The following is a 56,958-nucleotide window of genomic DNA, read 5'->3' as shown; positions in this document are numbered from 1 at the left end:
CCGAAACCACACGAGATGGCGCAACGGATGCAGCCCCGCTCTCGGCACCAGCCTGAGCCAGGCGGCTGCCGCCTCGCCTGTTCACCATCACTCGTTGATTAGCACACGGATCGCATGACTGATACCACCGACGCCTTACGCTCTGATACTTCCCAGGACCCTTGGGCCGACGTCCGTCCCTATATGGATCACGAGGCCGCCGAAGTCCTCGCCCGCCTGTCCCGGGACCCGGAACTGCTCAATGCCCTGACGCGCTTTCGCCTGCCGCGCCTGGCGCGCATCGCCCCACCGCTGGCGCGGGCTCTGGCAAGCTATGCCGTACGACGTGAAATCAAGGGTGTGGCCACCATTCACGACTTCCAGATGCGCATCGCGTCGTACATGGATCGCATGATCCGCACGACCACCGACGCCTTCAAGGTGGAAGGGCTGGACAAGCTCGACCCGCACAGCGCCTACTTGTTTATCGGCAACCACCGTGACATCTCTCTCGATCCCGCTTTCGTCAACTATGCGCTTTACCAGGCCAAGCGCGATACCGTGCGCATCGCGATCGGCGATAACTTGCTGAAAAAGCCCTACGTCACCGACCTGATGCGGCTGAACAAGAGCTTCATCGTACCGCGCAGCGCCCGGGGCAAGCGCGCCATGCTGGCTGCCTATCAGCAATTGTCCGCCTATATTCGCCACTCGATCACCGAGGACAATCATTCCATCTGGATGGCCCAGCGCGAAGGTCGCGCCAAGAACGGGATTGACCGCACCGACCCCGCCATCATCAAGATGCTGACCATGGCGCGGCGCACCGCCGAGCGCGACGTGGCCTTCGGCACCACCATCGAGGAGCTCAAGCTGGTGCCGGTGTCGATCAGCTACGAGTTCGACCCTTGCGACGTGCAGAAAGCCCAGGAACTGCATGACATGGAAACCAAGGGCAACTACGCCAAGAGCGAGTTCGAGGACATCCAATCCATCGTGACGGGCATTACCGGTGATAAGGGGCGTGTCCAACTGCGCTTCGGCACACCCATCGGCGCCGACATGGCGACCCCCGATGAAGTGGCCGCCGAGATCGACCGCCAGGTAATCGGCGGCTACCGCCTCTACCCGAGCCATTATCTCGCTCTGGAGAAACTCGGCGAAGCACCGGAGCTGGTGGCGAGAAAGGAGATTTCTCGAGCGGACCGCGAGCGGTTTGAACAGCGTCTGGCTGCCGTGCCTGCTCATCTGCAGTCCTGGTGGCTGGTTCAGTATGCCAACCCGGTCAAGCATAAAGCCGGGCGCCTGACTTCGTAGGCGAAGCTAACCAGGGCAGCATTACCGATCCCGGCGGCGGGCCGGCCAAGCATGCCGTCGAGGCCAAAAAATGCTATGGTCAGGAAATTCCCCGGCCTGTCCAATCAAGCGCCGATCATGGCGTAAAGGAGATTGTCATGTCCGCATCTGAGATTCAGAAAACACGCATTATCAACGAACTTCGGGGCTTCATTCGCAAACTCCTGCAGGACCCGAAAATACTGGAGCAGTCTCTGGAAGTCGCTCGCAAGCATATCGAAGAGGGTAGCGGCCACGATGTCATGGCACGCATCGCCAACGAAATTTCCGATACCACGAGCGTGCATATTCCCGAGGACCCAAGCGAGCATTCCGAAGCGGACAAGCTATACCTGGAGCTGCTGCGCGAAGTCGTGCTGGAAGAAAAAGCGCTGTACTGACCCGCTTCCAGCCGGATGAAGCCCGGGGCGAAGACCGCTACAATCTTCGCCCTTTATACGTCACCCATTTCTGTCACTGCCTGTCGTCAACGGATCCCTCTTCCATGTCCAAAACCGCTCCGCGCAAGATTCTGGTCACCAGCGCACTGCCCTATGCCAACGGCGCCATCCACCTCGGTCATTTGCTGGAATACATCCAGACCGACATCTGGGTGCGCTTTCAAAAAAGCCGGGGCCAGCAGTGTCACTATGTTTGCGCCGACGACGCCCACGGCACGGCTATCATGCTGCGCGCGGAGCAGGAAGGCATCACCCCGGAAGCCTTGATCGAGCGAGTATCCCGCGATCATCAGGAAGATTTCTCCCGGTTTGGCGTGGCGTTCGATAACTACCACTCCACCCACTCCGTGGAGAACCGTGAATTCAGCGAACTGATCTATCGGCGCCTGCGCGACAAGGGGCATATCGCCACCCGTGATATCGAGCAGATGTTCGATCCGGTGAAAGGGCTATTTCTCGCCGACCGCTTCATCAAGGGAACCTGCCCGAAGTGCCAAACGCCAGACCAGTACGGCGATAATTGCGAAGCCTGCGGCGCCACCTATACTCCGGCGGAGCTGATCGATCCGGTATCGGCCATTTCCGGGGCGACGCCCGAGGTACGCAGCTCCGCCCACTACTTCTTCAAGCTACCGGATTTTGCCGATTTCCTGCAGCGCTGGATCAATGACGGCCATGTCCAGCCGCAGATTCGCAACAAGCTGATGGAGTGGTTCGAATCCGGCTTCAACGAGTGGGACATTTCCCGCGACGCCCCTTACTTCGGCTTCGAGATTCCCGATGCACCGGGCAAGTACTTCTATGTCTGGCTGGATGCGCCTATCGGCTACCTGGCGAGCTTCAAGAACCTGTGTGATCGCGAGGGGCTGGACTTCGACAGCTACTGGCAGCCCGGCTCCGACGCCGAGGTCTATCACTTCATCGGCAAGGATATCGTCTACTTTCACGCCCTGTTCTGGCCGGCCATGCTGCACGGCGCAGGATTGCGCACCCCGACAGCGGTCAACTGCCACGGCTTCGTCACCGTGGATGGGGCGAAGATGTCCAAGTCACGAGGCACCTTCATCAAGGCAGCGACCTATGCCGAGTACTTGAACCCCGAGTACCTGCGTTACTACTTCGCCGCCAAGCTGACCTCAGGCGTCGACGACCTCGATCTGAATCTCAACGACTTCGCCGCCCGGGTCAATTCCGACCTGGTCGGCAAGGTAGTCAACATCGCCAGCCGCTGCGCCGGTTTCATCAACAAGCTCGGCGGCGGCAAGCTCTCCACCCACTGCAGTGAACCGCAGATGCTGGCACGCTTCATCGCGGCCGGCGACGCCATCGCCGAGGACTTCGAAGTCCGCGAATTTGGCCGCGCCATGCGTCGGGTCATGGAGCTGGCCGACGAAGCCAATACCTATATCGCCGAGCAAGAGCCCTGGGTGCTGGCCAAGCAGCCCGGACGCGAACAGGATGTGGTGGATATCTGCTCGGTGGGCATCAACCTGTTCCGCCAGTTGATGGTCTATCTAGCGCCGGTGGTACCGGCTATGGCCGAGCAGGCCCGCCAGTTCCTGGCGCTTGACAGTCTGGACTGGCATAGCCGCCACGACATCATGTTCGATCACGAAATCAACAAGTTCAAGGCGCTGATGACACGGGTGGAACGCGACAGGATCGATGCCATGATCGAAGCCTCGAAGGAGGACCTAGTGGAAGAACAGAAACTCAAGGACGCCCCCAAGGGCCCGCTCGCCGACGATCCCATCGCGGCGGAGATCGGCTTCGAGGACTTCATGAAGGTGGATCTGCGCATCGCGCGTATCGCCAAGGCAAACTATGTCGAAGGTGCTGACAAACTGCTTCAGCTGACGCTCGATCTGGGCGGCGAAACCCGCAACGTCTTCTCGGGCATTCGCAGCGCCTACGCCCCGGAAGCACTGGAAGGACGTCTCACCGTGATGGTGGCCAACCTGGCACCGCGCAAGATGCGTTTCGGCCTCTCCGAAGGCATGGTGCTGGCCTCGGCCAACGAGGCGGGTATCTATCTTCTCTCGCCGGATACCGGAGCCGAGCCCGGCCAGCGGGTCACCTGATACGCCAGTTGATCGGCGCTGAAGGGTAGACAGCAAGTCGTGTCTGCCCTTTTTCACGTTGGAGCATCTTTTTCACGCTGGAGCGTTTTCTGCCGATAGAAATACTGAAGGCAATACATATCCCAATATGACCGTTCCAAGTGATTAGCCAACACAGGTCATTAGCCGCCGCAGGTCATTGAATGCCATTAATGCTAATCTCGTCGCTTCGCTCGCGCTTTTTATTGGCCCTTGGCGGGGTGCTGTTGATGGCTCTGCTGGCATTGATGATGATCGGCAAGTGGATTGTCCTGCCCGCGCTTCTGGCAGAGGAGCGTAGCCTGGTTTCCCAGCAGCTCGACCGACTCGAGCGCAGCCTGGCCCTGAATCAAGAGCAACTGCTGGCACAAGTGCGTGACTGGGCAACATGGGATGACACGTACGAATTCGTCCAGGATGCGTATCCGCGTTATGCCGAGGTGAATTTCAGCCAGAACATGTTCGAGGAGATGGGCTATCACTTGATGGTCTTTTTCGATTCCGACAAGGAAGTCCACTGGATCGCCGGCCTGGACCCGCAGAGCGGGCGCTATGCCAGCTGCAGCGAAGCAGACGACTCGTGTCGCTGGGCGGCGCCTTACATCCGCCCGCTCCAGGCTTCGCTCGCGAATGACCCCAGCGAGGGACGAAGTGACGTCTACACCCAGCCTTCACTCGCCATTATCGCCAGCAATCCTATCCTGCGCACCGATGAGAGCGGCCCCGCCCAGGGCTGGTTGTTCAAGGTGCGGCACATGGACGATGAATTCACCAACATGATGGAAGCTCATACAGGACTTGCCGTCACGTTCGACACGGCGGCTGCCGATACCGAGATACCGTCTTCCTACACCATTGACGAGGGTATTATCCTAGCCCGGCGACTTCTTCCCTCCGCCCAGGATCACTCCATGCTCTCGTTGGGCACGCTGTTCGATCGCGACAACTATCGTGCCAGTTTCACCACCTTCGTTTACGCCCTGTTATGGACCGGCGGACTGATGCTGTTGGTCATCGCCACGGTGCTGCTGTTATTGGAACGCATGGTCCTGCAGCCATTGCGAGCCCTGACCCGCTTTACTAAACAGCTTGAGCCCTACCAGCTCAATCTCCATCTTGGCCCCCGGCTCAGCCACCGTTTGCGCAACCGCAACGATGAAATCGGCTCGTTGGCGCGGGAATTCGAAGCTCAACTGCTACGCCAAGAGCAATTGACCGATGAACTGCGCGAACTCTCCACCCATGATGCGCTGACCGGACTACCCAATCGCCGCTTCTTCGACGCCAAGCTCAACGAAGCAGTCGATGCGGCTCGCGACACGTCACGGCCCTTGTCGGTCATGATGCTGGATATCGATCACTTCAAACTGTTCAACGACCATTACGGCCATCCGCGAGGAGACCTTTGCTTGAAGGAAGTCGCCGACTGCATGAAGCACCACTGCGAGCCTCACGGGGTGACCATCGCTCGCACGGGAGGCGAGGAATTCAGCGCCATCCTGCTCCATCAGCCTGCGCAGGACGCCATACGGTTTGCCCAGGAGCTATGTAATAGCATTGCCGAAATGGCGTACCCTCACGATTTTTCTCCCGTTGCCTCCCATCTAACGGTGAGTATCGGTGTTGCCTCTTACATCCACAACGAAACTCGTGATGCTTCCGCCCTGATGAGTGCCGCTGACGAGGCGCTTTATCAAGCCAAGAATGCCGGACGCAACCGGGTGATGCTGTACGATAAGACCCAACCTATCAACGCGGCTTCCGTTTATACCCATGAATGAAGTGTTGTTGATCCTTCTCGGCACGGCGCTGGTCAATAACTTCGTGCTGGTCCAGTTTCTCGGCCTCTGCCCGTTCATGGGTGTGTCCAACAAGCTCGAATCCGCTCTCGGCATGTCGCTGGCCACCACGTTCGTGCTGACCCTCGCCTCGGCGGCAAGCCATGTGGTCTACCACGCATTACTGGTACCCTTGGGGCTCGAATATCTACGCACCATCGCCTTTATCGTGGTTATCGCCGCCGTGGTGCAATTCACCGAGGTCATGGTGCGCAGAACCAGCCCCTTGCTGCATCAGGTGCTGGGCATCTTCCTGCCTTTGATCACAACCAACTGCGCCGTGCTGGGGGTCGCCCTGCTCTCACTCAACCGCCAATCTACCTTTGTCGAAGCGACACTTTACGGACTGGGAGCGGCAATCGGCTTTTCCCTGGTGCTGGTACTGTTCGCCGCTATGCGCGAGCGACTGGCTGCGGCCGATGTTCCCAAGCCATTTCGCGGCGCGGCCATCGCCATGGTCACCGCCAGTTTGATGTCGCTGGCGTTTCTGGGTTTTTCCGGTCTTGTTCAGGGGTGAGCTTTAACGTGCAGGCTGACATGTTGTGGGAATGGATCACGGCAAATGAGCTACTCGCTGCCATTATGGTGCTGGTCGGCCTGGCGCTGGTCTTCGGCGCCGTGCTCGGGTTTGTCGGCGAACGCTTTCGCGTCGAAGGCGATCCGGTTGTGGAAAGCATCGATGCCCTGTTGCCGCAAACCCAGTGCGGCCAGTGCGGCTATCCCGGCTGTCGCCCTTATGCCCAGGCTGTCAGCGAAGGCGACGCCATCAACAAGTGTCCGCCGGGTGGCGAAAGCACGATCCAGGCGCTGGCCGACCTGCTCGGCCGCCCCTCACAGCCCCTGGATGGCGAGACCCAGGAAACGGCTCGGGTGGCGTATATCCGCGAAGCCGAGTGCATCGGCTGCACCAAGTGCATCCAGGCCTGCCCGGTGGATGCGATCGTCGGTGCCGCCAAGCAGATGCATACCGTGATCCAGGACGAATGCACCGGTTGCGATCTATGCATCGAGCCCTGTCCGGTCGACTGCATCGACATGCTCCCGCGCATGACTCCGCTCAGCCAGTGGCAACCGGTCGTGCCCCCCGCACCCGAACTTATCGCCAGCGACGGAGGTGCCCATGGCTCGCGCCTTTGATTTCCCCGGTGGCATCTACCCTCCACAGCGCAAGACGCTCTCCGGTACCGCTGCACTAAAAAGTGCCGACCTGCCCCAAAGGGTACGCCTTGCCCTGCGCCAGCACAGCGGTAGTCCGGCGACCCCCTGCGTTGCGGTAGGCGACCAGGTGCGCACCGGTGAGCGAGTCGCACAGCGCGACGGCATGATTTCAGCCGACCTCCACGCTTCCATCAGCGGTCGTATCGCTGCCATCACCGAGACCCACGTGGAGATCGAAGGCGACGGCCGTGATGAGTGGCTCACGCTGCCGCCGCTTGAGTGGCGGACCTCTCCCCACGACACCTTGCTCGAGCGCCTGGACGAAAGCGGCGTGGTGGGCCTGGGCGGCGCCGGTTTTCCCACTCAGGTCAAGGCCCGCGTTCGCCAACGCCATGCCCTGGATACCCTGATCGTCAACGCTGCCGAATGCGAGCCCTACATCACCGCCGACGATGCAACCCTGCGCAATTTTGCAACGGATGTGCTGGAAGGCGCCCAATTGATGGCGCATCTCGCGGGAGCTCGCCGTGTCATCGTCGGTATCGAGGACAACAAGCCCGAGGCCGTGACTGCGTTGCGCCGGGTAGCGGCAGCAAGCGGGCCAGTGGAAGTGGAACTGAAGGTGGTCGCCACGCGTTACCCCAGTGGCGCGGAGCGCCAGTTGATCAAGTTGCTGCTGAACCGTGAGGTGCCGAGCGGCGGCTTGCCGGCGGATGTGGGCGTGCTGTGCCACAACCCGGGCACCTTGCTGGCCGTGCTGCAGGCCGTGCGTGACGGCATTCCGCTGGTTTCTCGCGTGGTTACCTTGACCGGACAAGTGCTGGCCCGCCCGGGTAACGTCATCGCCCGGTTGGGAACCCCGGTGAGCGAGTTGCTGCAGGCGGCCGGGCTCGACTCGGCCAAACTGTACCGGCTGGTTCAAGGCGGCCCCATGATGGGGAGTCAGATCAGCCTGGAAGCCACCATCGAGAAGACCAGCAACTGCTTGATCGCCGCCACTTACGAGGAGCTTCCCCCGGCGCCTGAAGAACAGCCCTGCATCCGCTGCGGCGCATGCGAAAGCGTTTGTCCGGCGGCGTTGCTGCCCCAGCAGTTGCACTGGCATGCCCGCGCGGCGGAGGATGCGCGCCTCGAGCGTTATCATCTGTTCGACTGCATCGAGTGCGGAGCCTGCAGTTACGTCTGCCCCAGCCATATTCCCCTGGTCGAGGACTATCGCGAAGCCAAGCAGCGCATCCGCCTGCAGCGCATCGAAACCGCGAAAGCCGAACATGCCAGGCATCGCTTCGAGTTCCGCCAGGCTCGCCTGGCTCGGGAGGAAGCCGAGAAACAGGCCCGGCGCGAGGCTCGCCGCCAAGCGGCTCAGCGTGCTCCCGTTCGCGACTCCAGTATGGAAGCTGCCACGTCGGCCGGTGGCAATCAGGCCGATATCCGCAGCCTGCGCATCGCCCAGAGCGCAGCCAAGGCGGCGGTTCGCAAAGCGGAAAAAGTGCTGGCCCGCTCCGCCGAGCAGGACCCGCAGCAGGACCTGAGCGACTTGGAAACCCAGCTTGCCACCGCGCGGGAAAACCTGGAGGCCGCCGAAGCGCGCCTGGCCGCGGCGCGGGGTCATGCCGATACCGATCACAAGGGGGCTCAATGAGCCTGATGCACGCTGCAACTCATGCAGGCGACCGACCCGCCCGGCGAACTTCACCGCCGGATACGGCGCGGCTCATGCGCTGGGTACTGCTGGCGACGCTGCCGGGCATCGCCGTGCTCACGCTGAATTTCGGCATCGGTGTCATCACCAATGTCGTCATCGCCGGATTGCTGGCCATGGGACTGGAAGCGTTGATGCTGACGCTGCGCCGGCGTCCGGTGTGGCCTGCTCTGGGCGACCACAGCGCGCTTTTGAGTGGTGTGTTGCTGGGGGTGTCGCTGCCGCCGGCCAGCCCCTGGTGGTTGATCGCGGTGGGCATGGTGGCCGCCATCGTCGTGGCAAAGCATCTCTACGGCGGCCTGGGGCATAATCCTTTCAACCCCGCCATGGTCGGCTACGCCCTGCTGCTGGTGTCGCTTCCCACCCAGATGACGCTCTGGTCACCGCCGCTCGGGTGGCTGGGGGCAGGGTGGGATACCGTTCTGGCGCAGGTCTTGGGGTTCACCAGCTCCGCTCAATTGGACGCCTTGAGCGGCGCCACGCCACTGGATGCCTTCAAGCACAAGGGCGAGGCGGTCCTGGCCAGTGAGTTCTGGGCATCGGCTCCCTTGCCCGAAGGGACTCTCGCCGCCTGGCGCCAGGTCAGCCTGGCCTGGCTGTTGGGCGGGGCCGTTCTGCTCTACAAGCGGGTGATCAGCTGGCATATTCCCCTCGCCATGCTGGCAAGCATGGGAACAATCGCCCTGCTGCTGTATGCCGGCGACCCCAGCCACCACGCCCCGCCGAGCTTTCACTGGCTGACCGGAGCGACCATGCTGGGGGCCTTCTTCATCGCCACCGACCCCGTTTCCGCCGCCACCAGCCGGCGGGGAAAACTGATCTACGGCGCGGCTATCGGCGCGCTGGTGATACTGCTGCGTACCTTCGGCAGCTATCCCGATGCTGTGGCCTTCGCGGTATTGTTGATGAACCTCTGCGTGCCACTGCTCGACTATTACACCGATCCCCGGCCACTGGGCCATGCCGCGCCGACACGCGGTTACCGGCCCCCGGAGAATTGACCGTGACACTGCTTCAGGCAATGACGAAAGGCGCCCTGGCACTCGGCGCCTTTGCCTTGATCACCGCCGGCAGCGTAGCCGTGACCCGGAGCGTGACCGAGGAGCGAATCGAAGCCAATCGGCTGGTATATCAGCATCGACAACTGCGCGAGGTATTGCCGCCAGCACTGCTCGGCATTGAGCTGGAAACGCTGCTGCAAGGCGCCTTTACCCTGCCGGTCGCCGAAGTGCTAGGGCACGCTGAACCCACTCAGGGCTGGCACGTCGAACACGAAAGCAAGCAGGCGTTAATCCTGCCGGTGGTGAGCCATCAAGGTTACAGCGGAGAAATCCATCTGCTGGTGGGGTTCGACGGGCAACGGCGCATCACCGGAGTACGGGTGACGCGCCATCAGGAAACCCCGGGCCTGGGTGACAAGATCGAGCGCCGCAAGAGCGAGTGGATTACCGCTTTCGAGGGGATGACGCTGGATTCGCTTCCACCTTCCGCCTGGGCGGTAAGCAAGGACGGCGGGGATTTCGACAGTTTCAGTGGCGCCACGATCACGCCACGTGCGGTCGTCGAGGCCGTGCATCGCACCCTGCGCTACGCCGAACATCACGATTTGCCGGCTTCCCTCGAGCCGCCCGCCACCCAAGCGAGGACACCATGACTCCACCCGGCCAATTCAGCGAACTGATGCGCCACGGCCTATGGTCGAACAATCCCGCCCTGGTGCAGCTGCTCGGCCTGTGTCCGCTGCTGGCAGTGAGCAACAGTGTCGTCAACTCCCTGGGGCTGGCCCTGGCGACACTGCTGGTGATGGTCGGCACCGGTACGGCGGTGTCACTGATTCGTCACCAGGTGCCGGCTTCGGTACGCCTGCCCGCCTATGTGATGATCATCGCCGCCTTCGTGACCTGCGCGGAACTGTTGATGGCCGCCTATACCTATGCGCTTTATCAGATTCTCGGCATCTTCATTCCGTTGATCGTGACCAACTGCGCCATTCTCGGTCGAGCCGATGCCTTTGCCTCACGCAATCCGGTTCTCCCCGCCGCCACCGACGGTTTGATGATGGGGCTGGGGTTCGGTCTGGTGCTGGTCACTCTCGGCGCCCTGCGCGAGGCCCTGGGACAGGGCACGCTGTTCAGCAGTATGGAACTACTGCTCGGTGCCCAGGCCAGCGGTTGGGAAATAGTTCTGGTCGAGAACTACCAGTTCCTGTTCTTCGTGCTGCCGCCGGGGGCGTTTTTCGTCGCCGGGCTGTTGATCGCTTTGAAGAACGTGCTCGATTCACGCATCGAACAGCGTCGCCAAACCCAGCCGGTCAAGTCGGCCAACCGCCGAGTTCGCGTTACCGGCACGATCAAGTAGTTGTCCATCAGTCATTGACGGCAAGCCTTAATCAACGCCGTAGTCAGCAAGAGAGCCGTTTGCATGAATGCTCAGAAACGCCAGCAAATCTTCGCCCGCCTGCAGGCCGAGAACCCCAACCCGACGACGGAGCTTAACTGGTCGACTCCTTTCGAGCTGCTGGCGGCGGTCTTGCTGTCTGCCCAGGCCACCGATGTCGGCGTCAACAAGGCCACCGCCAGGCTGTTCCCCGTGGCCAACACACCCCAGGGCATCATCGAGCTGGGGCTGGAAGGGCTGAAGGAACACATCAGAACCATCGGCCTGTATAACACCAAGGCCCAGAATCTGATGAAGACCTGCCAGCTGCTTCTCGACAAGCACGACGGCGAGGTCCCCGATAATCGCGAAGATCTGGAGGCGCTACCTGGCGTGGGTCGCAAGACGGCGAATGTGATTCTCAATACCGCTTTCGGCCAGCCGACCATGGCCGTGGACACCCATATATTCCGCGTTTCCAACCGCACCGGCATCGCTCCGGGCAAGAACGTGGTGGAAGTGGAACACAAGCTGATGCGCCATGTGCCCAAGGCGTTCCTGCAGGACGCCCACCACTGGCTGATTCTTCACGGACGCTACACCTGTATCGCCCGCAAGCCCCGCTGCGGCAGCTGCATCATCGAAGACCTGTGCGAGTACAAGGACAAGACCGAGCTGTCATAAGCCATCGCGGCCTGCCTGGACCGCGCGACTCAGAACCCCTCGCGCTCGAGCATCGCCGCCAGTTCCTCGAGCACCTCCAGCCCCTGAACATCGGTCGGCAGCCAGGGCAATCGTGGGCGTGGCAGGCGGGCAAACAGCGTATCGATCCGGTCCAGGTAGGTGGCTTCCTGCTCGCGCCGGGCGCGCAGGAATTCGCCATCGGCCTCCTCGGGAATGACGCGGTTGACCAGGGTTCCGGCAATGGGAATATTGACTTCCTCGAGTGAGCGGACCGCGCGATCGGTCTCCAGGATGGGCAGGCGCTCCGGGGTCATGACGAAGAGAAAACTGCACTCCTCGCGGTTTTCGATACGTCGACGCGCCTGGTGAAACAAGCGGCGCCGGTCGATCAAGGTCTGAGCGACATCTCGGGTGCGCTCGTCCAGGTCATCCAGCGGGTCCTGCTGCGGATCGTCGAAGGGAGAGGCCACGTCACGCCCGCGCTTGGGCGTCAGATGGGCAAGCACCTTGCCCAGCTCCGCCGACTTGCGATTGTGCGCCAGCAAACCATCCGTCCAGGCCGCCATGGCTTCCGGCAACGTCAGCAGACGCAAGGTATGTCCGGTGGGTGCGGTATCGAATATCAGCAGATCATAAGGCGCTTCGTCGTCGATCATCAGCCGCGCCAGGCGCTCCAGCAGGGCCGCTTCCTGGGTGCCGGGAGACTGCCGAGTCAAGCGCATCTGGCGTTCGAGCTCCTCCATCATGTCCGGCGCGGCATAGCGGCGCATCTGCTTTGTAACCCGGGCCAGGTGGGCGTCGACCTCGATATCCGGATCGATTTCCATGGCGTCGAGATTGGGCAGCAAACGTCTCGGCGTATCGTCGAGATCGCGGTCGAAGACATCACCCAGGCTGTGTGCGGGGTCGGTGGAGACCACCAGCACCCGCTTGCCACGCCCGGCGGCCAGCACGCCAAGGGAGGCCGCTACCGTGGTCTTGCCCACGCCTCCCTTGCCGCCCACCCAGAGCAGGCGCTTGTTCAGCAGTTCCTTCATTGGCTTTCCCGTCTACGGCAAATGCTGCGGCTGATCCGAAGACAAAGGTCCTCGAGGAGGCGCTGTGAATCCCTCCTTGGACGCTACATTTGCCATCCATGGCAAATGACCTCCTCGATGGCTTGTCTCCGGCGCCTATTGAAAGATTGGCTAACAGCTAGGTGCTAACAGCACCTGAAATGATCCAGCGGCGAATGCTCCATCCCCATGCGCTGGTGCCAGTCGTGAAAGCGCTCCAGCAACAGCGGTTGCAACTCGAGGGTGTAGTACGCCGCTGGATTCTGCAGGCCCATCATTTCCGAGAATACCAACAGCATGAATAGATCATCCTCGTCGCGGCGCGCACGGGCGATGGCTCCCCGATAGCGGGCGCTGTACACCTCTTCGGTGAAGTAACGGGCCTGGTCGAGCCAGGCCCGCAGCTTTTCACGACGTGATGCCTGCCCGTTGTGCGGTTCATCTTGCATCGCGCAACTCCTCTACGTCGTGGGTTTCAGGGTTATCGTCGGTTTCATGGACGTTATAGCTTCAAGGACGTTATAGCTTCAGGGCTCTTGCCGGGCCATTTCCGCACGCGAACGCTTCAACGCCGAAGCGCACTCCATGGCAACCATGATGGCGGCGATCAGCACCACGATATCCAGCACCAGCAGGAACATGTTGCCCTGTTCCCAGAAACTGCGCAGCTGGATCAACAGCGCCAGGATGGTCATCACCAGCAGGAAGCACAGCGGTGCCAGGGTGAACCACATGGGGCGCTTCAGGCGTACCAGCATTACCGTGATTACCAGCAGCGTCAGACCGGCCAGCAACTGGTTGGTGGTGCCGAACAATGGCCAGATTATCAAGCCGCCGGAACCATCCGCACCACCGGCACCGAAGGCCAGCACCAGACAGCTTCCCACCGCCAGCAAGGTCGCCGCGGCGGGTTTCTTCATCCATTGCTGGTTATAGATTTCGCCCCACTCCTGGAAAATATAACGCTGCAGGCGAAGGCCGGTATCCATGGTGGTGCCGGCGAACAATGCCGCCATGACCGTCAGCAGGGTCGCCGCCGTGGCTTCGGGCAACCCCAGGCCGTTATGAATGATGAAGGCGCCGCCTTCGACGAAGGCATTCACCCCACCCTGGCCGAAGGCCGTGTACATGGCTTCCCAATCGGCGAAGGAGGCAAAGCCCGCCGTCGCTGCCAGGATGGCGGCAAGCGCCAGCATGCCCTCGCCCACGGCACCGAAATAGCCCACGAACCGGGCATCGGTTTCCTTGTTCAACTGCTTCGAGGTGGTTCCTGACGCCACCAGGCCGTGGAAGCCTGAAATCGCCCCGCAGGCGATGGTGACGAAGAGCAATGGCAGCAACGAAGGAGTGCCTTCCGGGACGTTGCCATTGACCATCGGCGCCACCATCGTGGGGTTGAGCAGCACGATGGCGCCATAGAGGACAATCAGACCGATGAACAGCTGCAAGCCATTGATGTAATCGCGGGGCTGCAGCAGCATCCACACCGGCAGCAGCGAGGCGATGGCGGCATAGCCAAACAGAATCAGTATCCAGATGGCATTACCCGACATGCCTCCGACTTCCGCCGGCATCTGGATCGGCACCGAAGGCCCGATGCCGATCAAGGCATAAAGCGCCACGACACCGAGAATCGACACCATGGGCAAGCTGAGCACGCGCCGGTAGATCAGCTGGCCGATGACCAATGCCACCAGAATCGCCCCCCATACCGGCACCACGGCGCTGGAGAAATTCATCATCAGTCCGGAGATCACCACGGCGAACACCGCGTTGACCATCAACAGGACCAGGAAAATCACGATCATGAAGATGCTGCGCGCACGCTTGCCCACTACATCGCCGGTCAAGGCCCCCACCGACTTGGCGCGATTGCGCACACTGGCCCATATCGCTCCGGCGTCATGGATGCCGGCAAAGAAGATGGTGCCCAGCACCACCCACAGGAAAGCCGGTAACCACCCCCAGATGACCGCAATTGCAGGCCCCACGATGGGAGCCGCGCCGGCCACGGAAGTGAAGTGATGCCCCCACAGGACGAAGCGATTGGTCGGGACGTAGTCGACACCATCCTCGAACTCATGGGCGGGGGTCTTGAAATCGGGATCGAGTCGATAGATCTTCTCGGCAATGAACTTGGAGTACACGAAGTACCCCGCCGCCATTGCCGCAAGACCTATCAGCAGAACAATAATGGCACTCATGGGCGCAACTCCTCGACTGGGACGGTAGGTTCTTATGAGCTAGGAAGACCACATCCGGTGGCCTGGCAAAATTCCACAGCACTACTTCAACGGGGCTATGTCCAGCCCTATTTACCAATCTTTTTTCTCAACCCTTTTATAGTTCTACCATAGTGGTACCAGCGCTTATTCAAGTCCATGATAGAGCGCCGTTATCGCTTCGAATTAAAACAAAAGTTGTAGGCTTTATCCTCATAAGACAGACGCCATTCGGCCAAGGTCGTCTTGGCCCGCCCCTCCGCCCCCCCTACACTCAATAATCTCGATGATGGGTAACAGTGCAATCGTGCCAACGACGTAAACTCAAGCAATTTAACGCTGGTTTCTGAATACCGTTATCAACAAAACAACGTACAAGAACGGGAGAACACCATGGCCAGAGTGCTCGTGGTCGATGATGAGCCCAATATCGTTCTATCACTGGAATTCTTGATGGAGCAAGCCGGTTTCGAAGTGACCACCGCAGCGGATGGGGAGCAAGCCCTGGTCAGCGTCAAGGAAACGCCACCCGATCTCCTCCTGCTGGATATCAGTCTGCCGGGCATCAGTGGCTTCGATGTCCTGGAGCAGTTACGTGGCGATCCCGAGACCGCTCGCCTGCCCATCATCATGCTGACCGCCCATGGTCGCGAAGTCGAGCGCGAGAAAGGCATGGCCCTGGGGGCCGACGATTACATCACCAAGCCATTCTCCACTCAGGCATTGGTGTCCAAGGTACAGGCGCTACTGGGGGAATCGAGCCCGGGAGAGGCGAGCCCATGACAACGCGCGGCCTGCCCAAGCGCCAGAAGTTGATCGGCTTGTGGCTGCTGTTGAGTGGAGTCAGCATCTTCGGCGGTGCCATCTTCGCCATGTGGCTGGACGCTCAATTGCAGCCCCAGGGTACGGTCCGCCTGGCCCTGTGGTTGGGGAGTTTCTCGGGTGGGGGAACCATCTTTCTCGTCGGCCTGTTACTCGAACGCATGCTGTTTACCCCATTGCGTCACCTCCAGGTGCAACTGGCGCGCCTGGTGGCGAATCCCGACGCTCGCGACGAGCATCCACCCGAAGGATGGCTCAAGAGCCTGGGGCCGGACCTGCGCCGGGTACGCGAAAGCTGGCGCGCCGATCGCAGCCGATTGGCCACGGCTCATACCGAAGGCGCCCGCAGCGCCGCGCGTATCCGCCAGGAACTGGAGACCCTGCTGCAGGTCCTGGAAACACCGCTTCTGCTCTGCGACCAGCATCGCCGCCTGATGCTGTTCAACCAGGCCGCTGAGGAGTTCTTCGACGATCACACCGGGCTGGGACTGGGCAAGCGGCTCGAAGCACTTCTGCCGGTCTCCAGCCTCCAGGATATGATGCGCCAGCTGCCGGGGGACGGTTCTCCCCGGGAGCTGCTCACGCCTTGCCAGGAGCGTTGGCTGCGCGTGGTCATGCGCCGGGTTCCGGGCAGCGACGGTGAAACCCTGCTGACCTTTACCGACGCCACCGCCGCCTGGTCGCGGGAAATGGGGGTACGCGCAGAGCTTGCCGACATGCTGCCCTCGCTACGCCGCCATGGCGCCAGCTTGACCAGTGCCGCCGACGCCCTGATCCACCTGCGCTACCACGACAAGGAGCAGTTCGAAGAAAGCACCGGCCTGCGACAACGCCTGGAGCGAGTCATCAACGAGGAGAGTCAGATTCTCGGCAGCACGATAGAGCAGGTCAGTGGTTTGCTCGATGCCATGCAACACCAGGGCGAGCGCCTCATGCCCATGTGGTCCAACGATTTCTGGCAAGCTCTGGATGAGCGGCTGGACCCCGAACATCGCTTGATCACCCCGATCGGCATGCCGGCCTGGTTTCGTGGCGATGCGCCCGCGCTGATTGCTTTGCTCGATTCCCTGGTGCGACACCTCAATGCCTACCTGCCCGATAATGGCTTCGAGGGCGAAGTCTGCCTGGGCAACAAGCGCGTCTACCTGGACCTGATCTGGCGCGGCAAACCCATTCCCCAGCGTGAACTGGCTCTGTGGAGCGAACAGCCGCTGCCATCGCTGCCGTTGACGCCCAGGGTGGCCGACGTGCTGCGCCAGCACGCCAGCGATGTCTGGAGTCTGGCCGACCCCGATGGGGAACACGCCAGGCTGCGCTTGCCGTTGCCGGCCACGGAGCGGGTCGGCGCGCCACGGGAGCCCACCCCACCACGCCCGGAGTTCCATGACTTCGGTATCGCCGAACTGCCGCCCCCCGATGAAGCGCTCGCCAGCCGGCCACTGCGCAGCCTGGACGTGGTGGCATTCGATACCGAGACCACCGGACTCGAGCTGCGTCGTGGCGATACCGTGATCAGCCTAGGAGCCTGCCGCATCGTCAACGCCCGCCTGCTGGCCAGCGACGTGTTCGACCAGAAGGTCGATCCTAAACGGCCGATCCCCCCCGCCAGCACGGCGATCCACGGTCTGACGGATGCCGATGTCGCCGGCGCGCCGCCGCTCGAGGTGGTATTGTCGCGCTTTCGCGGCTATGTCGATGGCGCGGTGCTGCTTGCCCATAACGCGGCGTTCGATATGCTGGCGATCAGTCAGAAAGGGGTGGATTTCGACATGCCGGTTCTCGATACGTTGCTGTTGTCGCGGGCTCTGGACGAAGCCCTCGACGGCCACGATCTCGATAGTCTCGCCCAACGCTATGACTTGAGTTTCCCTGCCGGCACCCGGCACACCGCGCTCGGCGATGCCCGGGTCACCGCCGAGTTGTGGCTGGCCCTGCTGCCCCGGCTGGAGGCGCGTGGTATCGACACCCTAGAACAGTTGCTGGCGCTACAGCACAATGCCATCGACAGGGAGGATGCCAACGTCTCATGAAATCCCTGCGTTCCTCCTCCCGTATCACGGAACGACTGATAGCGTTATTCGTCGTCGCGCTACTGCTGTTCTGTCCGCCGCTACTGCTGGTGGTGAATCGCTATAGCCTGGTGGATTCCCTGCCGTGGCTGCCGCTTTATCTGTTTCTGGCCTGGGGGCTGGTCATTGCCTTGGCCGCCTGGCTCATGGAAAGCGGCTAGGCCAACCCATGCGTAGCGACCCGGTAATCCTCGGTTTCGCCTTCAGCTACCTGGCCTTGCTGTTCGTCATAGCGGCCTGGGGAGACCGCCGGGCCGAACAGGGACGCTCCTTGATCGGCTCCCCCACGGTCTACGCCCTGTCGATTGCCGTCTACTGCACCGCCTGGACCTTCTACGGCAGCGTGGGCCATGCCACTCAACAGGGGCCCGGTTTTCTGCTGATCTATCTCGGCCCGACCCTGGCCATGCTGCTGGCGCCCGTGGTCATCCGCAAGATGGTCCGGATCGCCGCACGCCAGCGTATCACCTCGATCGCCGACTTCATCAGTGCCCGTTACGGCAAGAGTTCAGGCCTGGGCGCCCTGGTCGCGCTTATCGCCCTGGTCAGCGTCACGCCCTACATCGCCCTGCAGCTCAAGGCCATCACCGTCAGCCACGCAGTGCTGGTCAACTACCCGGCGGCCGCCGAGTCGAGCCTGGCCAACGAGCGCTTCTGGATTGACAAGTCCTTCTGGGTGGCATTGGTACTAGCGGTCTTCATCATTCTGTTCGGCACCCGCCACCTGGACGCCAGCGAACGTCACGAAGGCATGGTGGCGGCAATTGCCTTCGAGTCGCTGGTCAAGTTGGTGGCATTCGCCGCGGTGGGTGTGTTCGTGGTCTTCGTCATGTTCGCCGGCCCCGGCGACCTGTTCGGCCGAGTCGCGGCAAGTCCCGAACTGGTTCGCGCCATGTCGCTGGATGCCGTACCCGGCGGAGCGACCGGTTGGGTCGGTATGCTGTTACTGGCGTTTCTGGCCTTTCTGACCCTGCCGCGTCAGTTTCAGGTACTGGTGGTAGAAAACGTCGACGAAGAGCATCTGAAACGAGCCAGCTGGTTGTTCCCGCTGTACCTGCTGGCGATCAATCTGTTCGTGGTTCCCATCGCTCTTGCCGGTTTGTTGCTCGCCGGGCTGGGCGGCGACCCGGACAGCTTCGTCCTCACGCTGCCGCTCGCCGCCGGGCAGGAGGGCTTGCCCCTGCTGGTGTTCATTGGCGGACTATCTGCCGCCACCGGCATGATGATCGTCGAGACCATCGCCCTTTCCACCATGGTCAGCAACCAGCTGATCATGCCGCTGCTGCTGCGTTCGAAACGCCTGCACCTGGGCTCCCAGGGCGAACTGGCTGGCTGGCTCCTGGGCATACGGCGTATCGCGATCGTACTCATCCTGCTGCTCGGCTACCTCTATCACGCACTGATCGGCGACTCCTACAGCCTGGTCACCATCGGCCTGGTGTCTTTCGCCGGGGTGGCTCAGTTCGCCCCGGCGATGCTGATCGGCATGTACTGGCGCGGCGCCACGCGGCTGGGCGCGACACTGGGGTTGATGGCAGGATTTGGGGTCTGGTTCTATACCCTGCTCCTGCCGGGGTTCGTTCAATCCGGCTGGCTGGGCGCAGGCCTGCTGGAGAACGGTCTCTGGGGGCTTGCCTGGCTCCGCCCGTATGCCCTGTTCGGGCTGAGCGGCTGGGATATCTACACGCATTCACTGCTGTGGAGCCTGCTTGCCAATATCGGCCTGCTGGTAGGCGTATCGCTGTTCTCCCGTCAAGGACCTCTGGAGCAGACCCAGGCGGCACTGTTTACCGAAGCCATGCACCCAAACCTGCAGTTGACCTCCTTGTGGCGGGGGCAAACCACCCAGGGCGAGCTGCGCAACTTGCTGGTGCGCTACCTGGGAAGCCAGACCACCGCCCGCGTATTTGCCGTGGCGGGTGCGACGACGCCCGGCCAAGCCGCTTCATCGGCTCATTTACCTCCAGAGCCTAGCGAGCCGTCCCCCGATGCGCTGCCCGCCTCGACCGAACTGATCAACCGGGCGGAACAGGCCCTGGCCGGCTCGCTGGGCAGTGCCTCGGCTCGCGTGCTGATCAATTCCGTGGTGCGCGGCGAGGCGCTCGATCTCGAATCGATCCTGAGCATTCTCGACACTACCTCGCAAACCCTAGAATACAACCGTCGCCTGGAGCAGAAATCGACGGAACTGACACGTATCGGCGAGGAGCTGCGCAGCGCCAACGAGCGTCTGCGCGAGCTCGACCGGCTCAAGGATGAATTCGTCGCCATGGTCAGCCATGAGTTACGCACACCGCTCACCTCCATCCGCGCCTTTGCCGAAATCCTGCGCGACAGCGACCAGTTGCCGGAAGCCAAGCGGCGTCATTTTCTCGATGTCATCGTCCACGAGAGCCAGCGCCTGTCGCGCTTGATCGAAGAGATCCTCGACCTTGCCCGGCTGGAAAGCGGTCGCTTGACCCTGAATCCTCAGCCAGTCGACCTCGCCGAGTTGACCCGCCATAGCGTGGACGCCATCTCCCGGCTTCAGGAAACACGCGGGATCGCGCTCGACGTCAGAATCGATGCCGAACCCGCGCCGGTGATCGGCGACCCGGACAGGCTCGAGCAGGTACTCATCAATTTGCTGGACAATGCCGGCAAGTTCGCCGATTCCGATGCACCCAAGGTACTTCTGCGGTTATATCGCCACAAGAATCACTACCGTTTGAGTGTCGAGGACAATGGACCGGGCATCAGCGAAGAGGAGCACGAGCGGGTGTTCGAGAAATTCCATCAGATTCAACAGCAGAATGCCGAAAAAGCACGGGGCCGGCCCAAGGGCAGCGGGCTGGGCTTGCCCATCAGCCGAGGAATCGTGGCGCACCTCGGCGGACGGCTGTGGGTGGAAAACGCCGCGGATCTTGGCGGTGCCTGTCTAATCATGGAATTACCCGAAGCTCCTGACCGCGACGATCCACCCACTCGCTAAGCTGCTGATGCTCGCACTAATCCCCCACCATAGCGCGGCCGGGGCTCTACCGAGATAAGCCACCATGGCGCACCCGATCCTGGGCGATGCCCACCAGGCGTCGAATCTGCTGCAGGTCGAACTTGAGCAGCATCCGCTCGTCCTCGCGCAAGTGCGTGATATCGACCCAACCATCGGCTGCCTGTCGCCGTGACAAGTTGTAGCGCTGCTGATCGAGCACCAGGTGCTGCAAGCGGTCGAACCCCGCCCGCAAGGTAGTGGCCTGAGCTAGATCCAGGCCCCCCGTCAGGTTACCCAAGGCTGTCAGGCGTTCTCTGGTGCCGACTTCGGAGCAATGATTCATCAGCGCCAGCAAGCGAACCGCACTGACCAGGGGCAACAAGCCCTGTCTCTTGAGATCAATGGCCCCGTCATGGGGGGCATCGACATCGACCCTGCCGCGTAGCCGCCCAAGGCGATCCAGGGCAACCGGCAACTCATCGAGCAGCGACGCCATTTCATCCAGAAACAGATTGGCAGCGGGCAGCAGCGTCACCACGCTTTGCCATAATTGCCGAGCCAGCGAGGCATCGCCCCAGACGGGAGAGAAATCCAGCAGAATATTGGTTTGCTGTACCCGCTTGACCCGCCGATCGCCGCTCCATATACGCAGCTGCTCATGCCATTCGTTGGCCCTCTTGCGCCACATCGGCCAGCGCGCCATGACATGGCCGTGGCATAGCGGAATCCCCGCTTCATCCAGACGCCGGGTGAAACGTTCCCCCAGAGCCTGAAAATAGCCATCGATCTCCACGTGACGTTCATCGGGATAGTCGGCCACGATCATGGCATTGTCCTGATCGGGGCCCAGCAGGCTTTCGTGGCGCGCCGTGGAACCCAGCGTCAGGATGCAGCACACGACCGGCGGCGGCCCCCAGCCTTGTGCCTGCATTTCGGCAAGAGATTGTGCAATGGCCTGACGATAGAGCCAGTCGTTATGGTCGCTGAGGATCTGGGCGATGCGCCAGGCCGGCAGGTCATAGCGCACCAGAGCGTCGACAAGGTGGGGCTGCCAGGCATGGGTGGCGGTCGACGAAAGGGAATCGAGAGCAGTAAACGCGGATTCGAGGGGGGCCAACAAGGTGTCGGAAGCAAGCTCTCCCCTGGCGCTTATCATTTCACGCCACGGGGACGCTCGATGCACCAGGCGCACGGTTATTCGGCCGAGGCTTGGGACCGGCCCTGGCGAGGGTCGGGATCAAACATCTCTTCCCCCACCTCATCGATATAACGCTGCGCCTTGGCCACCATGGTGGCATCGCAGGCTTCACGTCCGGGGAGCATATCCGAGCGCTCGAAGCGATGTTCCAGCATTTCGCCATCCGCCTGAGGCTTGCGAATCCAGCCGCTGATGCGGTACTGGCCGCCCTGTTCATCGGGCTGGGATACCAGCAGATAACCTTTGTATTCCACCGGCTCCGCTTCGGCTGTTGCCGGCCCCGACTGCTCCTGTCTGCCACCGTTGATGAGACCGCACAGCCATTTTTTCAGCATGTTTTTAGCTCCCCTGGGTCAATGGCTGGTTGCCCACCTAAGCGGGCACCAGCCATCAATACTTACCTTACCTTAGCTTTGCTGGCGACCCTTGCCGGCGGCAATGCGCAGGCGCAGTGCGTTGAGCTTGATGAAGCCCTCGGCGTCCTTCTGGTCATAAGCGCCGGCATCGTCTTCAAAGGTGGCGATGGACTCGTCGAACAGCGACTGTTCGGATTTACGTCCAACGACCGTGGCGCTGCCCTTGTAGAGTTTCATGCGCACGACACCGGATACGTTTTTCTGGGTCTCGTCGATGGCCGCTTGCAGCATGCGCCGCTCCGGGCTCCACCAATAGCCGTTGTAGATCACCTCGGCGTATTTCGGCATCAGTTCGTCCTTGAGGTGAGCTTCCTCACGGTCGAGTGTGATCGATTCGATGGCACGATGGGCGCGCAGCATGATGGTGCCGCCGGGTGTTTCATAGCAGCCACGAGACTTCATGCCGACGTAACGGTTCTCGACGATATCGAGACGGCCGATGCCGTTGTCGCCACCCAGCTTGTTGAGCTTTTCCAGTACTTCGTGGGCTTTCATCGCCTGGCCGTCGATGGCCACGATGTCGCCCTGCTCATAGGTCAGCTCGACGTAGGTGGCGGTGTCCGGTGCGGCTTCCGGCGAGACGCTCCAGCGCCACATGTCTTCCTCGGCCTCGGCCCAGGGGTCCTCGAGAATGCCGCCCTCGTAGGAGATATGCAGCAGGTTGGCATCCATGGAGTACGGTGACTTTTTCCTGCTCTTGGAGAAGTCGACCGGGATGTCGTGCTGCTCGCAGTAGTTCATCAGCTTTTCGCGCGAGGTCAGATCCCACTCGCGCCACGGGGCGATCACCTTGACCCCGGGCTTGAGCGCATAGGCGCCCAGCTCGAAGCGTACCTGGTCGTTGCCCTTGCCGGTGGCGCCATGGGAAATGGCGTCGGCGCCGGTCTCGTTGGCGATCTCGATCAGGCGCTTGGCGATCAACGGCCGGGCGATGGAGGTACCCAGCAGGTACTCGCCCTCATAGATGGTGTTGGCACGGAACATCGGGTAGACGTAGTCGCGCGCGAACTCTTCACGCAGGTCTTCGATGTAGATTTCCTTGACGCCCAACGCCTGTGCCTTGGTGCGCGCCGGTTCCACTTCTTCTCCCTGACCGATGTCAGCGGTAAAGGTCACCACTTCGCAGTGGTAGGTTTCTTGCAACCACTTGACAATAACGGATGTGTCCAGGCCGCCGGAATAGGCCAGCACGACCTTCTTGACATCGGACATTCTATGCTCCTTTGTTCAACCAGTAGAGGACGTCGCCAGCAGCGACGTCCGTGCTCGGATAATCCCTGAGTATAGCGTCCCGCGTGTCCATCGAATACCGCCCGCGACGATCAAGGCGCAAAGCTGATAGAATTTGCCGGTCACGAGCGGGTTCGCGCCGCTCGCCATCTGCCTGACAAGGAGAGCTGCATGAGCGAGGCAATTGCCCGCGATCTAATGGCCCAGCGTTTTCGCAGTTACCTGCCCGTGGTCATCGATCTGGAAACCGGTGGTTTCAATGCCGAACGCGATGCACTGCTCGAGATCGCCGCGGTGACATTGACCATGGACCCCAGCGGCAATCTGCTGCCAGACGCGACTTATGCCTACCACATTCACCCGTTCGAAGGCGCCAATGTGGAGCAGTCGGCGCTGGATTTCACCGGCATCAACCTGGACGACTCGCTACGCCAGCAGGTCGCCATGAGCGAATCCCAGGCACTGGGGGAACTTTTTCGGCCCATCCGCAAGTCGATAAAGGCCCACGGCTGCACACGGGCGATTCTGGTCGGCCACAACGCTGCCTTCGATCACGGTTTTCTCAATGCCGCCGTGGAGCGATGTGCCATCAAGCGCAACCCGTTTCACCCGTTCTCGAGTTTCGATACCGCGTCGCTTGCCGGTCTTGTCTATGGTCAGACGGTATTGGCGCGTGCCTGCCGCGCCGCCGGAATCGAATTCGACAACAAGGCCGCCCACTCGGCGCGCTACGACACCGAACGTACCGCCGAGCTGTTCTGCACCATGGTCAACCGTTACAAGGATCTCGGTGGGTGGCGGCTGGCACAACGCGAACAAGGCATGGAAGAGACAGACTGAACAGAGACAGACTGAACATGCAGTCGAGCAGGCTTTAAGCTAAAATTGCTGGTCGCATGAGACCACCGCGGCACCCCCTATCATCTTCAGGAGCAATAGATCTTCCCATGGCCCACAATGCCTTTTACGCTCAGTCCGGCGGCGTTACCGCCGTGATCAACGCCAGTGCTTGCGGAGTAATCGAAGCGTGCCGGCAAGCCCCTGACCAGGTTGGCACGGTATTCGCCGGTCATAACGGCATCATCGGCGCCTTGACGGAAGATCTTATCGATGTAAATCAGGAGAGCGACGAGGCAATTGCCGCACTGCGCCATACGCCGGGAGGTGCCTTTGGCTCGTGCCGTTACAAGCTCAAGGACATCGAGAGCCACCGCGCCCAGTACGAGCGCTTGATAGAAGTGTTCAAGGCCCACAACATTCGTTATTTCTTCTATAACGGTGGTGGCGACAGCGCAGATACATGCCTCAAGGTCTCACAGCTCTCCGAGAAGATGGGCTACCCCCTCACCGCCATTCATGTGCCTAAGACCGTGGATAACGACCTGCCGATCACCGATAACAGCCCGGGGTTCGGTAGCGTCGCCAAATACATTGCCACCTCGACACGCGAAGCGTCTCTGGATATCGCCTCGATGTGCGCTACTTCCACCAAGGTGTTCGTGCTGGAAGTCATGGGCCGCCACGCCGGCTGGATCGCCGCTGCCGGTGGCCTGGCGGGAGAAGGCGACGGCGAGCCGCCGCATCTGATCATTTTCCCCGAAATCGCCTTCGACCGGACGGCGGTAATGGCTCGAGTCGAAGAGAGCGTCAAGCGCTACGGTTACTGCGTGATCGTTGTCTCGGAAGGTGCGCGCTACGAAGACGGTACCTTCCTCGCCGATGCGGGCAATACCGATGCGTTCGGCCATCGCCAACTCGGAGGCGTGGCGCCGACTCTGGCAGGCATGGTCAAGCAGGACCTGGGCTACAAGTATCACTGGGCGGTTGCCGATTACCTTCAGCGGGCAGCGCGTCACCTGGCATCGAAAACCGATGTCGAACAGGCCTATGCCGTGGGCCGCGAAGCGGTGAAGCTCGCCCTTGCGGGCAAGAATTCCATGATGCCGGCGATTCACCGCACCAGCGAAGCTCCTTACCAGTGGGATATCGTCGCAGCGCCATTGGCCGAGATCGCCAATCAGGAAAAGTTCATGCCGCGCGACTACATTACCGAAGATGGTTTCGGCATCACCGCGCAGTGCCGCCAGTACCTTTCTCCGCTGATTCAGGGTGAGGATTTCCCGCCTTTCGAGAATGGCCTGCCCAAGGTCGCCAAGCTCAAGCTGAGCAAGGCTGAACGCAAGCTCGCCCCCTTCACGCTGTAACGAACCGAACGCCAGAAAACGCCATGGGATGGGAAGATGGAACGCCAATCGCCTCTTCCCATGGCCGGCCCCGTGATGCTGTTTGCTGAAGCGTTCCTAGCGCAACAGCCAGGAAAGCACCAGCAGCAACAGCAAAAATCCCGCCACTCCCTGCCAGAAACGACGCGATTCGGAACTCCCCTCCCCCTCGACCTTCTGGCCAGTGCCCTTGCGCCCAAGCGGCAAACTCAAGGCGTGCAGCAATTCAGACAAGCGACGAAAACGTAACGCGCGCTGCGGGTCAAGTGCACGGCGCAGAGCTTCGTCAAGCTCGAGGCTGATCTCGGGGTTGAAGCTGCGCGAGCTGCGGTAGCTGAGCTGCTCAAGGTCGGTATGGCTGAGCAAACGATTGGGGGTGAGCACGTACGGCAATTCGCCCGTCAATAACCAGTACACGGTGGAGGCGAAAGCGTATTGGTCACTGCGCCTGCCGACGCCGTCGCCCAAAGCGTATTCCGGGGCGCTATGTTCATTGAAGCCGATCTGTCGCAGCAATTCCGCCGAATGCCGATGCCCCTCCAGCTCGCGCATATGACACGCACTGAAATCGGCCAATACCACCTTGCCGTGCGAGTCGATCAGGATGTTATCCGGATGGATCTGCTGATGAAGCAAGTCGCGATGGTGCAGGGCCTGTACCGCCTTGCCCAGCTGATTGGCGATATCAAGCCGCTGCTGCAGGCTGGCCTGGGGATGGCGCTGGGCCCACTGATTCAAGGTCTCGCCCTCGACGTGCTCCATCAAGTAATAAAGATAACGGCGCGAACGCGACGGCTCCATCACCTTGACCACGAATGGCGATTTGACCCGCTCGACCACCCACTGCTGCAACAGGAAATGCTCGAGGTAGGCATTGCGCAGCGAGAGCTCGGGGCTCGGTGCCTTGAGTACCATTTCGCGTTCGCTGTGCACGTCACGCACTCGATAAACCCGGGACTGGGCGGTACGCGACAGTACTTCCTGAATCTCGAGGCCGTCTATCCGCTCGCCGGGAGACAGCTCGGGAGGAATCGGCAGGTCGCCGTACAATTTGCCGGGATGATCCTCTTCTTCTTCGGGCAATTCATCCACACGCACCAGCTGGAAGCAGAACTGCTCGCCGCCGTAGCCCCGCTCTGACGCGCGCGCGGCAGCCTCGCTGGCCAGACGCTCGCAGGCGGCATCCAGGTCGCTGGCATCCTGGCGGATCAGGCGAACGTAATCGGAAGGCAGCAAGGTTCCTCGCACCGCTTGGGTGGTGAAGAGAAAGATGTCCCCCTGCTTGACCGGTATCAGCGAGTAATCGATATCCAGGGTCCCGTCCATTCCCAACGCCCGCGAAGGGTAGCGGTATCCCCCCAGGTCGGTGACATGGTCTCGCGACAGCTGTTCGAACTCAGCCCCCCGCAAGCGAAACACCAGGGTGTCGCCAAGATGAAAAAGGTGTGCTTCGCGCCGGCGATAGACCATGACCGAGAGCGATGAAACGAATCCGCCGGCCATGACGTGCTGGCTTTGGCTGTAACACCAACTGTTAAGCGAGCTCAGTACACGAGTGGCGGAAGTCTTCACATCCCAATGGTCGGGAGTGGAGAAATAGTCCGCCAGGAAGCCGCGCACGCTCAGGTCACCGGCCTGCTTGGCCAGGGTATTGCTTGAGATGGAGTCGCTGATGACCGCGCACGCCCCCTTGGCTTGCATCAATACGGCTTCGGGCATGCGTACCGACATCGAACTGCGATGCTTACGCCGCTCGGGTGCCACGAAAGCCTGGCCATAACTCAACAGTAACTGGGCGCGTGCCAAGTCATCCTCCTGGTTTCTAAGCGAGATATCCTACCGAACGTTTTCTATCGACCGTTTTTATCGGCCGGCCCATGATACACCCTGGCGATTCCGAGCGATGCACTCCAAACGTCGGTTGCGTTTGCGCTCTGGCTTTCGGAAGAGATATGACATACGGCAAGCAAGATCAAACCTATTCATACTGGCAGCCCAAACCTATGTCGCATTGGTAATCAGGGGTGCTTGTTCGTATAATTCGACGCCAAAACCGACTCGAACACTCGCTGAGCCACCGTACCACCAAGGAATCCACGATGAATTTCGATAACATCCCCGCTGGCAAGGATCTCCCCCACGACGTCTACGTGGCGATTGAGATACCGGCTAATCATGCTCCCATCAAATACGAAATCGACAAGGACATGGGCGCATTGCTGGTCGACCGTTTCATGGCCACGCCAATGTTCTATCCGGCCAATTACGGTTTCATTCCGCACACCCTGGCGGACGACGGCGACCCCATCGATGCTCTGGTGGTAACGCCCCACCCGGTCCAGCCTGGCAGCATCATTCGCGCTCGTCCGGTCGGTATCCTCAACATGACAGATGAAGCGGGCGAAGATGCCAAGCTGGTCTGCGTGCCCCACGCCAAGCTTTCCAGCCTGTATGACGATATTCACGAAGTCACCGACCTGCCCGAGCTGCTGCGCCAGCAGATCGCCCATTTCTTCGAGAACTACAAGGATCTCGAAAAAGGCAAGTGGGTCAAGGTCGAATCCTGGGAAGGCGCCGAAGCCGCTCGCAAGGCGATCGAAAAATCCGTGGCGGCCTACCACAAGGCCTGAACCACAAGCTGTACGCCAGACACTGGTGAATGAAGCCGCCCTCGGGCGGCTTCATTGCGTAAAAGGGATTAATCGAAGATGAATTCCTGCGTCCCGAGACCGCACCCCTGCGTAGACGTTTCTCTCTGCGGTATGCTATGGCACTGGAAACATGACGCCCGGCCGCTGACTCTTGCCCATAAACGTCATCTCACCGCCACCGGTTCAGTTCGTGAATTTAAGGACGCTTCGTGTCAATGTTCAAACGCATCGCCTGCCTGTTGCTGCTTATGTTACCCCTCGCGACACAGGCGCAGTGGTTCTCCTCGCAGCAGGACAAGGATGATTTCCTGCCGGTACTGGAAGCCTTCCAGCCCAGTGCCTGGCACGATGGAGAAACGCTTTTTATCGGCATGCAGAGCGCGGATGGCTATTACCTCTATCGTCATCAGTTCAGCGTGGAAAGCCTGACACCCAGACTCGATCTGGGCGAGCCCCAGTTGCCCGAAGGGACTTTTACCACCGACGAGTTTCTCGGCGACGTCTACATTTTCCGCGATACGGAAGTCCTCGAGGTACCGCTGGAATCAGCGCAAGCGGGGCCTTTCGATATCGCCCTGACCTTCCAGGGCTGTGCGGATGCCGGGCTCTGCTATCCTCCCGAACGCGTCGAACTCGAAGTCGCAGAAACCAGCGCCCCTGCCGTCTTTGCCGATATCAGTACCGGTACCGGCACAGAAACGCCAGCAGACCCTGGCAGCAGCCCCAGTAACATAAATCCCGACGGGTTTTCTCCCCCGCAAAGCGAAGACGGCCGCTTCAGCGCGCTGATCGTTGATGCGAGCCTGCCGCTGGCATTGGGACTGTTTTTCCTCGCCGGACTAAGTCTTACCTTTACTCCCTGCGTATTGCCGATGGTACCGATTCTGTCGTCGATCATTGTCGGCCAGAACCCCACCCGCCCCCGCGCCTTCGTCCTCTCGGCAAGCTATGTAGCGGGCATGGCGCTCACTTACGCCGTGGTTGGCGTACTGATGGGGCTATTCGGCGCGGGCCTCAATCTACAAGCGCGGCTGCAGTCCGCGCCGGTGTTGATTACCTTCACCGTTCTTTTCGTGGTATTCGCCCTGGCCATGTTCGGCACCTTCGATCTACGACTCTCGCCTCGCCTTGCCGGCAAAGTCGATGCGTGGCAAGCGAGAGCCCAGCAGAGCGGCCCTGCCGGCCTGGCCCTTGCCGGAGCGCTATCGGTACTGGTGGTATCACCCTGCGTCTCCGCCCCGCTGGCGGGTGCCCTGGTTTTCATCTCCTCGACGGGAGACGCTTTCCTGGGAGGCGCTGCCTTGCTGGCTCTCGGACTCGGCATGGGTGTCCCGCTGCTGCTGGTGGGGACATTCGGCACCACCCTGCTGCCACGCTCGGGTGCGTGGATGAACGGGGTCAAGATTGCCTTCGGCTTTCTGCTGCTGGGGGTGGCGATCTGGCTGGTGGAACGTCTGCTGGCACCTTCACTGGGGTTACTGCTGTGGGGCGTACTGGCCATCGCCGGGGCGGCAACCCTGGGCGTGCTCAATTTCAACCAGCCCCAAGGCTGGCCCCGGGCGCGCCAGGCCGCCGGTATCGTGCTGCTTACCTGGGGTGTTCTGCTGGTCATCGGCGCGGCACAAGGCGGCAACGACCCCCTGCGCCCACTAGCTGTGACGCGGGAAGCCACCGATGCCGTTCCAGCCGGCACGCCTGAAGCGACTCGCTCCATCACGACAGTGGATAGCCTGGCGGCTCTCGGTGCCGAGATCGATGAAGAACAGGATTCTAGCCGCCCCGTGCTCGTCCACTTTACCGCTGACTGGTGTATCTCGTGCAAGATAATGGAGCGCGAGGTATATCCCGACCCTCGGGTAGTCAAGGCGCTTGAGGGTTTTCGGCGTATCGATGTCGACGTAACCGCCACCTCCCCCGCTACCCGCGAGGTGCTCAACGAGTTTGGTCTTTTCGGCCCCCCTAGCCTACTGTTCTTCCACGCGGGGGAGGAAATACGTCAAGCGCGCATCCAGGGTGAAGTCGATGCACGTCAGCTCAGCGAGCATCTTAGGCATCTGGAAGATTGGCTTGAACGCAAGCCGGACTGAGCCAGGTCGCGAACGTCCTGAAACGGTCGTTTAAAGGCAGCTTTTTAACAACACTTTGCCCGTGACTGGACAATATTGATTTTTTTCGTCAAACTCCGCCCACTAGTCAACATAAAGTACCACTTCTGGAGCTGTATGCAGGGCAAAGTGCGCAAACTTGCTGCGTTCTCTGCCAATAAAGGCGAGGTTTACCACGCCGCGAATCTTGCCCTGCTTCTCTATTTTTGGCGCCAAGCCGGGCGCCACCGAGCTCACCAACCGGGACACTGAGATGGATATCCGCAAAGTCAAGAAACTGATCGAGTTACTCGAAGAATCCAATATCAGCGAAATCGAGATACAGGAAGGCGAAGAGTCCGTACGCATCAGCCGTCATCCCAACGGCACCAACTGGCAACCCCAGCCCTCCTCCTATCCGTCCCCCCAGTATGCGCCCGCACCGCAGCCTAGCGCCGCGATTACCGAAGCCGAGCCCGAAGCCACATTCCAGGGCGAGGCGGTCAACTCGCCCATGGTGGGGACGTTCTATCGCAGCCCCGCTCCCGGTGCCAAGTCATTCGTCGAGGTGGGCGACCAGGTCAAGAAGGGCGATACCGTGTGCATCGTGGAAGCCATGAAAATGATGAACCAGATCGAAGCCGATCGTGATGGCGTCGTGGAAGCGATCCTGGTCGAGGACGGCGAACCGGTGGAATTCGATCAGCCGATGATCGTGATTGCCTGATCTTTCATTTCTGACACTGGTGGATTCTCCCATGCTGGACAAGGTACTTATCGCCAATCGCGGCGAAATTGCCCTTCGCATCCTGCGGGCCTGCAAGGAACTGGGCATCAAGACCGTTGCGGTGCATTCCAAGGCCGACCGCGAACTCATGCACGTACGCCTGGCGGATGAAGCCGTCTGTATCGGCCCGGCCTCGTCGGCCCAGTCGTACCTCAATATTCCGGCACTGATCAGCGCCGCCGAGGTCACCGACTCCAGCGCGATCCACCCCGGCTACGGCTTTCTTTCGGAAAACGCCAATTTCGCCGAACAGGTCGAACGCTCGGGTTTCACGTTCATCGGCCCACGCGCCGAAACCATCCGCCTCATGGGCGACAAGGTCAGCGCTATCGAGGCGATGAAGATCGCTGGCGTTCCCACGGTTCCGGGTTCTGACGGCCCACTTGGCGATGATGAAAGTGCCAATCTGGAAACTGCGCGTCGTATCGGCTATCCGGTCATTATCAAGGCGGCCTCCGGCGGTGGTGGCCGTGGCATGCGCGTGGTACATACCGAAGGTCATCTGCTTTCCGCTATCACCGTCACCCGTACCGAAGCCCACGCGGCATTCGGCGACGGCACGGTGTACATGGAGAAATTCCTGCAGAAGCCCCGCCATGTGGAAGTCCAGGTGCTGGCCGACGGGCAGGGAAATGCCATCCATCTATATGACCGTGACTGCTCCCTGCAGCGGCGCCATCAGAAGGTGCTGGAAGAAGCGCCCGCTCCCGGTATCGACCCGGAAGCACGCGCCAAGGTGCTGGAAGCGTGCCGTCAAGCGTGTATCGAGATCAACTATCGCGGCGCCGGCACTTTTGAATTCCTCTATGAAGACGGTAACTTCTTCTTCATCGAGATGAACACCCGGGTCCAGGTGGAACATCCCGTCACCGAGATGGTGACCGGCGTGGACATCGTCAAGGAGCAGCTACGCATCGCCTCGGGCCTGCCGCTTTCTATTCGTCAGGAGGACGTCAAGCTCAACGGCCATGCGTTCGAGTGTCGGATCAACGCCGAGGATTCTCGCACGTTCATGCCCTCTCCCGGTAAGGTCACCCTGTATCACGCCCCCGGCGGGCTCGGCGTCCGCATGGACTCGCACCTGTATACCGGTTATACCGTACCGCCCCACTATGATTCGCTGATCGGCAAGCTGGTTACCTGGGCGGCGGACAGGGAGAGTGCCCTGACGCGGATGCGCAATGCCCTCGATGAGCTGCTGGTCGAAGGCATCAAGACCAATATCGACCTGCAGAAGGACCTGGTGCGCGACGGTTACTTCCGCCAGGGCGGGGTCAATATCCACTACCTGGAAAAGAAACTCGGCTAGCAGTAAGTCCGTTTTTCACGGCGACGGGGTGGCAAGTGCCACCCCGTTCGCGTTGTTCCCTATAATTCACTTCGATCCACTCTCCAGGAGCTCCCATGCCTTGGCTGCAACTGAAAGCCCATGTCGCACCGGAACAAGCCGAAACGCTTGAAGATTTACTGTTGGCGGAAGGGGCCACGGCGATCAGTCTGCAGGACGCCCACGACGACCCAGTATTCGAGCCGGAACGCGGCACCACACCGCTATGGAACGACACCATCCTCACCGGCCTCTACGACGACCTCGAGGGTGTCGATGAGATGCTCGCACGACTCGACGCCGCCTGGGCCGAACAATGGCCGGGAGAGCCCTGCCCCAGCATCGAGTACGAATTACTCGCCGACCGCGACTGGGAGCGGGAATGGATGGAGGATTTTCACCCTCTACAAATGGGTGAACGCCTGTGGATCGTGCCGAGCTGGCATACGCCCCCCCATGCAGATGCGGTCAACCTGGTACTCGACCCGGGCCTGGCGTTCGGTACCGGCACCCATGCCACCACTGCCCTCTGCCTGGAGTGGCTGGACTCGTTAGCCATCACGGGGCAGCTTGCCGAGAAAACCGTTCTCGATGTCGGTTGCGGGTCCGGCATCCTGGCGATTGCGGCGCTGAAACTGGGCGCCCAGTCCGCCGATGCCACCGATATCGACCCCCAGGCACTGCAAGCCAGCCGCGACAATGCCGAGCGCAACGAAATTCCCCCCGAAGCGCTGCACCTGTACTACCCGGAACAGCTGCCGCCCGGCCAGTATCCTGTCGTCATAGCCAACATTCTTGCAGGCCCACTTATCGAGCTTTCGTCGATGATTGCCGGGCAGGTGGCGCCCGGCGGCGTCCTGGCCCTGTCGGGAATTCTCGCCGCCCAGGCCGAGGAGGTCAGCGCGGCATATGAAGGCCAGGGCCTGCTGATGGATGAGCCGACCATCCGCGAAGGCTGGGTCAGGCTGACAGGCAAGCGCTCGTTACACGCCTGAACGGCGGAACGTGACAGGAAGAGTTTCGGCCTTCACCCGCTGGGCGAGTCGGCGTATCATAGCGTCCCTTGAAGCCCCCGAGTCCTTGATACGGCGACCATCACAGCCAATGCCATGAGCCTTGTACAGCCTATGCTACCGTCTATCGGCCCTCACCCCCTACCCAACCAGGTGATCCTGGCGCCCATGGCAGGCGTGACGGATCGCCCGTTTCGCCAGTTATGCCGGCGCCTGGGGGCAGGATTGGTGGTGGGGGAAATGGTCACCGCCGATCCCAGCCTATGGCACACGCGGAAATCCCGTCTGCGCATGGACCATCGGGGAGAGCCCTCTCCGCGAACGGTTCAGATAGCCGGGGGCGACGCCGCGATGCTGGCCCAAGCCGCTCGCCTCAATGCCGAGCATGGGGCGGAAATCATCGACATCAACATGGGCTGCCCGGCCAAGAAAGTGTGCAACAAGGCTGCGGGCTCTGCCCTGCTGCGTGACGAAGCGCTGGTTGCCGATATCCTTCAGGCCGTGGTGGCGGCTGTCGATATTCCCGTCACCCTGAAGATCCGCACCGGATGGTGTGCCCAGAGCAATAACGCCCTGCGTATCGCCCGGCTTGCCGAAGAGAGCGGCATTCAGGCGCTCGCCGTACATGGCCGGCATCGTCAGCAGCGTTATGATGGGGTTGCGGAGTACGATACCATCGCCGACATTGCCTCTCGGGTGTCGCTGCCGGTTTTTGCCAACGGCGATATCACCACACCGGAAAAAGCCGCCGACGTGCTGGCCTATACCGGAGCCGCTGCGGTCATGATTGGGCGCGGCGCCCAGGGCAATCCGTGGATATTCCGCCAGATCGAACATTACTTGCGCTACGGAGAGCACCTGGCACCGCCCACGCTGCAGGAGCGTCTTGACGTACTCCGCGAGCATCTCGTGGCCTTGCACGACTTCTACGGCTCACATATGGGGGTGCGTATCGCCCGCAAGCACCTGGGTTGGTACCTGTCGACCGATCAGCGCTTCCAGGCGCAGGAACTGAGCCTTCTCAAGCGCCAGTTCAATACCATCGAGACTCCCTCCGCCCAGCTAAGCTGGATTCAAGATGTCATGGCTGCCGATGCCGCCAGTCGTCTGCTACCCAAAGGAAGCCATGCCGCATGACACAACCACCCGTTCTGTCGAGTATTTCTTCCACCGATGCGGTTGAAATGAGTGCTCTGGAAGAAACATCAACCCGACCCCAGCCGCTGAGGGAAGCCGTGCAGGCATCCATGCGTCGCTATTTCGAGCATCTGGACGGTGGCGATGCCAGCGACCTCTACGCCATGGTCATGGCGGAAGTGGAAGCGCCCCTGCTTGCCAGCGTGCTGGAACATACCCACGGCAACCAGACGCGAGCGGCCGATATTCTGGGACTGAATCGCGGCACCCTGCGCAAGAAATTGAAGCAATACGGTCTTATCGATAACGAAGGGAGCTAACGCGATCCTGACATCGCGTTAGCTTCCTGCTTATTTCTTCATTGTCCACACGAGCGACCCCATGGCTGAAACCGCACCATCCCTCCCCGTCCGTCGCGCTCTGATCAGCGTATCCGACAAGACCGGCATCGTGGATTTCGCCCGCAGCCTGAGCGAACGCGGTATCGAACTGCTCTCTACCGGCGGCACATTCCGCCTGCTGCAACAGCATGACATCCCGGTAAAGGAGGTTTCCGAGCACACCGGTTTTCCCGAAATCATGGATGGCCGAGTAAAGACTCTGCACCCCAAGGTCCATGGCGGAATTCTCGGACGCCGCGGTCAGGATGACGCCGTCATGGCGGAAAACGACATTGCCCCAATTGATATGGTGGTGGTGAATCTCTACCCCTTCGCCGAGACGGTAGCCAAGCCGGGCTGCTCGCTGGAAGACGCCATCGAGAACATCGATATCGGCGGTCCGACGATGGTACGTGCCTGCGCCAAGAATTACGCCCACACCAGTATCGTCGTCAATACCGCCGACTATGCCCGGGTGCTGGGTGAACTGGCGGCACTGGATGGCTGCGTAAGCGACAGCACGCGTTTCGACCTTGCGGTAAAGGCTTTCGAGCATACCGCCGGATACGATGGCGCTATTGCCGAATATCTAGGTCGGCTGGTGGAGGGAGGCGAAGAGGATTTCCCGCGCACCTTCAACCTGCAACTGAACAAGAAGCAGACCATGCGCTATGGCGAAAACCCTCATCAGCGCGCGGCATTCTACGTCGAGCCGCACAGCGATGAAGCCAGCGTGGCAACGGCAAGTGTGCTGCAAGGCAAGCCGTTATCGTTCAACAACGTGGCCGATACCGACGCCGCCTTCGAATGCGTCAAGGCGTTTCAGGATACCGCCTGTGTCATCGTCAAGCATGCCAATCCTTGTGGCGTGGCGGTGGGCCACGATCCGCTGGATGCCTACGACAAGGCCTTTGCCACCGATCCCACCAGCGCCTTCGGCGGCATCATTGCCTTCAACGCACCACTCGACGCCGCCACCGCGCGGGCGATTATCGATCGTCAGTTCGTCGAGGTCATCATCGCCCCCGGGGTAAGTAGCGAAGCCGCCGCTATCGTAGCGGAAAAGCAGAACGTGCGCTTGCTCGATGTCAGCCAGTACTGGCCCGGCCAGGTGCGTCCCGGGCTGGATTTCAAACGCGTCAATGGCGGCTTGCTGGTACAGGAGCGGGACCAGGGTATGGTCGAGCGCAACGACCTGACGGTGGTGAGCCAGCGTGCGCCTTCGGAGCAGGAGCTGCGTGACCTGGCGTTCGCCTGGCGAGTGGCCAAGTTCGTCAAATCCAACGCCATCGTCTATGCCCAAGGGGGGCGAACCATCGGCGTCGGTGCGGGCCAGATGAGCCGTGTCTATTCAGCCAAGATTGCGGGAATCAAGGCCGCCGACGAGAACCTGTCCGTACCCGGTTCGGTCATGGCTTCGGATGCGTTCTTCCCCTTCCGCGACGGTATTGATGCGGCGGCGGCGGCGGGTATCACTGCTGTCATCCAGCCGGGCGGCTCGATGCGCGACCAGGAGGTAATCGATGCTGCTGACGAAGCTGGTATGGCCATGGTCTTTACCGGCATGCGTCACTTCCGTCACTAAATTATAAAACCAGAAGCCATTGCGGCTCGCAAAAAAATTCAAGCGCAGGTATTCCCTGCGCTTGAATGGTGTATGGCACTCGGTTGTACTGCCGTCCCGCCGTTGATAACGCCGCGGGACGGCGGGCTCATCAATAGCCTAGATCGATGCACAGGTACTTGGTTTCCAGATACTCCTCCAGCCCTTGATGCCCTCCCTCGCGGCCGATACCCGACGCCTTGACGCCCCCGAACGGCGCTGCAGCATTGGAGATCAAACCGGTATTGATACCGACCATGCCGTACTCCAGCGCTTCGGCGACACGCCACACTCGCGCCAGGTCACGCGAGTAGAAATAGGACGCCAAGCCGTACTGGGTGTCGTTGGCCATTTCCACTGCCGTTTCTTCATCATCGAACGGAAATACCGCAGCCAGCGGGCCAAAGGTCTCTTCTTGCGCCACTTTCATATCGGCGCTTGCCGAACTGATCAAGGTTGGGGTAAAGAAGTTGCCGCCCAGGGGGTGGGGGTGGCCGCCCAACAACAGCTCGGCCCCCTTGTCCACTGCATCCTGAACATGCTCACTGACTTTCTTCACTGCGGCATCATCGATCAGTGGACCGATATTGACGTTCGCCTGGGTACCATTGCCCACATGCAGTTCGCTGTTCATCGCGACGGCCAATTTCTCGCAGAAGGCGTTGACGACGCTGGACTGCACCAGAAAACGATTGGTGCAGATGCAAGTCTGCCCGGCATTGCGGAACTTGGCGGCCATGGCGCCTTCCACGGCGGCATCCAGATCGGCATCTTCGAACACTATAAAGGGAGCATTGCCACCCAGTTCCAGCGATATCTTCTGAATATGCTCGGAAGCCTGAGCCATGAGCTTGCGTCCCACCTCGGTGGAACCGGTGAAGGTAATCTTGCGCACCAGCGGAGATTCGGTCATGGCCTTGGCGATTTCAGCGGCACGCCCCGGCACCACATTGAAGACACCTCGCGGCACACCGGCACGTTCGGCGAGCAAGGCCAGAGCCGTGGCCGAAAAAGGTGTCTGGCTGGCAGGCTTGACCACCACGGTACAGCCCGCCGCCAACGCCGCGCCCACCTTACGGGTAATCATCGCCGCCGGGAAGTTCCAGGGCGTGATGGCGCCCACTACGCCGACAGCCTGCTTGGTGACCACGATGCGCTGCTGGGTCTGAGTGGCAGGAATCGTTTCCCCGTATACCCGCCGCGCTTCCTCGGCGTACCAGCGCAGGAAGCTGGCAGCGTAGGCGATCTCGCCAGCCGCTTCCTTCAGCGGCTTGCCTTGCTCATGGGTCATCAGCATGGCGAGATCCTGTTGATGCTCCAGCATCAGATCATGCCATTTCATCAATATATCGGCGCGCTCGTGAGCAGCAAGCCCTTTCCATGCTGGCAGCGCGATATCCGCGGCGGCTATGGCGCGCTCGGTTTCCGCACGGCCCAGGCGGGGTATATCACCTACCTGCTCCCCGGTGGCGGGATTCAAAACCTGAATTTGCTCTCCACTATCGGCAGCCACCCAACTGCCATCGATATAGGCAAACGGGCAATACAGCTGGGTTTCCTTGAGCGCTTCCATGACAGACTCCTGGCCTAACGGCGAAAATTCGTGTCTTCATGCTAAGCCGAAAACCCCGCTTTGACCAAGCCTGGCCATCCTTGCCGCCGGAGACAGCCAAGCCGGGATCAACTGATCAGGGTAAGAAATTCCTGTCGGGTAGCCTGGTCTTCCCTGAAACCACCCAGCATGACGGAAGTCGTCATGCTCGAGTTCTGCTTTTCCACACCGCGCATCATCATGCAGAGATGGCGGGACTCGATCACCACAGCCACGCCTCGGGCATTGGTCACTTGCAGGATGGCTTCGGCGATTTCCCGCGTCAGGTTTTCCTGAATCTGCATGCGGCGGGCATACATATCCACGATACGGGCAAACTTGGACAATCCCAGCACTTTGCCGTCGGGCAAGTAGGCGATATGACACTTGCCTATGAAGGGCAGCAAGTGATGTTCACACAAAGAATAGAGCTCGATATCCTTGACCAGCACCATCTCATCGGTTTGCGACTCGAATACCGCCCCGTTGATGATCTCCTCTAATGACTGACCATAGCCGGCATTGAGAAACTGCATGGCTTTCGCGGCGCGCTTCGGTGTATCGCGCAGCCCTTCCCGATCAGGATTTTCCCCCAGCGACTGAATGATCTGGCGGTAGTGTTGGGCAATTTCGTCGGTCATGTAGGGCCTCGTGACGAAGAAACGGTAATGTTCTTTGAACCATGGGTACGGACTAAGCACGGTAAAGCGGTATCTTAACCCACCCGGCGCGACTGTGGCAGGGTGCCGCGCCCCCACATCCTGGGCAAGTCTGCATGTGCTATCATAATTTTGAATTTGCTTTCTGCGACGCCCGGCGACCTAGAATCAACATTGAGAGTTTGTCATGATCAGAACCCCGACTTTGCTTATCGCTACCTTGTGCGCTCCTTTATTGGCCGTGCCGCTTCACGCCGCTGCAGACACGCTTTCCCTGCCTGCCGATGCCAAGTTTGGTGTCGAAGTGGTCGAACAGCATACGATCGACGCTTCCAACCGTGAACTCAATGAGATCCTGCTGCACCCGGCGATGGCTTCCGGCTCTACCCATGAATTACCGGAATACTGTGTATTGACCGCAGATGCCCGTCTGGAATCCGATCGCGTACGCATTAGCGTCGATACCATCACCTGTATCGAAGCCCACGATAGCGACAGCGCCATATTCAGTGATGCAATAAGTGCAGCCGCCTATGACGCCGAGGGCAGCTACGGCATTCCTTGCGAAGGCGGGGAGTGCACGCTTGCCCCCGGCGAGAGCTTCATGCTGCATCTTGCTGAAGAAGTATCGATCGAAGAGCAGGAAAACCCCTCCGCCCAGATCAATGCCGAACGCCGCCAGGCCAATGGCGAAGGTGTTGCCAACCCCATTCCGGGCGAACGTCCCGATCCTGAAGACACCCCGGTGATCAATGAGGAGGAGGAGAATAAGGATCGGTAGAATGTTACTGCCGTAGACGGTCAGGCCAACCAAGGCTGGTGCTTGTCAAGTACCAGCCGCTGTTGTTCCAGCTGGCGTATATGCTGATCCCAATAGCCGCTATCGGCAAGCCACGGAAAAGCGGCAGGAAAGGCAGGGTCCGACCAGCGAGAGACCAGCCAGGCGCTGTGCCGCAGCAGCCGCAGCCCCCTCAGCGGCTCTATCAAGCCTAGCTGCTCGTGAGGAAATTCGGCGTTTTCCTCGTAACCCTCTACCACTTCGCTCAGTTGCGCCCGCCAGTTTTCAGGACTCTCCACCGGCAACAGCATCCAGACGTCCTGAATCGCCGGCGCCATCATGCAGTCGTCGAAATCCACCAGCGTGAAGTCTTCGTCCCGCCCCAGGATATTGCCAAGGTGGCAGTCTCCATGCGCCCGGATCAACGAAGTAACAGGCCACTCGTGTTTCCGGAGCTGGACATGCAGCTGCGTGGACACCCGCTCATAGGCACGGCTTTGATGCTTGTTCAGCCAATCGCTTGCCAATACGCACTGCTGGGCCTCGATTACCATTGTATCCAGGTTCATCGCGGGCCGATGATGGAACTTTCCCTGACGTGACACCGCATGCAGCTTTCCCAGCAGGCTCCCCAGCGCAAAAAGGTGCGAAGGATCTTCAAGTTCAGGTGCCTGGCCTATCTTCTGTGCAAACAGCGCGAAACGAAATTCATTGAACCGGTGCAATGTAACGCCATCAGCATCTTGCCACGGCGCCCCTACGGGTACCCCGGCCCCGTCCAGCTCCAGAAGAAAATCGAGCTCTTCCTGGATCGCGTCGTCACTCCAGCGCTGAGGTCGATAAAATTTTATTACCCAGCCTTTTCCCTCTTCGTCACGAAATAACAGGACACGATTTTCATAACTGTTGAGGGCGAAGGGCTGCCTTTCGGGCCACACCCCTACCGATTCCACCGCCGCCATGACAGTTTCGGGTGAAAGTTTACCGAAGGGGTGATTCATGTAAGACATCGCGTGGCTATCCAGAGGGTGAGCCCCCATCGTAGCAGGATGCATGCCGGGTATCAGCCATGAACCGGCTTTGTACGGGCCATCGCCCATACATCGACGGTGATCGCACCCGCTTCTCTCGCCGCACAAGCCAAGGCGTGCGCTGTCGACCCAGTGGTGAGTACGTCATCGACAATGACGAGATGCGCCGGAACCTTATCCGGCACGGCAAAAGCCCCTCGCATGTTCTTGAAGCGCTCACGTCGGCCAAGGGGACGCTGGCTTTGGGTATTGCTCGTACGCTTGCCGTAAACCAGAGGAAGATCGAATTCAGCCCCCAGCTGCCTGGCCAACCAGTACGCTTGGTTGAAACCCCGCTCGCGCGCGCGGGCCGAATGAAGGGGAACGGGTAACAAGGCTTGAGGGAACCTGGCAGGTGAGCGTGTCAGAAAGAGCTCAAGCAACACGTTGCCAGCCCTGGGCGATGCATCGAACTTGAACTCACTGATCAGATTTGCCACGGCACCTTCATACAGTAGCGGGACATGAGCGGATTCGAACAGCGGTGGCGATATCATGCAATGGCCGCACCGCCTTCCTGCTTGATGGCCGCTAGTGGCCGCATCATTGCCCAGCGGCTCGGCGCATTGACGACAAAAATGCTCGTTCCAGGACAAGCTGTCCAGGCAAGCTTCACACCAGAAACATCCCGGCTCTCCAGCATCCAGGCAAAATTCACAATAGCCCGGCAGAGCGCGACGTCCCCACTGGTGCAGAGACTTCAATAGACTCCGCCACTGAGTGCGCCTCCATCGTTCCATCGCGTAGTTCCCTCAAGCTATATCTTTTGCGACTGCAGTCCGATTCAATCTACGGCAGACAGTCAAGCAGCGCCATGTCGATTCCTGCATTCGGCTTGAAGATTGACTTTCAGCAAGAAAAGTGTAGAATTCGGCTCGGTTCTGCGGATGTGGTGGAATTGGTAGACACGCTAGATTTAGGTTCTAGTGCCGTAAGGCGTGGAGGTTCAAGTCCTCTCATCCGCACCATTTGATTTTCTAGCTTTAACTTTCTGCTTCATCTCCTCTGGTTTTCCTATTGCTGCTGACTGAGTTATGCTCGAGCCAGCGTCCCTTTCTATCTGTCTCTCTTTACTATCTATCTCTCATTACTATCTATTTCTCTTATGCCCGTACTCTGCCATTGCTCGATGTGCATGAGAAACTCTCTCAGAAACACTCTTGCCCGGCAGTTTTCTGGCACCATGCACAATAAATGGAAGCAAGACTTTCCCCAGTCGCTACACTTACAATCCCTACCATTCATTTACCGAAAAGGAATTCATGATGATCATGATCGATCAGTTGAAAGATGGCCAAACCAAGGCCTTCGCCAAGCACTGCTTTGAAAATAGCTCTGTGGATCAGCTTCGTGATGCAGCTGAAGGTCCTGCCGACCAAGCTGAAATGGAACACTGGGAGCTTACCGAGGGGCAATGGGAAGAAGCCGTGGCGGCAGCTCTGGCGGATCGAGAAACCGCAGAATAGCGATCACTTGCTATATCTCCCTTCGTATTTCCAGCATTATCCGCTCTCACAGTGCATAGAACATGATAGAGCACGTTGTTGAGCGGATTATACTGGGTTGAACAGGGTGCAAGAGATCTTGTTACCGCCCTATCAAGCCTTGACGAGCTGTCCACTTCGATCCGCAGCAACAGCCGGCGGCACTCCTACCCTTCGATTCTGCTTTTGCACCTTGATATCATGATGTATTGGCGCCAATAGAGCAGGGCTTGATATGGACTGGATTACCGAACATGCCAGCGGTATAAACGCCATTTCTGGTATTCTGACATTGGGTGTGTGGTTTTTTTATGCGCAGTTGCTTTATAACGGTTATGCCCGACAGCGTCGCCCTCGCATTATTCTCAACCGCGGGGAAGGTATTGGGCTAAATGCCATGTGCCTTCTCAGCAACATGAGCAATGAAGCGATTTACGTACAATACCTGGTGGCGATCCTGCATATTGGCGAACAACGCTACTCTCTCGAGCTGACGGAATACCAGAAATCCGATGGCGATGAAAAATACTATGCCACCCATCAAGGTCCTCTCCCTTCCGGCGGTTATCTCCACGCGCAATCTTTCGCCGATATCCTGATTCAGATACAGCGCCGCTGGCAATTGGATAAACGTCTTCTGGAGGAACCCGACACAACCGTATCACTGGAAATGCGGGTTATCGCCATATATGGTTCGGAAGATGCCCCAATCGGCGCGACACGAACCTTCAAGATCAACATGCAGGAAGCACCGGCCAGGCAATTGGTACCTGCAACGCTCGATACCGCTCGCCTCAACAGCCGCAGACAACGAAAGCGGGTCAAGCGCTGGGTAGAAGAAATTGAAGAAAAGAAAGCTTATTAAACAGAATTTGACCCATTATCGCGTCAGGAACCCTGGATGAAGAAGACCCTTTGCTTATTGCTGGTGAGCCTGGCAGGAACGATAGCGCCGGCTCAAGCCACCGAGGATACCGATCTACCCGTCTGGGCTGAAGAGGAAATCACCCCGCTTCATGAGCGGGTGACAAATTGGGTGGACACCACATCGCGAAGTATTGACGGTTTCTTTGGCACCGAGAAGCACTTGAGTGTCGAGAATGAATCTTACCTGCGCATCGGCCCGGAAATCGACTGGATGGAAGGAGACGGCGTCAGTACCGATCTCAACCTACGCTACCGTCTCGACATGCCGACAGCGGAGGAGCGGCTTCGGCTTATTATCGAAAGCGACCCGGAAGAGTCTCAAGGTACCCTGGCGGAACAGGGCTCAGGGCGCCTGGCCAATGACCAAAGAGATAACCGTACTTCCATCGCCGGGTTAGACTGGCTTGAAAGCCGCGATAAACGGGAAAACTGGAGCAACCGCTTTGGCGCCGGAATACGCTTGCGGCTGCCACTGGACCCCTACGTGCGCTTTACCAGCGAGCGATTATGGAGCCTCGGCAAAAGCCCGTGGCAACTCGAGTCGCATAATCGCCTGTCCTGGTTCAATAACGAAGGTTATTCGGCCCGTACCCGCTGGGACCTGGGCCGCCCATTGAGTCAAGGGCGGCATTTGCGTTTCTTGACCCATATCCAATGGCGCGAAGAGGAAGATACCCTGGAATATCGGGAAATTGTCGAACTTAACCATCGTCTCAATAAACGCAGTGCCATTCGCTACTCCGCTATCGCCCTTGGCGAGAGTGTCTCCAATCCGCGCATGACCGACTATTATCTGCAGACTCGCTACCGCCGCGACCTGCACAAAAATATACTTTTCGCCGATATCGTACCGGAACTGCATTTCCCGCGAGAGTCCGATTACGACCCTCGCTGGGGAATGACTTTACGTCTGGAAATGTATTTCCATCGCGACCTCAACCGCGATTTCTTTTGAGAGGCTTGTTTTTAAGAGCTTTTCAAGAGCCTAGCAGTAAAGAGACTTACAGCCTCAGGCCACCATCGCACTCGATGGTGCGACCGGTAAAATAGTCGTTGGCAAAGATGAAAGCCACTGCCTGGGCGATATTATCGGGTTCGCCGAGTCGTTTGAGTGGCACATTCGATGCAATTCGCTCCAGCATGTCCGGACGCATCGCCGAGGTCATTTCTGTTGCGATAAAACCCGGCGCCACGGTCCCTGTACGAATCCCGTGGCGCGCCAGCTCCCTGGCCCAGGTGACGGTCAAGGCCGCTATGCCTGCCTTGGCCGCCGAGTAATTGCTCTGCCCCATGTTTCCAGCGCGGGATATACTGGAAATATTGACGATGACTCCTTCCTGTTTTGCTTCGATCATCTGCGTGGCCCCTTCCCTGCCGCAGAGAAAGACGCCGGTCAGGTTGACATCCATCACCTCCTGCCACTCCTTGAGGCTCATGCGCTGGGCAACTTCACCCTCCTTGGCTTTCACCAATAACGCATCGCGTGTAATCCCGGCATTGTTGACCAAGCCGCTGATAGGCCCCATACGGCTGGCGATATCATCGAAACCTTGTTTGACAGAAGCTTCATCTGCCACGTTGACGATGAAGGCTTGGGCTTCGATACCACTGTCATGGAGTTGGGAGACGGCCTGATCAAGCTGCTCGCCACTCATGTCCAGCAATGCCAAGCGCGCCCCTTGCCCTCCCAAACGCTCCGCCATGGCGAAACCCAATCCGCGAGCGCCCCCGGTAATCGCTATAACCTTGTTCGTCAATTCCATGTCGCTTTCCTGTATCGGTATTGTTTTACACATCATTGTGCATTGCAGCATAGACTAGCCGCAAGGGAAATTCGAGCTTCTCTTTGGTCCTTGTTTTTTTGCCGTCCGCCACCACATTACAACGAAGCCAGCGATGGAGTCCCCATGCCTATACTATTGTTCATCTCTCTATTTACCCTACTCGATTTCGTCGTGCTGTTTTCGGTTGGGAGCCAGATCGGCCTCTGGATCACCCTTTTACTGGTACTACTCACGGGTGTAGCGGGTCTTCACCTGATACGCCGAGAGGGAGTGGCCACCTTGGCCCGCGCCCGCCAGCGCATGGCCAACGGTGAGCTTCCTTCTGGCGAGCTCTTGACTGGCGCAGCTCTTATCTTCGGCGGGGCTTTGCTGTTGGCACCGGGATTCCTGTCCGATGCCCTGGGCTTTGCCTGTCTGATTCCCAATGCTCGCAAGATGATGGTCAAGGTACTCACTTGGCTGGGGTTACGTGCCTCTGCTCCTTCTCGGCAACCCCCGCCCGGACAAGAGCAAACCGCCGATGACGACTGGCAATCAAGCCGTAATCGCAGCCGAGCCTCCAGCAGCTCACGGCAGCAACAGGAATCAAGCGATGCACAAGACGGCACACCGCTGGAAGGGGACTTCATCAGCCGCGACGAGCCGTCTCGCCGCCGCTGATCATTTTGCCGCTGATCCGATGAAAAATAGGATTTTTTTTATCCCGGCCCCTTGAAAGGCCATTAGCAGCCCCCACTTTTCTGGCAGCACAAAGATCCGGTGACACAGCTAGCCGTGAATTACGCAAGTCCGTGTCACCATTTACAAAAAAGATGCCTGGCATCTTTGCTTCCCGACAGGATTGTCCTTCGGGAATGTCATTAGCTAACCGCCCTTCTATTGGGCCTTGACGATACTCAGGAGAACGTGAGCATGAATATCCGTCCTTTGCACGATCGCGTCGTTATCCGTCGCGTGGAAGAAGAGCAGAAAACCGCTGGCGGCATCGTGCTTCCGGGCAATGCGCAGGAAAAGCCCACTCGCGGTGAAGTACTCGCCGTCGGTAATGGCCGGATTCTGGAAAGCGGTGATGTGCGTCCGCTGGACGTCAAGCCCGGCGACAACGTGATTTTCAAGGATGGCTTCGGCGTCGAGAAGCAGAAGATCGACGGTGAAGAAGTTCTGATCATGAGCGAATCCGACATTCTTGCTGTGGTTGAAGGCTGATCATCGCCTCCACTTAATCACTTTTCACGAACTCGATTCAGGAAGTAACGAAAATGGCAGCTAAACAAGTCAAGTTCTCCGATGACGCTCGCAAGCGCATGGCGCGCGGTGTAGACGTTCTGGCCAACGCGGTTAAAGCCACCTTGGGTCCGAAGGGGCGCAACGTGGTGTTGGACAAGTCTTTCGGCTCCCCCACCGTCACCAAGGACGGTGTTTCCGTAGCCAAGGAAATCGAACTGAAGGACAAGTTCGAGAACATGGGCGCGCAGATGGTCAAGGAAGTCGCTTCACAGACTTCCGACGTTGCCGGTGACGGTACCACCACCGCTACCGTGCTGGCCCATGCCATCATCACCGAAGGCTTGAAGGGCGTGACCGCGGGCATGAACCCGATGGACCTCAAGCGCGGAATCGACCAGGCCGTCAACGCGGCGGTCAAGGAAATCCGTGAGCTGGCCGTACCGTGCACCGACTCCAAGGCCATCGCCCAGGTGGGCACCATTTCCGCCAACGGCGACAAGCGCATCGGTGAAATCATCGCCGAAGCCATGGAAAAAGTCGGCAAGGAAGGCGTCATCACCGTCGATGAAGGTCGCGGCTTTGAAGACGAGCTGGAAGTCGTTGAAGGCATGCAGTTCGACCGTGGCTACCTGTCGCCCTACTTCGTGACCAACCAGGACACCATGGCGGTGGAACTGGAAGACCCGTACCTGCTGCTGGTCGACAAGAAGATTTCCAATATCCGTGAGCTATTGCCGGTACTGGAAGCCGTCGCCAAGGCGGGCAAGCCGCTGGTGATCATCGCCGAAGACATCGAAGGCGAAGCTCTGGCTACCTTGGTGGTGAACACCATGCGCGGTATCGTCAAGGTTGCGGCAGCCAAGGCGCCCGGCTTCGGTGATCGTCGCAAGGCCATGCTGCAGGATATCGCCATCCTGACCAACGGCACCGTGATCTCCGAGGAAGTCGGCCTGACCCTCGAGCAGACCAACCTGGATCACCTGGGTACCGCCAAGCGCGTAACCATGTCCAAGGAAAACACCACCATCATCGATGGTGCCGGCAATGAAGGTGACATCGAAGCACGTGTCAGCCAGATTCGCACGCAAATCGAAGACACCTCGTCCGACTACGACAAGGAAAAACTGCAGGAGCGCGTGGCCAAGCTGGCCGGCGGTGTTGCCGTCATCCGCGTCGGTGCCGCGACCGAAGTGGAAATGAAAGAGAAGAAGGCCCGCGTTGAAGATGCCCTGCACTCCACCCGTGCCGCAGTGGAAGAAGGTGTCGTGCCTGGTGGTGGTACCGCGCTGATCCGCGTACTGACCAAGGTCAGCGGCCTGACCGGCGACAACGAAGACCAGAATCATGGCATCAACATGGCGCTGCGTGCCATGGAATCTCCGCTGCGCCAGATCGTCACCAACGCCGGTGTAGAAGCAGCCGTAGTCATCAACCGCATCAAGGATGGAGAAGGAAACTTCGGTTACAACGCCCAGACTGGTGAATACGGCGACCTGTTCGAAATGGGTGTACTCGACCCCGCCAAGGTGACCCGTTCTGCGCTGCAGTCCGCTGGTTCCGTCGCCGGTCTGATGATCACCACCGAGTGCATGATCGCTGACGACCCCGATGAGAAAGACGCCGGCCCGGACATGGGCGGCATGGGTGGAATGGGAGGCATGGGCGGCATGATGTGATGCCTGCCTGAGCCCTCTTCACTCAGCGGCTCGTGTAGAGCCAAGCGTGTTACAAGCCCCGCCATCGTGCGGGGCTTGTTTTTGTACGCCATACGTCGAGCAAATTTGGTAGTATCGCGGTTTTTGCCATGGCGCCTCTCATGCTTGACCGCATTCGTATCGTTCTCGTGCAGACCTTTCACCCCGGCAACATCGGCGCCTCGGCGCGCGCCATGAAAACCATGGGGCTACGGGATCTCGTTCTCGTCAACCCGCGCAGTTTCCCCGACGCCGAAGCCACCCGGCTGGCGGCGGGAGCCAGTGACCTGGTCGAACAGGCCAGAGTGACAAGTTCACTGGATGAGGCGGTAAAGGATTGCGTTCAGGTAGTCGGCGCCAGTGCGCGTTTGCGAGCCATGCCGCTACCCCATTATGAAGAACCCGATGAGATGGCACGCTCCCTGGTGACCAATGCCGCCACCGGACCGGTGGCCCTAGTGTTTGGCCGGGAGCGCTCGGGCCTGACCAATGACGAGATCCGCCATTGCAGCCACCAAGTCAGCATACCCGCCGATCCCGAGTACGGCATTCTCAACCTGTCCCAGGCCGTGCAGATTCTGGCCTACGAAACCCACCGCGCCTGGCGCCAACGCCAGGATAGCGGCTTTGTCTATCAGCAACGCCAGGAAGACACCCCGCCCACCCGCGAGCAGCTCGAGCATTTCCAGGCGCACCTTTCCCGGGTAATGCAGCAGAGCGGCTTTCTTACCCAACCGCATGCCCGTACCGAGCAGCAGCTCCAGGCCCTGTTTGCCCGGGCCGAGCCCAGCCGCAAGGAGCTCTCGTTGCTGCGCGGTCTGTTGAGTGCGGTAGAACCCAAGCAGTCCTGACCGCAGTCAAACGGTGTTTTAGAGCGTCATTGCCGCAAGCCAGCCGAAGCCGATCAAGGGCAGGTTATAGTGCAGAAAGGTCGGTACCACGCTATCCCAGATGTGGTCATGCTGGCGGTCGACATTCAATCCCGAGGTCGGCCCCAGGGTCGAGTCGGATGCGGGCGAGCCGGCATCGCCCAAGGCGGCCGCAGTGCCCACCAGCGCCACGGTCGCCATCGGCGAGAAGCCGAACTGCACGGCCAACGGCACGAAGATGGCTGCGATGATGGGAATGGTCGAGAACGACGACCCGATACCCAGGGTAATGAATAGCCCTACCAGCAGCATGACCAGGGCCGCCAAACCACGGTTGTCACCGAATAGCGCGAAGGCATTGCCTACGAGAGCATCGATCTCGCCTGTGGCTTTCATCACCTCCGCAAATCCCGCCGCGGAAATCATGATGAAGCCGATCAGCGCCATCATGCGCATGCCGCTGGTAAAGAGATCGTCGGCTTCTCGCCACTTGAAGATACCGCCCACGGAGAGCAGTGCGAGGCCGACCAGCCCACCCAGAATCATCGAGCCGGTATAGAGTTGGATACCCAGCGCCGACACGATCGCAGCCCCGGACATGATCAGCCCCATTCGATGCGGTGCCTGTGGCGTGGCGGTGGAAGTCGGTGACTCCACCGCCGTAACTTCCAAGGCCTGATAGGTGCGTGGTCGGCGATAGCTCAAGGTAAGCGCCACGATCAGCCCCAAAGCCATGCCTCCCACCGGAATCAGCATCGCCATCGGCACCATTCCACGGGTAATGGACAAGCCCAGCGACTCACCGGCGCTATTGAGATTTTCCAACAGGATATCGTTGAGAAAGATCGCGCCAAACCCCACCGGCAGCAGCATGTAAGGGGCCGTCAAGCCGAAAGTCAGCGCACAAGCGATTGCGCGACGGTCCAGGTTGAGCTGGTTCATCACCTTCAGCAGCGGCGGGATCAGAATGGGGATAAAAGCGATATGCACGGGGATGACGTTTTGCGATGCGATGGCCATCATTACCACGGCCACCAGCAGAATCATCTTGACGCGATTCTGGTGCGCGGCGGATGCCTCGTGCCCCAGTAGAGCGATCAACTTGCGCGCCAGCATGTCGGGTAGTCCCGAGCGCGAGACTGCTACGGCGAACGCCCCCAGCGTGGCATACGCCAGCGCGACCTGGGCACCCCCACCTACCCCGTCGTTGAATGCTTCCAGGGTTTGTTCGAGAGAGAGGCCGCCGGCCACTCCTCCCACCAGCGCACCTGCCACCAGGGCAAATACCACCGAGACACGGGCCAGGGAAAGCGCGACCATCACCAACACTGCAAGAATGACTGCATTCATCAAGTTGTCCAACGTAAAAGTGTTAAGGGAAGCAAGAACGGCGGCGAATTCTACCAGATACCATCCGATGAGAAAGCAATGTGTCGGAATGGGACGCCTCAGCCGCGGCTCCTATCTCCTTGCATGCAACGACATTCCAGCTGGTCGGGGAAGACAAGCAAAGCGGCGCATGCGATAGTGCCATCTCGTTAGCCGACAAACCAACGAGCCAACAACAATGACCACGCTCCGTCGCCATTCGCTCTTGCTGCTTGTGCTGGGCAGCCTCGTCATCTCCATGGCCATGGGCTTACGCCATGGTTTTGGCCTGTTTCTCGAGCCCATGAGTAGCGAATTCGGCTGGGGACGAGGGGTATTTGCCTTCGCCCTGGCGCTGCAGAACCTGATCTGGGGACTGACCCAGCCGTTTACCGGTGCCTTGGCAGACCGCTTCGGCGCGGCCCGCGTCATCGTCATCGGAGGTACTCTATACGCTCTCGGACTGCTGATGATGGGCTTTTCAAGCTCGGCGCTCGGCATGACCTTGAGCGCGGGGATATTGATCGGGCTGGGTCTTTCGGGCACCACTTTCTCGGTCATCCTGGGGGCCGTGGGTCGCGCGGTGCCTGCGGAAAAGCGCAGCATGGCGATGGGTATCGTCAGCGCCGCCGGGTCGTTCGGTCAGTTTGCCATGCTGCCCGGCACCCTGGGTCTGCTGGAGTGGCTGGGCTGGTCGGCGGCGCTGCTGGTCATGGGGGGCATGGCCACCCTGATGCTGCCGCTAGGCGCCATGGTCAAGGACACGCCCACCGCACGCCAGGCCGGCGAGCTAGGCCTACGCGATGCCTTGAACGAAGCCGCCGGTGAGCGCGGCTTCTGGCTGCTGTGCCTGGGCTTTTTCGTCTGCGGATTTCAGGTGGTGTTCATTGCCGTCCACCTGCCAGGCTATCTCTTCGACAATGGTCTGGCCGTCCAGGTCGGCAGCACTGTGCTGGCCCTGGTAGGGCTTTTCAATATCTTCGGCACTTACCTGGCGGGATGGCTCGGGGGACGATTCTCGAAACCGCGCTTGCTGAGCTGGTTGTACCTGATTCGCGGCGTGGTGATCACCGCCTTTGTCTTCCTTCCCTTGAGTCCGGCGAGCGCTTACCTGTTCGGTATCGCCATAGGGCTTCTGTGGCTTTCCACGGTTCCCTTGACCAATGGCATCGTCGCCTCGGTCTTTGGCGTGCGCCACCTTTCGATGCTGGGCGGCATTGTTTTTCTCTTCCACCAGTTGGGTTCGTTCATGGGCGTCTGGTTGGGGGGCTTTCTCTACGATATCACCGGCAATTATGACACGGTCTGGAAGATAGCCATCCTGCTCTCGGTGATCGCCGCCGCGCTGCACTGGTTCATCAACGAGGCCCCGTTGCGTCGCGAGCCTTCGCTACAGGCTACGTCATGAGACAACGCATCCCTTGGCTTTACTGGTTGGCCGGCGGCGTATTCGGCCTGACCCTGCTGCTGATCTGGTGGGGCTGGCATCGCCTGGATGCCGCCCTGCTGTTGTTGGGAAGCCGGCTATGCTGAAGCCGATTGCTGAAGATGATTGGCCGTATACCAGGCGATCATGCGCTCCTCGTCGGTAGGAATCACCCAGACCCCGACACGGCTGGCCTCGGAGGAAACCTTTGTGGCATTGCAAGCATTGGCCTGGTCATCCAGCTCGATGCCCAGCCAGCGGCTCTGCTCTCCCACCGCCTGACGCACGGCCACCGCACGCTCGCCGATGCCCGCAGTGAAGACAAGTTGGTCCAGCCCTCCCATGGCGGCGGCCAAGCTGCCGATTTCGCGAACGATACGGTGAACGAACAGGGCAATGGCATCGCGGGCTTCAGGCGTCGGGCTCTCCAGCAGCTCGCGCATGTCGCTGCTGATGCCCGACATCCCCAGCAGGCCCGAGCGCTTGTATAGCAGCTCGCTCACTTGTTGCGTATTCATCCCTTCCTGATCGATGAGATGAAGTACCAGACCAGGATCAAGGCTGCCGCAGCGCGTCCCCATGGTGAGGCCTTCCACAGCGGTGAATCCCATGGTGGAGGTGATGCTCCTGCCGTCCTTGATCGCGCACATGCTGGCACCGTTTCCCAGGTGCGCCACGATAACTCGCTCGCCAGGCGCCCCCGCCAGGTGATCCGGCAGTACACGGTTGATGTAGTCATACGAAAGACCATGAAAACCGTACCGGATCAGGCCCTTGTCGGTGAGCTCGCGAGGCAGGGCGAACTCACGCGCGACCCGGGGCTGGGTGGTGTGAAACGCTGTGTCGAAGCACGCTACCTGGGGTAGACCGGGACGCAGTTCGGCCAGACGCTTGGCGGGTTCGAGGCCATACGGCTGATGTAGCGGTGCCAGGGGAATGAAGGCTTCCAGGTCTCGAATCACCTCGGCATCCAGCACCATCGGCGTATGATAGCTTCGTCCTCCATGAACGATCCGGTGGCCCACGGCAGACAAGTTGGCGAGCCCTTGTCGTTCCACCCAGCCGATCAGGCCGTCGATGGCGCCGTGATGATCGAGTCGCTTTTGCGAAACCAGCCCACGAGGCGCGTCAATCGTCTCCCCCCGCTCATCCTTCAAGGACAAGCCAGGCGGGCGGCCGCTGCCAATGCCCGAGAGATGACCCTGATAACGCAGGCACAACCCGTCGAACCCCCTTTCGTTGCCGGCCGGCTCATGCTGATACAAGGCGAACTTGATACTCGAGGAACCGCTATTGATGACCAGGATGTCCTTCATGGCTTGTCACCTGGTACCGCCATTCCCTTGGGTTTGTCTTGATAGGCCACCAGCAACAGCGCCAGAGCGCAAGACGCCATTCGCGTGATGGCGGCGTCGGCCCGGCTGGTCAGCACGATCGGGACCCGCGCGCCGACCACCAGGCCCGCTCCGGTGGCATCGGCCAGATATGTCAGTTGTTTCATGAGCATATTGGCGGCTTCAAGGTCGGGTGCTACCAGGATATCGGCGCGCCCCGCCACCGGCGAAGCGATATGCTTGGTCTCGGCGGCTGCTTCAGAGACGGCATTATCGAACGCCAAGGGGCCATCCAGGGTGCCGCCAGTGATTTGGCCCCGTTCGGCCATCTTGCACAGCGCCGCCGCGTCCAGAGTGGAGGCGATCTTGGGGTTGATGGTTTCCACCGCGGAGAGGATGGCCACATTGGGATTGTTATTTCCCAGTGCGTGCGCCAATTCGATCGCATTCTGCACGATATCGCGCTTCTGGTTCAGGTCCGGGGCGATGTTGATGGCGGCATCGGTAATGAACAATGGACGCGGATAGGTCGGCACATCAAATGCCATCACATGGCTGATACAGCGTTCGGTACGCAGGCCACCCTTGCGCTTGAGCACCTCGCGAAGCAGCTCGTCGGTATGCAGGGCGCCTTTCATCAATCCCTGTACCCGGCCCTCATAGGCCAGGGCGACTGCCTTTTCCGCCGCCGCATGGCTGTGGGGCACATCGATGAGCTCAAAAGCCGAGATATCGATTGCCACGTTGTCCGCTGCCGCTAATACCTTGGCTTTCGGCCCGATCAGTACCGGTACGATCAAGCCATGCTCCCAGGCCTCGTAAGCGCCCATGATCGAGACCTCATCCACCGGATGTACTACGGCCATGGCCACTGGCGCGGGGTGATCAGCGGCACTCAAAATCTCGTGCAGGCGCCCGCGTTCGGTCAGCCTGACCTGAGGAAGAACCGTGCGCGGCCGCTTAATTTTCTCTCGCGGCGCCACGACTCGCGCCTCGCCTTCAATGACCACCTTGCCGGTCTGATTCTCGCACCAGCAATCGAAGCTCACCTGATACCTGTCGGCATCCTTGGCCGTCACCTTGACGGAGACCTTGAGCACATCGCCGAGGGTAACGGGAGCCTTGAACTTGAGTGTCTGGCCCAGATACACGGTCCCCGGCCCTGGCAATTGCGTGCCCAGCACAGTGGAGATCAGGGCGCCGCCCCACATGCCATGGGCAATGACTTCCTGGAAACGACTGCTCTTGGCAAAATCATCGTCTACGTGGGCCGGATTGATGTCCCCGGACATGATCGCGAAGAGCTTGATATCCTCCATGGTCAAGCGTTTCTCCAGCGAGGCCTGTTCGCCTATTTGAATTTCATCGAAGGTGCGATTCTCGATGAACTCGTTTTCGCTTTTTTGCGTCATCTCGGCTGTCCTGTTTTCTGCACTGCACAAAAGATTAGCAAATATATTTGTCCGTACCTTGATTATGCGCAAGATCAAATTTGATAGGCTTTTACAGGGTATGCTAGTGCTTTGATTACTTGTCGTTTTTACAAACAAATTCTTACAAACAAGTCTGTTTAGGAACCGTAATCTGATGGAATTGGTTTTCTCCTTGTTACGCCAGATGCGCGACAGTCTTCGTGATCTGGCTCCCGTCGTGCTGGTAATAGGCTTCTTTCAGTTGGTCGTCATCCGCCAGCCGTTGCCTGATACCTTGGCCCTCGGTGACCTGGTGCTGGGCCTGTTATTCGTCGTCGTGGGTCTAACGCTATTCATCAAGGGACTGGAGCTGGGCCTTTTTCCCTTGGGCGAAGGGCTGGCCAAGGCGTTTGTGAAAAAAGGTTCTATCGGTTGGTTACTGCTTTTCTCGTTTGCCCTGGGGTTTGGTTCCGCCGTCGCGGAGCCTGCACTGATCGCGGTCGCGTCACGTGCCAGTGAAGTCGTCTCTCAAGGAGGGCTCATTCCGTCTTCTTCAAGTGCGCAACAAACGTTCGCCACCACTTTGCGCTTGGTAGTCGCCCTTTCAGTGGGGACTGCCGTGTTAGTGGGTGTGGTTCGTATTTTCAAAGGCTGGCCGCTCCACTTGATGATTATCGGCGGCTATATCCTGGTATCGATATTGACACTTTTCGCTCCCGATGAAATCGTCGGCATTGCCTACGATGCCGGCGGTTTCACGGTCACTACCATAACGATTCCCTTGATCACCGCCCTGGGTGTCGGTCTTGCTTCCGCCATCAAGGGACGCAACCCCATGCTGGATGGCTTTGGTCTGATCGCCTTTGCTTCGGTGATGCCGATCATTTTCGTGTTGCTTTTCGGCATTTTCGGGCTTGGCCTGGTAGCAGGAGATTATTGATGGCTTTGGCTGAAGTTCTCTGGAGTACCCTACTCGATATTCTACCTATCATAGCCATAATCTTCGGCTTTCAGTTTCTTGTCATTCGAAGAAAAATCAAACGCCTACGGCAAGTAATCATGGGTTTCCTGATGGTCTGGGTGGGGCTATCCCTGTTTCTTGTGGGGCTCGAAAATGCGCTTTTTCCCATGGGTGAGCTTATGGCGAAGCAACTCACCGATGAGTCCTTCCTGCCCAGCGTGGCGGAAGGCGTTCAGCGCCACTGGAGCGACTATTATTGGGTCTATCTTTTTGCTTTCACCATCGGGGCCAGCACGACCATAGCCGAGCCCTCACTGATTGCCGTTTCCATCAAGGCAGGGGAGATTTCCGGGGGCACCATCGATCCTCTGATGCTCCGTGTTTCCGTCGCACTCGGCATGGCTTTCGGCATCACCCTGGGCTCATGGCGTATCGTGATGGGCTGGCCGCTGCAGTGGTTTGTGCTGGGTACCTATGTTCTAGTGATCATACAGACACTACGCTCTCCCCGAGCCATCATTCCCTTGGCGTTTGATTCCGGCGGGGTCACTACCTCCACCATCACGGTACCCATCATTGCCGCACTGGGCTTGGGGTTAGCCAGCGCCATTCCTGGGCGCAGCCCGTTGATGGACGGATTCGGCATGATCGCTCTGGCATGCCTGTTCCCGATTATTACCGTGATGGGTTACGCCCAGCTGGCGCAATGGCGTAGTCGACGTCAACGCCAAGAAGCAAACGGCATCCCCACGGTGCCGGAAGAATAGCGTTACGCTTTCACAGGAGAATTATCATGCGCTTCAAACTCATCGTAACGCTGGTGGACGATGAACAAACCGATGCGATCCTCAAGGCGGCACGTGATGCCGGTGCCACTGGCGCTACCGTCATCAATAACGCTCGTGGCGAAGGGTTGAACAAAGCCCGCGGCATTTTCGGAATGGAAATCACCGCCCAGCGCGACGTGCTGCTTTTTCTCGTGGAAGAGCACCACAGTAGCCGGATCCTGGAAGCGATCGCTGAAGAAGGTCAATTCGACGACACTCCGGGTACCGGAATCGCATTCCAACTGAATGTGGAAGACGCCGTGGGCGTCCAACACCAGATCAATTCCTTGTCGGAAACCGTGCAGGATAAAATTTAGGAATTTGCCATGTCAGCAAGACAAATCATTCGCGTAAGCGACATCATGCACAATCACTATTGTCTGGTAGACGGCTTTACCACAGTCGCCGATGCCACCCGCTTGATGCGCGATGAAAAGGCCAAGGCTCTATTGATTCGCAAGCGCAACGATGACGATGAATACGGTATCGTTTTGCCTTCGGATATCGCCAAGACCGTGCTGGCCTCGGGCCGCTCGGCCCAGCGCATCAATGTCTATGAAATCATGAGCAAGCCGGTCATCGGGATACGTCCCGAAATGCAAGTTCGCTATTGCGCACGGCTATTTCAGCAGTTTGGTATTTCCGTGGCGCCGGTAATCGATAGTGCCCACCAGGTGATAGGGCTGGTCGATTACGATTATCTCGTGCTCCAAAGTGTCGAGACCTGA

Annotated in this window: 55 protein-coding genes and 1 tRNA gene (1 of these 56 only partly in view); 41 read left to right on the top strand and 15 right to left on the bottom strand. The window is 59.7% G+C overall.

Features of this window, described 5'->3' with window-relative positions:
- From R5M92_RS03625 to nth, 12 genes are all read left to right on the top strand, one after another.
- A protein-coding gene (locus R5M92_RS03625) for a recombination-associated protein RdgC (RefSeq protein WP_346797929.1) crosses the window boundary here: on the top strand, positions 1-56 show its 3' end. It extends 904 nt beyond the left edge of the window; 56 of the gene's 960 nt are visible here — the last part of the coding sequence; its start codon lies off the left edge, out of view; its stop codon occupies positions 54-56.
- A 58-nt stretch (positions 57-114) separates the two neighbouring features.
- The gene (locus R5M92_RS03620; RefSeq protein ID WP_346797927.1) at positions 115-1,296 is read left to right on the top strand and encodes a 1-acyl-sn-glycerol-3-phosphate acyltransferase; all 1,182 of its coding nucleotides are present in this window, start codon (positions 115-117) and stop codon (positions 1,294-1,296) included.
- A gap of 137 nt (positions 1,297-1,433) precedes the next feature.
- On the top strand, positions 1,434-1,715 hold the full coding sequence (locus R5M92_RS03615; RefSeq protein ID WP_346797926.1) for a hypothetical protein: 282 nt from the start codon (positions 1,434-1,436) through the stop codon (positions 1,713-1,715).
- A 104-nt stretch (positions 1,716-1,819) separates the two neighbouring features.
- The gene (gene metG, locus R5M92_RS03610; protein ID WP_346797924.1) at positions 1,820-3,856 is read left to right on the top strand and encodes a methionine--tRNA ligase; all 2,037 of its coding nucleotides are present in this window, start codon (positions 1,820-1,822) and stop codon (positions 3,854-3,856) included.
- 182 nt (positions 3,857-4,038) lie between these two features.
- The gene (locus R5M92_RS03605; protein WP_346797922.1) at positions 4,039-5,655 is read left to right on the top strand and encodes a diguanylate cyclase domain-containing protein; all 1,617 of its coding nucleotides are present in this window, start codon (positions 4,039-4,041) and stop codon (positions 5,653-5,655) included.
- Positions 5,648-6,229 (top strand): electron transport complex subunit RsxA, encoded by a 582-nt coding sequence (gene rsxA, locus R5M92_RS03600; protein WP_346797920.1) that lies wholly within the window; start codon positions 5,648-5,650, stop codon positions 6,227-6,229. The genes R5M92_RS03605 and rsxA overlap by 8 nt, the downstream gene beginning before the upstream one ends.
- A 20-nt stretch (positions 6,230-6,249) precedes the next feature.
- The gene (rsxB, locus tag R5M92_RS03595) at positions 6,250-6,849 is read left to right on the top strand and encodes an electron transport complex subunit RsxB (protein ID WP_346797918.1); all 600 of its coding nucleotides are present in this window, start codon (positions 6,250-6,252) and stop codon (positions 6,847-6,849) included.
- On the top strand, positions 6,833-8,512 hold the full coding sequence (rsxC, locus tag R5M92_RS03590; RefSeq protein ID WP_346797916.1) for an electron transport complex subunit RsxC: 1,680 nt from the start codon (positions 6,833-6,835) through the stop codon (positions 8,510-8,512). The genes rsxB and rsxC overlap by 17 nt, the downstream gene beginning before the upstream one ends.
- Positions 8,509-9,573, top strand: a complete 1,065-nt coding sequence (locus R5M92_RS03585; RefSeq protein ID WP_346797914.1) for an RnfABCDGE type electron transport complex subunit D — start codon at positions 8,509-8,511, stop codon at positions 9,571-9,573. Before rsxC ends, R5M92_RS03585 begins: the two co-directional genes overlap by 4 nt.
- 2 nt (positions 9,574-9,575) lie before the next feature.
- The gene (gene rsxG / locus R5M92_RS03580) at positions 9,576-10,226 is read left to right on the top strand and encodes an electron transport complex subunit RsxG (RefSeq protein ID WP_346797912.1); all 651 of its coding nucleotides are present in this window, start codon (positions 9,576-9,578) and stop codon (positions 10,224-10,226) included.
- Positions 10,223-10,930 (top strand): electron transport complex subunit E, encoded by a 708-nt coding sequence (locus R5M92_RS03575; RefSeq protein WP_346797909.1) that lies wholly within the window; start codon positions 10,223-10,225, stop codon positions 10,928-10,930. The genes rsxG and R5M92_RS03575 overlap by 4 nt, the downstream gene beginning before the upstream one ends.
- Positions 10,931-10,993: 63 nt before the next feature.
- Positions 10,994-11,632, top strand: a complete 639-nt coding sequence (gene nth / locus R5M92_RS03570; RefSeq protein WP_346797908.1) for an endonuclease III — start codon at positions 10,994-10,996, stop codon at positions 11,630-11,632.
- Between the two features lie 29 nt (positions 11,633-11,661).
- Here the strand turns inward: nth and R5M92_RS03565 are convergent, their stop codons facing one another.
- The 3 genes from R5M92_RS03565 to R5M92_RS03555 all read right to left on the bottom strand — a co-directional run bounded on the left by R5M92_RS03565 (position 11,662) and on the right by R5M92_RS03555 (position 14,891).
- Positions 11,662-12,669, bottom strand: a complete 1,008-nt coding sequence (locus tag R5M92_RS03565; protein WP_346797907.1) for an ArsA family ATPase — start codon at positions 12,667-12,669, stop codon at positions 11,662-11,664.
- 164 nt (positions 12,670-12,833) lie between these two features.
- Positions 12,834-13,136: a cory-CC-star protein gene (locus tag R5M92_RS03560; RefSeq protein ID WP_346797905.1), complete on the bottom strand. Its 303-nt coding sequence runs from the start codon at positions 13,134-13,136 to the stop codon at positions 12,834-12,836.
- Between the two features lie 78 nt (positions 13,137-13,214).
- Complete coding sequence (locus R5M92_RS03555; protein WP_346797903.1) at positions 13,215-14,891, bottom strand: carbon starvation protein A; 1,677 nt, start codon at positions 14,889-14,891, stop codon at positions 13,215-13,217.
- Between the two features lie 411 nt (positions 14,892-15,302).
- Between R5M92_RS03555 and R5M92_RS03550 the strand changes: the two genes are divergently transcribed.
- Genes R5M92_RS03550 through R5M92_RS03535 form a run of 4 tightly spaced genes read left to right on the top strand, consistent with a single transcriptional unit; the run spans position 15,303 to position 20,771 of the window.
- Complete coding sequence (locus R5M92_RS03550) at positions 15,303-15,692, top strand: response regulator transcription factor (RefSeq protein WP_346797902.1); 390 nt, start codon at positions 15,303-15,305, stop codon at positions 15,690-15,692.
- The gene (locus R5M92_RS03545) at positions 15,689-17,761 is read left to right on the top strand and encodes a 3'-5' exonuclease (protein WP_346797900.1); all 2,073 of its coding nucleotides are present in this window, start codon (positions 15,689-15,691) and stop codon (positions 17,759-17,761) included. The genes R5M92_RS03550 and R5M92_RS03545 overlap by 4 nt, the downstream gene beginning before the upstream one ends.
- Positions 17,758-17,961, top strand: coding sequence for a hypothetical protein (locus R5M92_RS03540; RefSeq protein ID WP_346797898.1), 204 nt, complete (start codon positions 17,758-17,760; stop codon positions 17,959-17,961). The genes R5M92_RS03545 and R5M92_RS03540 overlap by 4 nt, the downstream gene beginning before the upstream one ends.
- An 8-nt stretch (positions 17,962-17,969) precedes the next feature.
- Positions 17,970-20,771 (top strand): sensor histidine kinase, encoded by a 2,802-nt coding sequence (locus R5M92_RS03535; protein ID WP_346797897.1) that lies wholly within the window; start codon positions 17,970-17,972, stop codon positions 20,769-20,771.
- A 46-nt stretch (positions 20,772-20,817) separates the two neighbouring features.
- On the opposite strand, the gene R5M92_RS03530 is transcribed toward R5M92_RS03535, so the two are convergent.
- The 3 genes from R5M92_RS03530 to R5M92_RS03520 all read right to left on the bottom strand — a co-directional run bounded on the left by R5M92_RS03530 (position 20,818) and on the right by R5M92_RS03520 (position 23,597).
- A complete protein-coding gene (locus R5M92_RS03530; protein ID WP_346797896.1) occupies positions 20,818-21,963 on the bottom strand; it encodes a DUF294 nucleotidyltransferase-like domain-containing protein in 1,146 nt (381 codons plus the stop codon).
- Between the two features lie 2 nt (positions 21,964-21,965).
- Positions 21,966-22,304 (bottom strand): HlyU family transcriptional regulator, encoded by a 339-nt coding sequence (locus R5M92_RS03525; RefSeq protein ID WP_346797894.1) that lies wholly within the window; start codon positions 22,302-22,304, stop codon positions 21,966-21,968.
- Between the two features lie 72 nt (positions 22,305-22,376).
- Positions 22,377-23,597, bottom strand: coding sequence for an argininosuccinate synthase (locus tag R5M92_RS03520; RefSeq protein WP_346797892.1), 1,221 nt, complete (start codon positions 23,595-23,597; stop codon positions 22,377-22,379).
- Between the two features lie 189 nt (positions 23,598-23,786).
- Between R5M92_RS03520 and rnt the strand changes: the two genes are divergently transcribed.
- Positions 23,787-24,455, top strand: a complete 669-nt coding sequence (gene rnt, locus R5M92_RS03515) for a ribonuclease T (protein ID WP_346797891.1) — start codon at positions 23,787-23,789, stop codon at positions 24,453-24,455.
- 107 nt (positions 24,456-24,562) lie between these two features.
- Positions 24,563-25,819 (top strand): 6-phosphofructokinase, encoded by a 1,257-nt coding sequence (locus R5M92_RS03510; RefSeq protein WP_346797890.1) that lies wholly within the window; start codon positions 24,563-24,565, stop codon positions 25,817-25,819.
- 96 nt (positions 25,820-25,915) lie between these two features.
- On the opposite strand, the gene R5M92_RS03505 is transcribed toward R5M92_RS03510, so the two are convergent.
- On the bottom strand, positions 25,916-27,643 hold the full coding sequence (locus R5M92_RS03505; protein ID WP_346797888.1) for a protein kinase domain-containing protein: 1,728 nt from the start codon (positions 27,641-27,643) through the stop codon (positions 25,916-25,918).
- 293 nt (positions 27,644-27,936) lie between these two features.
- Between R5M92_RS03505 and ppa the strand changes: the two genes are divergently transcribed.
- The 8 genes from ppa to purH all read left to right on the top strand — a co-directional run bounded on the left by ppa (position 27,937) and on the right by purH (position 36,801).
- Entirely contained in the window at positions 27,937-28,467 is a 531-nt protein-coding gene (gene ppa, locus R5M92_RS03500) for an inorganic diphosphatase (RefSeq protein WP_346797886.1), read from the top strand.
- Between the two features lie 236 nt (positions 28,468-28,703).
- Positions 28,704-30,575: a protein-disulfide reductase DsbD gene (dsbD, locus tag R5M92_RS03495; RefSeq protein WP_346799231.1), complete on the top strand. Its 1,872-nt coding sequence runs from the start codon at positions 28,704-28,706 to the stop codon at positions 30,573-30,575.
- 271 nt (positions 30,576-30,846) lie between these two features.
- Entirely contained in the window at positions 30,847-31,299 is a 453-nt protein-coding gene (gene accB / locus R5M92_RS03490) for an acetyl-CoA carboxylase biotin carboxyl carrier protein (protein WP_346797884.1), read from the top strand.
- 31 nt (positions 31,300-31,330) lie between these two features.
- Positions 31,331-32,668, top strand: a complete 1,338-nt coding sequence (gene accC, locus R5M92_RS03485; protein ID WP_346797883.1) for an acetyl-CoA carboxylase biotin carboxylase subunit — start codon at positions 31,331-31,333, stop codon at positions 32,666-32,668.
- Positions 32,669-32,763: 95 nt separating this feature from the next.
- Positions 32,764-33,681 carry a 50S ribosomal protein L11 methyltransferase gene (prmA, locus tag R5M92_RS03480; RefSeq protein ID WP_346797881.1) on the top strand — a complete coding sequence of 306 codons (918 nt, stop codon included), beginning with the start codon at positions 32,764-32,766 and terminating at the stop codon, positions 33,679-33,681.
- Positions 33,682-33,813: 132 nt separating this feature from the next.
- Positions 33,814-34,836 (top strand): tRNA dihydrouridine synthase DusB, encoded by a 1,023-nt coding sequence (gene dusB, locus R5M92_RS03475; RefSeq protein ID WP_346797879.1) that lies wholly within the window; start codon positions 33,814-33,816, stop codon positions 34,834-34,836.
- Positions 34,833-35,156: a DNA-binding transcriptional regulator Fis gene (gene fis, locus R5M92_RS03470; protein ID WP_417339055.1), complete on the top strand. Its 324-nt coding sequence runs from the start codon at positions 34,833-34,835 to the stop codon at positions 35,154-35,156. Before dusB ends, fis begins: the two co-directional genes overlap by 4 nt.
- A gap of 61 nt (positions 35,157-35,217) precedes the next feature.
- Positions 35,218-36,801, top strand: a complete 1,584-nt coding sequence (purH, locus tag R5M92_RS03465; RefSeq protein ID WP_346797877.1) for a bifunctional phosphoribosylaminoimidazolecarboxamide formyltransferase/IMP cyclohydrolase — start codon at positions 35,218-35,220, stop codon at positions 36,799-36,801.
- Between the two features lie 130 nt (positions 36,802-36,931).
- Here the strand turns inward: purH and R5M92_RS03460 are convergent, their stop codons facing one another.
- Both R5M92_RS03460 and folE read right to left on the bottom strand, forming a co-directional pair.
- Positions 36,932-38,392: an NAD-dependent succinate-semialdehyde dehydrogenase gene (locus tag R5M92_RS03460; protein ID WP_346797876.1), complete on the bottom strand. Its 1,461-nt coding sequence runs from the start codon at positions 38,390-38,392 to the stop codon at positions 36,932-36,934.
- Between the two features lie 107 nt (positions 38,393-38,499).
- Complete coding sequence (gene folE / locus R5M92_RS03455; RefSeq protein WP_346797874.1) at positions 38,500-39,051, bottom strand: GTP cyclohydrolase I FolE; 552 nt, start codon at positions 39,049-39,051, stop codon at positions 38,500-38,502.
- Between the two features lie 205 nt (positions 39,052-39,256).
- Between folE and R5M92_RS03450 the strand changes: the two genes are divergently transcribed.
- Positions 39,257-39,850, top strand: a complete 594-nt coding sequence (locus tag R5M92_RS03450; RefSeq protein ID WP_346797872.1) for a hypothetical protein — start codon at positions 39,257-39,259, stop codon at positions 39,848-39,850.
- A gap of 20 nt (positions 39,851-39,870) precedes the next feature.
- Here the strand turns inward: R5M92_RS03450 and R5M92_RS03445 are convergent, their stop codons facing one another.
- A complete protein-coding gene (locus R5M92_RS03445; RefSeq protein WP_346799228.1) occupies positions 39,871-40,848 on the bottom strand; it encodes a serine/threonine protein kinase in 978 nt (325 codons plus the stop codon).
- 62 nt (positions 40,849-40,910) lie between these two features.
- Positions 40,911-41,414, bottom strand: coding sequence for a ComF family protein (locus R5M92_RS03440; protein WP_346797871.1), 504 nt, complete (start codon positions 41,412-41,414; stop codon positions 40,911-40,913).
- Positions 41,415-41,800: 386 nt separating this feature from the next.
- On the opposite strand from R5M92_RS03440, the gene R5M92_RS03435 reads away from it, so the two are divergent.
- From R5M92_RS03435 to R5M92_RS03420, 4 genes are all read left to right on the top strand, one after another.
- Positions 41,801-41,885 (top strand) — tRNA-Leu (locus tag R5M92_RS03435).
- A gap of 297 nt (positions 41,886-42,182) precedes the next feature.
- Entirely contained in the window at positions 42,183-42,383 is a 201-nt protein-coding gene (locus R5M92_RS03430; protein ID WP_346797869.1) for a hypothetical protein, read from the top strand.
- A gap of 253 nt (positions 42,384-42,636) precedes the next feature.
- A complete protein-coding gene (locus R5M92_RS03425; protein WP_346797868.1) occupies positions 42,637-43,266 on the top strand; it encodes a hypothetical protein in 630 nt (209 codons plus the stop codon).
- Positions 43,267-43,302: 36 nt separating this feature from the next.
- On the top strand, positions 43,303-44,283 hold the full coding sequence (locus R5M92_RS03420) for a hypothetical protein (protein WP_346797867.1): 981 nt from the start codon (positions 43,303-43,305) through the stop codon (positions 44,281-44,283).
- A 46-nt stretch (positions 44,284-44,329) separates the two neighbouring features.
- Here R5M92_RS03420 and R5M92_RS03415 read toward each other — a convergent pair whose 3' ends face one another.
- On the bottom strand, positions 44,330-45,091 hold the full coding sequence (locus R5M92_RS03415; RefSeq protein WP_346797865.1) for an SDR family oxidoreductase: 762 nt from the start codon (positions 45,089-45,091) through the stop codon (positions 44,330-44,332).
- A 144-nt stretch (positions 45,092-45,235) separates the two neighbouring features.
- Here R5M92_RS03415 and R5M92_RS03410 point away from each other — a divergent pair, with 144 nt between their 5' ends.
- The 4 genes from R5M92_RS03410 (at position 45,236) to R5M92_RS03395 (ending at position 48,884) form a co-directional block, all read left to right on the top strand.
- On the top strand, positions 45,236-45,772 hold the full coding sequence (locus R5M92_RS03410) for an FxsA family protein (RefSeq protein ID WP_346797864.1): 537 nt from the start codon (positions 45,236-45,238) through the stop codon (positions 45,770-45,772).
- Positions 45,773-46,024: 252 nt separating this feature from the next.
- Positions 46,025-46,318: a co-chaperone GroES gene (locus R5M92_RS03405; RefSeq protein ID WP_346797862.1), complete on the top strand. Its 294-nt coding sequence runs from the start codon at positions 46,025-46,027 to the stop codon at positions 46,316-46,318.
- 53 nt (positions 46,319-46,371) lie between these two features.
- Positions 46,372-48,015, top strand: a complete 1,644-nt coding sequence (gene groL / locus R5M92_RS03400; RefSeq protein ID WP_346797860.1) for a chaperonin GroEL — start codon at positions 46,372-46,374, stop codon at positions 48,013-48,015.
- A 140-nt stretch (positions 48,016-48,155) separates the two neighbouring features.
- Positions 48,156-48,884: an RNA methyltransferase gene (locus tag R5M92_RS03395; RefSeq protein WP_346797859.1), complete on the top strand. Its 729-nt coding sequence runs from the start codon at positions 48,156-48,158 to the stop codon at positions 48,882-48,884.
- Positions 48,885-48,902: 18 nt separating this feature from the next.
- Here R5M92_RS03395 and R5M92_RS03390 read toward each other — a convergent pair whose 3' ends face one another.
- A complete protein-coding gene (locus R5M92_RS03390; protein WP_346797857.1) occupies positions 48,903-50,252 on the bottom strand; it encodes a Na+/H+ antiporter family protein in 1,350 nt (449 codons plus the stop codon).
- Positions 50,253-50,469: 217 nt separating this feature from the next.
- Between R5M92_RS03390 and R5M92_RS03385 the strand changes: the two genes are divergently transcribed.
- Together R5M92_RS03385 and R5M92_RS03380 are read left to right on the top strand one after the other, a co-directional pair.
- Positions 50,470-51,678, top strand: a complete 1,209-nt coding sequence (locus tag R5M92_RS03385) for an MFS transporter (protein WP_346797856.1) — start codon at positions 50,470-50,472, stop codon at positions 51,676-51,678.
- The gene (locus R5M92_RS03380) at positions 51,675-51,803 is read left to right on the top strand and encodes a hypothetical protein (RefSeq protein WP_346797855.1); all 129 of its coding nucleotides are present in this window, start codon (positions 51,675-51,677) and stop codon (positions 51,801-51,803) included. Before R5M92_RS03385 ends, R5M92_RS03380 begins: the two co-directional genes overlap by 4 nt.
- Here R5M92_RS03380 and R5M92_RS03375 read toward each other — a convergent pair.
- Together R5M92_RS03375 and R5M92_RS03370 are read right to left on the bottom strand one after the other, a co-directional pair.
- Positions 51,795-53,012, bottom strand: a complete 1,218-nt coding sequence (locus tag R5M92_RS03375) for an acetate/propionate family kinase (protein WP_346797854.1) — start codon at positions 53,010-53,012, stop codon at positions 51,795-51,797. The genes R5M92_RS03380 and R5M92_RS03375 overlap by 9 nt on opposite strands.
- The gene (locus tag R5M92_RS03370) at positions 53,009-54,442 is read right to left on the bottom strand and encodes a bifunctional enoyl-CoA hydratase/phosphate acetyltransferase (protein ID WP_346797853.1); all 1,434 of its coding nucleotides are present in this window, start codon (positions 54,440-54,442) and stop codon (positions 53,009-53,011) included. Before R5M92_RS03370 ends, R5M92_RS03375 begins: the two co-directional genes overlap by 4 nt.
- A gap of 175 nt (positions 54,443-54,617) precedes the next feature.
- On the opposite strand from R5M92_RS03370, the gene R5M92_RS03365 reads away from it, so the two are divergent.
- The 4 genes from R5M92_RS03365 to R5M92_RS03350 are packed head-to-tail and all read left to right on the top strand — an operon-like array spanning position 54,618 to position 56,958.
- Positions 54,618-55,382 (top strand): DUF1538 domain-containing protein, encoded by a 765-nt coding sequence (locus R5M92_RS03365; protein WP_346797851.1) that lies wholly within the window; start codon positions 54,618-54,620, stop codon positions 55,380-55,382.
- On the top strand, positions 55,382-56,170 hold the full coding sequence (gene umpB, locus R5M92_RS03360; RefSeq protein WP_346797850.1) for a Na,Li,K/H(+) antiporter subunit UmpB: 789 nt from the start codon (positions 55,382-55,384) through the stop codon (positions 56,168-56,170). The genes R5M92_RS03365 and umpB overlap by 1 nt, the downstream gene beginning before the upstream one ends.
- A 26-nt stretch (positions 56,171-56,196) precedes the next feature.
- Complete coding sequence (locus R5M92_RS03355; protein WP_346797848.1) at positions 56,197-56,547, top strand: P-II family nitrogen regulator; 351 nt, start codon at positions 56,197-56,199, stop codon at positions 56,545-56,547.
- A gap of 9 nt (positions 56,548-56,556) precedes the next feature.
- Positions 56,557-56,958 (top strand): CBS domain-containing protein, encoded by a 402-nt coding sequence (locus R5M92_RS03350; RefSeq protein WP_346797846.1) that lies wholly within the window; start codon positions 56,557-56,559, stop codon positions 56,956-56,958.

The organism is Halomonas sp. Bachu 37 (genome assembly GCF_039691755.1).
Taxonomy (GTDB): Bacteria; Pseudomonadota; Gammaproteobacteria; order Pseudomonadales; family Halomonadaceae; genus Vreelandella; species Vreelandella kashgarensis.
This window is presented reverse-complemented; position numbering and strand designations above follow the sequence as displayed.

Coding starts and splice junctions, on each gene's coding strand:
- R5M92_RS03620 (WP_346797927.1), top strand. CDS start 115: ATGACTGATACCACCGACGCCTTACGCTCTGATACTTCCCAGGACCCT.
- R5M92_RS03615 (WP_346797926.1), top strand. CDS start 1,434: ATGTCCGCATCTGAGATTCAGAAAACACGCATTATCAACGAACTTCGG.
- metG (WP_346797924.1), top strand. CDS start 1,820: ATGTCCAAAACCGCTCCGCGCAAGATTCTGGTCACCAGCGCACTGCCC.
- R5M92_RS03605 (WP_346797922.1), top strand. CDS start 4,039: ATGCCATTAATGCTAATCTCGTCGCTTCGCTCGCGCTTTTTATTGGCC.
- rsxA (WP_346797920.1), top strand. CDS start 5,648: ATGAATGAAGTGTTGTTGATCCTTCTCGGCACGGCGCTGGTCAATAAC.
- rsxB (WP_346797918.1), top strand. CDS start 6,250: ATGTTGTGGGAATGGATCACGGCAAATGAGCTACTCGCTGCCATTATG.
- rsxC (WP_346797916.1), top strand. CDS start 6,833: ATGGCTCGCGCCTTTGATTTCCCCGGTGGCATCTACCCTCCACAGCGC.
- R5M92_RS03585 (WP_346797914.1), top strand. CDS start 8,509: ATGAGCCTGATGCACGCTGCAACTCATGCAGGCGACCGACCCGCCCGG.
- R5M92_RS03575 (WP_346797909.1), top strand. CDS start 10,223: ATGACTCCACCCGGCCAATTCAGCGAACTGATGCGCCACGGCCTATGG.
- nth (WP_346797908.1), top strand. CDS start 10,994: ATGAATGCTCAGAAACGCCAGCAAATCTTCGCCCGCCTGCAGGCCGAG.
- R5M92_RS03565 (WP_346797907.1), bottom strand. CDS start 12,669: ATGAAGGAACTGCTGAACAAGCGCCTGCTCTGGGTGGGCGGCAAGGGA.
- R5M92_RS03560 (WP_346797905.1), bottom strand. CDS start 13,136: ATGCAAGATGAACCGCACAACGGGCAGGCATCACGTCGTGAAAAGCTG.
- R5M92_RS03555 (WP_346797903.1), bottom strand. CDS start 14,891: ATGAGTGCCATTATTGTTCTGCTGATAGGTCTTGCGGCAATGGCGGCG.
- R5M92_RS03550 (WP_346797902.1), top strand. CDS start 15,303: ATGGCCAGAGTGCTCGTGGTCGATGATGAGCCCAATATCGTTCTATCA.
- R5M92_RS03545 (WP_346797900.1), top strand. CDS start 15,689: ATGACAACGCGCGGCCTGCCCAAGCGCCAGAAGTTGATCGGCTTGTGG.
- R5M92_RS03540 (WP_346797898.1), top strand. CDS start 17,758: ATGAAATCCCTGCGTTCCTCCTCCCGTATCACGGAACGACTGATAGCG.
- R5M92_RS03535 (WP_346797897.1), top strand. CDS start 17,970: ATGCGTAGCGACCCGGTAATCCTCGGTTTCGCCTTCAGCTACCTGGCC.
- R5M92_RS03525 (WP_346797894.1), bottom strand. CDS start 22,304: ATGCTGAAAAAATGGCTGTGCGGTCTCATCAACGGTGGCAGACAGGAG.
- R5M92_RS03520 (WP_346797892.1), bottom strand. CDS start 23,597: ATGTCCGATGTCAAGAAGGTCGTGCTGGCCTATTCCGGCGGCCTGGAC.
- rnt (WP_346797891.1), top strand. CDS start 23,787: ATGAGCGAGGCAATTGCCCGCGATCTAATGGCCCAGCGTTTTCGCAGT.
- R5M92_RS03510 (WP_346797890.1), top strand. CDS start 24,563: ATGGCCCACAATGCCTTTTACGCTCAGTCCGGCGGCGTTACCGCCGTG.
- ppa (WP_346797886.1), top strand. CDS start 27,937: ATGAATTTCGATAACATCCCCGCTGGCAAGGATCTCCCCCACGACGTC.
- dsbD (WP_346799231.1), top strand. CDS start 28,704: ATGTTCAAACGCATCGCCTGCCTGTTGCTGCTTATGTTACCCCTCGCG.
- accB (WP_346797884.1), top strand. CDS start 30,847: ATGGATATCCGCAAAGTCAAGAAACTGATCGAGTTACTCGAAGAATCC.
- accC (WP_346797883.1), top strand. CDS start 31,331: ATGCTGGACAAGGTACTTATCGCCAATCGCGGCGAAATTGCCCTTCGC.
- prmA (WP_346797881.1), top strand. CDS start 32,764: ATGCCTTGGCTGCAACTGAAAGCCCATGTCGCACCGGAACAAGCCGAA.
- dusB (WP_346797879.1), top strand. CDS start 33,814: ATGCTACCGTCTATCGGCCCTCACCCCCTACCCAACCAGGTGATCCTG.
- fis (WP_417339055.1), top strand. CDS start 34,833: ATGACACAACCACCCGTTCTGTCGAGTATTTCTTCCACCGATGCGGTT.
- purH (WP_346797877.1), top strand. CDS start 35,218: ATGGCTGAAACCGCACCATCCCTCCCCGTCCGTCGCGCTCTGATCAGC.
- R5M92_RS03460 (WP_346797876.1), bottom strand. CDS start 38,392: ATGGAAGCGCTCAAGGAAACCCAGCTGTATTGCCCGTTTGCCTATATC.
- folE (WP_346797874.1), bottom strand. CDS start 39,051: ATGACCGACGAAATTGCCCAACACTACCGCCAGATCATTCAGTCGCTG.
- R5M92_RS03450 (WP_346797872.1), top strand. CDS start 39,257: ATGATCAGAACCCCGACTTTGCTTATCGCTACCTTGTGCGCTCCTTTA.
- R5M92_RS03445 (WP_346799228.1), bottom strand. CDS start 40,848: ATGAATCACCCCTTCGGTAAACTTTCACCCGAAACTGTCATGGCGGCG.
- R5M92_RS03440 (WP_346797871.1), bottom strand. CDS start 41,414: ATGATATCGCCACCGCTGTTCGAATCCGCTCATGTCCCGCTACTGTAT.
- R5M92_RS03430 (WP_346797869.1), top strand. CDS start 42,183: ATGATCATGATCGATCAGTTGAAAGATGGCCAAACCAAGGCCTTCGCC.
- R5M92_RS03425 (WP_346797868.1), top strand. CDS start 42,637: ATGGACTGGATTACCGAACATGCCAGCGGTATAAACGCCATTTCTGGT.
- R5M92_RS03420 (WP_346797867.1), top strand. CDS start 43,303: ATGAAGAAGACCCTTTGCTTATTGCTGGTGAGCCTGGCAGGAACGATA.
- R5M92_RS03415 (WP_346797865.1), bottom strand. CDS start 45,091: ATGGAATTGACGAACAAGGTTATAGCGATTACCGGGGGCGCTCGCGGA.
- R5M92_RS03410 (WP_346797864.1), top strand. CDS start 45,236: ATGCCTATACTATTGTTCATCTCTCTATTTACCCTACTCGATTTCGTC.
- R5M92_RS03405 (WP_346797862.1), top strand. CDS start 46,025: ATGAATATCCGTCCTTTGCACGATCGCGTCGTTATCCGTCGCGTGGAA.
- groL (WP_346797860.1), top strand. CDS start 46,372: ATGGCAGCTAAACAAGTCAAGTTCTCCGATGACGCTCGCAAGCGCATG.
- R5M92_RS03395 (WP_346797859.1), top strand. CDS start 48,156: ATGCTTGACCGCATTCGTATCGTTCTCGTGCAGACCTTTCACCCCGGC.
- R5M92_RS03390 (WP_346797857.1), bottom strand. CDS start 50,252: ATGAATGCAGTCATTCTTGCAGTGTTGGTGATGGTCGCGCTTTCCCTG.
- R5M92_RS03385 (WP_346797856.1), top strand. CDS start 50,470: ATGACCACGCTCCGTCGCCATTCGCTCTTGCTGCTTGTGCTGGGCAGC.
- R5M92_RS03380 (WP_346797855.1), top strand. CDS start 51,675: ATGAGACAACGCATCCCTTGGCTTTACTGGTTGGCCGGCGGCGTATTC.
- R5M92_RS03375 (WP_346797854.1), bottom strand. CDS start 53,012: ATGAAGGACATCCTGGTCATCAATAGCGGTTCCTCGAGTATCAAGTTC.
- R5M92_RS03370 (WP_346797853.1), bottom strand. CDS start 54,442: ATGACGCAAAAAAGCGAAAACGAGTTCATCGAGAATCGCACCTTCGAT.
- R5M92_RS03365 (WP_346797851.1), top strand. CDS start 54,618: ATGGAATTGGTTTTCTCCTTGTTACGCCAGATGCGCGACAGTCTTCGT.
- umpB (WP_346797850.1), top strand. CDS start 55,382: ATGGCTTTGGCTGAAGTTCTCTGGAGTACCCTACTCGATATTCTACCT.
- R5M92_RS03355 (WP_346797848.1), top strand. CDS start 56,197: ATGCGCTTCAAACTCATCGTAACGCTGGTGGACGATGAACAAACCGAT.
- R5M92_RS03350 (WP_346797846.1), top strand. CDS start 56,557: ATGTCAGCAAGACAAATCATTCGCGTAAGCGACATCATGCACAATCAC.